The sequence below is a fragment of the Streptomyces apricus genome (genome assembly GCF_008369065.1).
Classification (GTDB): Bacteria; Actinomycetota; Actinomycetes; order Streptomycetales; family Streptomycetaceae; genus Streptomyces; species Streptomyces apricus.
Map to the genome: position 1 here is coordinate 153,697 of NZ_VDFC01000023.1, position 46,450 is coordinate 200,146.

General features: G+C 72.7%; 31 protein-coding genes and 1 pseudogene. 4 read left to right on the forward strand and 28 right to left on the reverse strand.

Going from position 1 to position 46,450, the window contains the following annotated elements:
• Positions 1 to 17 precede the first annotated feature (17 nt).
• From FGF04_RS08035 to FGF04_RS08060, 6 genes and pseudogenes are all read right to left on the reverse strand, one after another.
• A complete protein-coding gene (locus FGF04_RS08035; protein ID WP_149510542.1) occupies positions 18 to 809 on the reverse strand; it encodes a carbon-nitrogen hydrolase family protein in 792 nt (263 codons plus the stop codon).
• 167 nt (positions 810 to 976) lie between these two features.
• On the reverse strand, positions 977 to 2,194 hold the full coding sequence (locus FGF04_RS08040; RefSeq protein WP_149510543.1) for an MFS transporter: 1,218 nt from the start codon (positions 2,192 to 2,194) through the stop codon (positions 977 to 979).
• Between the two features lie 242 nt (positions 2,195 to 2,436).
• Positions 2,437 to 2,889: an Lrp/AsnC family transcriptional regulator gene (locus FGF04_RS08045; RefSeq protein WP_149510544.1), complete on the reverse strand. Its 453-nt coding sequence runs from the start codon at positions 2,887 to 2,889 to the stop codon at positions 2,437 to 2,439.
• 157 nt (positions 2,890 to 3,046) lie between these two features.
• Complete coding sequence (locus FGF04_RS08050; protein ID WP_188114000.1) at positions 3,047 to 4,489, reverse strand: GuaB1 family IMP dehydrogenase-related protein; 1,443 nt, start codon at positions 4,487 to 4,489, stop codon at positions 3,047 to 3,049.
• 128 nt (positions 4,490 to 4,617) lie between these two features.
• Complete coding sequence (locus FGF04_RS08055) at positions 4,618 to 4,950, reverse strand: barstar family protein (RefSeq protein ID WP_149510546.1); 333 nt, start codon at positions 4,948 to 4,950, stop codon at positions 4,618 to 4,620.
• Positions 4,947 to 5,042, reverse strand: a pseudogene (locus tag FGF04_RS08060) (ribonuclease domain-containing protein); the annotation flags it as partial. The gene FGF04_RS08055 and the pseudogene FGF04_RS08060, both read right to left, overlap by 4 nt.
• Before the next feature lie 131 nt (positions 5,043 to 5,173).
• Between FGF04_RS08060 and FGF04_RS08065 the strand changes: the two are divergent.
• On the forward strand, positions 5,174 to 8,953 hold the full coding sequence (locus tag FGF04_RS08065) for a CHAT domain-containing protein (protein WP_149510547.1): 3,780 nt from the start codon (positions 5,174 to 5,176) through the stop codon (positions 8,951 to 8,953).
• 10 nt (positions 8,954 to 8,963) lie between these two features.
• Positions 8,964 to 11,909 (forward strand): CHAT domain-containing protein, encoded by a 2,946-nt coding sequence (locus tag FGF04_RS08070; RefSeq protein WP_149510548.1) that lies wholly within the window; start codon positions 8,964 to 8,966, stop codon positions 11,907 to 11,909.
• A gap of 22 nt (positions 11,910 to 11,931) precedes the next feature.
• Here FGF04_RS08070 and FGF04_RS08075 read toward each other — a convergent pair whose 3' ends face one another.
• The 7 genes from FGF04_RS08075 to rpe all read right to left on the reverse strand — a co-directional run bounded on the left by FGF04_RS08075 (position 11,932) and on the right by rpe (position 24,559).
• Positions 11,932 to 13,632: a CATRA conflict system CASPASE/TPR repeat-associated protein gene (locus FGF04_RS08075; RefSeq protein ID WP_149510549.1), complete on the reverse strand. Its 1,701-nt coding sequence runs from the start codon at positions 13,630 to 13,632 to the stop codon at positions 11,932 to 11,934.
• Positions 13,633 to 13,642: 10 nt separating this feature from the next.
• Positions 13,643 to 14,026: a CATRA system-associated protein gene (locus FGF04_RS08080; protein WP_149510550.1), complete on the reverse strand. Its 384-nt coding sequence runs from the start codon at positions 14,024 to 14,026 to the stop codon at positions 13,643 to 13,645.
• Between the two features lie 50 nt (positions 14,027 to 14,076).
• Positions 14,077 to 17,190: a tetratricopeptide repeat protein gene (locus FGF04_RS08085; protein ID WP_149510551.1), complete on the reverse strand. Its 3,114-nt coding sequence runs from the start codon at positions 17,188 to 17,190 to the stop codon at positions 14,077 to 14,079.
• 57 nt (positions 17,191 to 17,247) lie between these two features.
• On the reverse strand, positions 17,248 to 21,528 hold the full coding sequence (locus tag FGF04_RS08090; protein ID WP_149510552.1) for a CHAT domain-containing tetratricopeptide repeat protein: 4,281 nt from the start codon (positions 21,526 to 21,528) through the stop codon (positions 17,248 to 17,250).
• Positions 21,529 to 21,677: 149 nt separating this feature from the next.
• Positions 21,678 to 22,241 carry a Pycsar system effector family protein gene (locus FGF04_RS08095; protein WP_149510553.1) on the reverse strand — a complete coding sequence of 188 codons (564 nt, stop codon included), beginning with the start codon at positions 22,239 to 22,241 and terminating at the stop codon, positions 21,678 to 21,680.
• Positions 22,242 to 22,750: 509 nt separating this feature from the next.
• The gene (locus tag FGF04_RS08100) at positions 22,751 to 23,794 is read right to left on the reverse strand and encodes a sugar-binding transcriptional regulator (protein ID WP_149510554.1); all 1,044 of its coding nucleotides are present in this window, start codon (positions 23,792 to 23,794) and stop codon (positions 22,751 to 22,753) included.
• Between the two features lie 78 nt (positions 23,795 to 23,872).
• Positions 23,873 to 24,559: a ribulose-phosphate 3-epimerase gene (gene rpe / locus FGF04_RS08105; RefSeq protein ID WP_149510555.1), complete on the reverse strand. Its 687-nt coding sequence runs from the start codon at positions 24,557 to 24,559 to the stop codon at positions 23,873 to 23,875.
• 154 nt (positions 24,560 to 24,713) lie between these two features.
• On the opposite strand from rpe, the gene FGF04_RS08110 reads away from it, so the two are divergent.
• Entirely contained in the window at positions 24,714 to 26,939 is a 2,226-nt protein-coding gene (locus tag FGF04_RS08110; RefSeq protein WP_149510556.1) for an MMPL family transporter, read from the forward strand.
• Between the two features lie 63 nt (positions 26,940 to 27,002).
• Here FGF04_RS08110 and FGF04_RS08115 read toward each other — a convergent pair whose 3' ends face one another.
• Entirely contained in the window at positions 27,003 to 28,427 is a 1,425-nt protein-coding gene (locus FGF04_RS08115) for an RsmB/NOP family class I SAM-dependent RNA methyltransferase (RefSeq protein WP_149510557.1), read from the reverse strand.
• A gap of 158 nt (positions 28,428 to 28,585) precedes the next feature.
• Complete coding sequence (fmt, locus tag FGF04_RS08120) at positions 28,586 to 29,518, reverse strand: methionyl-tRNA formyltransferase (protein WP_149510558.1); 933 nt, start codon at positions 29,516 to 29,518, stop codon at positions 28,586 to 28,588.
• Positions 29,519 to 29,774: 256 nt separating this feature from the next.
• On the opposite strand from fmt, the gene FGF04_RS08125 reads away from it, so the two are divergent.
• Entirely contained in the window at positions 29,775 to 30,317 is a 543-nt protein-coding gene (locus FGF04_RS08125) for a hypothetical protein (protein WP_149510559.1), read from the forward strand.
• 94 nt (positions 30,318 to 30,411) lie between these two features.
• On the opposite strand, the gene FGF04_RS08130 is transcribed toward FGF04_RS08125, so the two are convergent.
• From FGF04_RS08130 to FGF04_RS08190, 13 genes are all read right to left on the reverse strand, one after another.
• Complete coding sequence (locus FGF04_RS08130) at positions 30,412 to 32,571, reverse strand: primosomal protein N' (RefSeq protein WP_149510560.1); 2,160 nt, start codon at positions 32,569 to 32,571, stop codon at positions 30,412 to 30,414.
• Positions 32,572 to 32,685: 114 nt separating this feature from the next.
• Positions 32,686 to 33,909 (reverse strand): methionine adenosyltransferase, encoded by a 1,224-nt coding sequence (gene metK, locus FGF04_RS08135; protein WP_149510561.1) that lies wholly within the window; start codon positions 33,907 to 33,909, stop codon positions 32,686 to 32,688.
• A 237-nt stretch (positions 33,910 to 34,146) separates the two neighbouring features.
• The gene (coaBC, locus tag FGF04_RS08140) at positions 34,147 to 35,349 is read right to left on the reverse strand and encodes a bifunctional phosphopantothenoylcysteine decarboxylase/phosphopantothenate--cysteine ligase CoaBC (RefSeq protein ID WP_149510562.1); all 1,203 of its coding nucleotides are present in this window, start codon (positions 35,347 to 35,349) and stop codon (positions 34,147 to 34,149) included.
• Positions 35,350 to 35,472: 123 nt separating this feature from the next.
• Positions 35,473 to 35,745, reverse strand: a complete 273-nt coding sequence (gene rpoZ / locus FGF04_RS08145) for a DNA-directed RNA polymerase subunit omega (RefSeq protein WP_003970369.1) — start codon at positions 35,743 to 35,745, stop codon at positions 35,473 to 35,475.
• A gap of 49 nt (positions 35,746 to 35,794) precedes the next feature.
• Positions 35,795 to 36,388 (reverse strand): guanylate kinase, encoded by a 594-nt coding sequence (gmk, locus tag FGF04_RS08150; protein ID WP_149510563.1) that lies wholly within the window; start codon positions 36,386 to 36,388, stop codon positions 35,795 to 35,797.
• 38 nt (positions 36,389 to 36,426) lie between these two features.
• Positions 36,427 to 36,750, reverse strand: coding sequence for an integration host factor (locus tag FGF04_RS08155; protein ID WP_005319887.1), 324 nt, complete (start codon positions 36,748 to 36,750; stop codon positions 36,427 to 36,429).
• A gap of 267 nt (positions 36,751 to 37,017) precedes the next feature.
• Positions 37,018 to 37,869 carry an orotidine-5'-phosphate decarboxylase gene (pyrF, locus tag FGF04_RS08160; RefSeq protein WP_149510564.1) on the reverse strand — a complete coding sequence of 284 codons (852 nt, stop codon included), beginning with the start codon at positions 37,867 to 37,869 and terminating at the stop codon, positions 37,018 to 37,020.
• Complete coding sequence (locus FGF04_RS08165; RefSeq protein WP_149510565.1) at positions 37,866 to 38,975, reverse strand: quinone-dependent dihydroorotate dehydrogenase; 1,110 nt, start codon at positions 38,973 to 38,975, stop codon at positions 37,866 to 37,868. Before FGF04_RS08165 ends, pyrF begins: the two co-directional genes overlap by 4 nt.
• Before the next feature lie 67 nt (positions 38,976 to 39,042).
• Positions 39,043 to 42,351, reverse strand: coding sequence for a carbamoyl-phosphate synthase large subunit (gene carB / locus FGF04_RS08170; protein ID WP_149510566.1), 3,309 nt, complete (start codon positions 42,349 to 42,351; stop codon positions 39,043 to 39,045).
• Positions 42,344 to 43,516, reverse strand: a complete 1,173-nt coding sequence (gene carA, locus FGF04_RS08175; RefSeq protein WP_149510567.1) for a glutamine-hydrolyzing carbamoyl-phosphate synthase small subunit — start codon at positions 43,514 to 43,516, stop codon at positions 42,344 to 42,346. Before carA ends, carB begins: the two co-directional genes overlap by 8 nt.
• Positions 43,513 to 44,118: a PH-like domain-containing protein gene (locus tag FGF04_RS08180; protein WP_235882239.1), complete on the reverse strand. Its 606-nt coding sequence runs from the start codon at positions 44,116 to 44,118 to the stop codon at positions 43,513 to 43,515. The genes carA and FGF04_RS08180 overlap by 4 nt, the downstream gene beginning before the upstream one ends.
• Positions 44,115 to 45,401: a dihydroorotase gene (locus FGF04_RS08185; RefSeq protein ID WP_149510568.1), complete on the reverse strand. Its 1,287-nt coding sequence runs from the start codon at positions 45,399 to 45,401 to the stop codon at positions 44,115 to 44,117. The genes FGF04_RS08180 and FGF04_RS08185 overlap by 4 nt, the downstream gene beginning before the upstream one ends.
• A gap of 3 nt (positions 45,402 to 45,404) precedes the next feature.
• Positions 45,405 to 46,382 carry an aspartate carbamoyltransferase catalytic subunit gene (locus tag FGF04_RS08190; protein ID WP_149510569.1) on the reverse strand — a complete coding sequence of 326 codons (978 nt, stop codon included), beginning with the start codon at positions 46,380 to 46,382 and terminating at the stop codon, positions 45,405 to 45,407.
• Between the last annotated feature and the right edge of the window lie 68 nt (positions 46,383 to 46,450).

Sequence of the window (46,450 nt, forward strand, 5' to 3'; positions counted from 1 at the left end):
GGCCGGGGCCGGGGCTGTCAGACGAGGGAGCCGTAGAGACCGGGGCGGCGGTCCTTCAGGTACGGGTTGGCCGCGCGCGAGGCGGCGAGGAACGCCGGGTCCACGTCGCCCAGGACGAGTTCCTCCGTACGGCCCGCGCGGGCCCGGGCGCCGCCGTCGGGGCCGGCCAGGGCGGAGAGCCCGACGAACTCGAACTCCCCTTCCACACCGACCCGGTTGACGTACGCGACGTACATCTGGTTCTCGAAGGCCCGCACCGGGACGACCGACTCGGCGACGAAGTGGAACGGGTGCATCTGGGCGGTGGGCACCACGAGGAAGTCGGTGCCGGCGACGGCGTGCGCGCGGACGTTCTCCGGGAACTCGACGTCGTAGCAGATCATCAGGCCGATCCGGAGGCCGTCCAGCTCGGCCTGGACCACCGGCTCGTCGCCGGGGGTGAACCATTCCTGCTCGAAGCGGCCGAAGAGGTGGGTCTTGCGGTAGTTCGCGAGGCGCGTGCCGTCGGCGGAGATCAGCTGGGCCGCGTTGAAGACCGTGTCCGCCGCGGCACGCTCCGGGTAGCCGTAGACGACGGCCAGGCCGTGCCGCCCGGCGATCTCGGCGACCTCGTCCGCGGAGTCCCCGTCGGCGGGCTCGGCCAGCCGGTGCACGTCGGCGCCGATCGCGTAGCCGGTGAGGAACAGCTCGGGGGCGATCAGGAGTCCGGCACCCGCGGCGGCGGCGCGGCGCGCGGCCCCGTCGAGGACCTTGAGGTTCTCGACGACGGATCCGGGCAGGCCGGAGCTCTGGAGCAGGGCGGTGCGCATGGGTGTTCCTCACCGGGCGGAAGGGGTGTGGGAGGCCGTGAGGACGGCCAGGTAGACGGTACGGGCGGGCGGTTCGGGCGGACAAGGAGCAGCCGTTGCGCGCCGGTGGACGATTCGTTGCGTCCATCGGCGCGCGGACGGCGATTCGTTGCGCGGGGTGAGCGGCGTCACCTCCGTTTCGCGGTGACCGGGGCCTCGGCCGGTCTTTCGCCCCGCGCCGCGGCCACGGCGAGCGCCGTCACCAGGTAGGGCGCCGCGAACACCGCGAAGGCGGTGGCGTGGGTGGTCGCGGACCCGACCGTCGCGTAGAGGCCGAACACGGCGACCGTCGCGAGGTCGGTGCCCACCCCGGCCACCGAGGTCAGGGTGGCCCGCCCGGTGGTGCCGATACGGTCCTGGAGCCGGGCGTCGGCCAGCACGCTCGCCAGCTGGAACCCGCAGAAGGCGAGGGCCACCAGGACGATCCCGGCCGGGGTCCGCGCCCAGGCGCCCGCGGCGAGCGCCAGCGCCGAGCCGGCCAGGAGCAGGGCGAACCCGGTCCGGCCGAGCCGCTGTCCCGCACCGGCCAGCAACCCGCCGGCGGTCGCCCCGGCCCAGACCAGCAGCAGCCAGTGCGACACGGCGTCCTCGGCGACGCCCGTGTCCCGTACGAGCAGGGGGGTGTACTCGTCGAGCGCGCCCCAGACCGCGGTCACGGCGGGCACGAGGAGCAGGGCGGCGCGTACGGACCGGTCGGCGCGGGCCTCGGCGAGGCCGGCCCGCAGCGGCCGGGTCCACCCCTCGCCGGAGCCGCCCCGCGCATCCGCCGTGCGGTGCTCGGGGAACCGGGTCGCGGTGGCCGCGGTGAGCAGGCAGGCCAGCACACTGGCGAGCCCGACGGCCGGGTAGCCGCCGTATGCGAGGACCGGTCCGGCCAGCGCCATGGCCGCCATGACGGCGACGAGTCCCGCCGCGCGGGCCCGGCCGAGGACGCGCGCGTAGGCGTCGGCGGCGCCGAGCCGGTCGAGCTCCTCGTACACCAGGGCCTCCAGCGCGCCGGAACAGAGCGCGCCCTTGGCGCCCCAGAGCACGAAGCCGAGGGCGAAGGCCCCGTACGACGGGACGAGCACCCACAGGGCGAAGCCGGTGGCGGTGAGCAGCGGTCCGGTCCACAGGAGCAGCCGCCGCGAGACGGCGTCGGCCCAGACGCCGGACGGTATCTCCAGCACGACACCGGTGACGGACCAGAGGGCGAACAGCGAGGAGATCTGCCAGACGCTCAGCCCGGTGTCGGCGAAGAGCAGCGCGTACACCGGATAGAGCAGGACGAGGTCGTCGAGGAACGCGTAGGCGTGGAGCGTGCCTGTGAGCCGCCGCACGGAGGCGGCGGAGGAAGAGGGTGACATGGGGCCTTCCCGAGGGGACCACGAATTCGGACACCGCAGAAACGGCACCCGAGGCGGCCCTCGACAGGCACAAGCAAAAGATCAATGTCGCCAGGTCATACCGGAAGCCTAACCGCTCCTTCTGGTCGGTCCCAGTGGTTTACCGGCGCCCCTTTAGGGGCGCGGGGAACTGCGCGACAAGCCCCCACGCACCCGCAGCCGACACACGACCCGCACCCCACAACCCCGCTCCCCGCGGAGCGCTACGCCGGGGCCCCCGAGGAAAACCGCCGCAACAGAGGCGACAGCACCAGCACGGACTTCGTCCGCTCGACGAACGGCTCCCCGGCGATCCGCTCCAGCACCCGCTCGAAGTGCCGCATGTCGGAGGCGAAGACCTGGACGACCGCGTCCGCCTCCCCCGTGACGGTGGACGCGGCCACCACCTCCTGGTACCGCTCAAGCCCCCGCTGGATCGTCTCGGGCGAGGTCTTGCGGCGGCAGTAGATCTCGACGAACCCCTCGGTCTCCCAGCCGAGCGCTGCCGGGTCCACCCGCACCGTGAACCCGGTGATCGCCCCGCTGGCCCGCAGCCGGTCCMCCCGCCGCTTCACGGCGGGGGCGGACAGCCCGACCTCCTGCCCGATGTCGGCGTAGGAGCGCCGGGCGTCCTCGGCCAGGGCGTGGACGATACGTTCGTCGAGATCGTTCAGCACTGCGGGTGGGTCACTTCTCTTCGCTGGTCGCGCCGGTGGTGGTGGCTGAAGTAGAACACGGGCCCGGCGGGACCCGGCAGGACCCCGCCGAAGCTGCGGGGCCCTCCGGAGACGCGGGACCCCGCCGGCGTACGGCTCGGGTCCAGCCGGCTGCGGCTCAGGTCCAGCTGGCGTGCAGGGGCTTGCCCTCCGCGTACCCCGCGGCGCTCTGCACGCCGACGACGGCCCGCTCCGCGAACTCCGCGAGCGAGTTCGCCCCGGCGTACGTGCAGGAGGACCGCACGCCCGCGATGATCGAGTCGATCAGGTCCTCGACCCCCGGACGGGCCGGGTCGAGGAACATCCGGGAGGTCGAGATCCCCTCCTCGAACAGCGCCTTGCGGGCCCGGTCGTACGCCGACTCCTCCGACGTGCGGTTGCGCACCGCGCGCGCCGACGCCATGCCGAAGGACTCCTTGTAGAACCGGCCGCTCGCGTCCTGCTGGAGGTCGCCCGGCGACTCGTAGGTGCCGGCGAACCACGAGCCGACCATGACGTTCGACGCGCCCGCGGCGAGCGCCATGGCGACGTCGCGGGGGTGGCGCACCCCGCCGTCGGCCCACACGTGCTTGCCGAACTTCGCCGCCTCGGCCGCGCACTCCAGGACGGCCGAGAACTGGGGCCGGCCCACACCGGTCATCATGCGGGTGGTGCACATGGCGCCCGGTCCGACGCCGACCTTGACGATGTCCGCGCCGGCCTCGATCAGGTCGCGCACGCCCTCGGCGGCGACGATGTTGCCCGCGACGATCGGCACCTGCGGGTCGAGTCCGCGCACGGCGCGCACCGCGGAGATCATCGACTCCTGGTGGCCGTGGGCGGTGTCCACGACGAGCGTGTCGACGCCCGCGTCCAGCAGCTGCTTGGCCTTGCCCGCGACGTCGCCGTTGATGCCGACGGCCGCCGCGATGCGCAGCCTGCCCTGTGCGTCGGTGGCCGGCGTGTAGAGCGTGGCGCGCAGCGCTCCCTTGCGGGTGAGGATGCCGGCGAGCCTGCCGTCCCCGTCGACGGCCGGCGCGTACCGCCGGTTGGCCTGGTCGAGCCGGGTGAACGCCTCGCCGGGCTCGATGTCCGCGTCGAGCAGCAGCAGGTCGCGGGACATGACCTCGGAGAGCTGGGTGAAGCGGTCGACGCCGTTCAGGTCGGCGTCGGTGACGACGCCGACGGGGCGGCCCTCGCCGTCCACCACGACACCGGCGTCGTGCGCGCGCTTGGGCAGCAGGGACAGCGCGTCGGCGACGGTCTGGTGCGGGGCCAGGATGATGGGGGTGTCCAGCACGAGGTGCCGGCTCTTGACCCAGGAGACGACCTCGGTGACGACCTCGATCGGGATGTCCTGCGGGATGACGACGAGCCCTCCGCGCCGGGCCACGGTCTCGGCCATCCGGCGGCCCGCGATGGCCGTCATGTTGGCCACGACCAGCGGAATCGTGGTGCCGGTGCCGTCCGGGGAGGCCAGGTCGACGCCCTGCCGCGAGCCGACCGCGGAGCGGCTCGGCACCATGAAGACGTCGTCGTACGTCAGGTCGTACGGGGGCTGGATGTCGTTCAGGAAACGCACGTGCTGCACATCCCAGTCGATCAGAGGTGGCCCCCGGACAGGTCAGCCCGAGGGATGAGCACGTACTTCATTGTCCCACGGCAAGGGGTACGGGTGCCCCGGTCCGATCGTCCAGCCCGGTCGCGGGCCTACTGGTGGGATCCTCCAAGGGCCAGCGCCACGGTGAGCGCCGCGGTCCGGTCCGCCGCTTCGCCGAGGACCTCCTCGGCGGTCGCCCACTCGTCGGGGCGCGCGGTCGCGTACCCCCGCCAGCCGGTGACGACGACGAGCAGCCCGTCCTCGCCGGCCGCCGCGGGCCACACGGAGGGGTCGCCGAGGCTGTCGGCGAGCGCGTCCCAGTTGCGGCCGAACCAGTCGGGCAGCTCCAGGGCCCGTGCGCAGCGCTCCATGAGCCCTGCCTTGTCCACGACCCCTTCGAGATCCAGGGTGACCACGTGGCGGCCGAACACGCCGTGCGTCATCTCAGCACCGCCCTGAACGAGTCGTAGTGATCATCGGTGTAGTAGACCTCGCCACCACGCCCGCTGACAATGCGCCGGGCCCCGCGCCCTCGATTCGATCGGGACCGAACGGAGCCGGACAAAGACGGTCGCAGGCGACCGGGGGATCGTTTGACCGGGGCAATCTCTGTCGCATCCCGTCAACTGTGCTCCGCGGGTGGGCAGAACGAGCAGACTGGGGTGCGTGCCGGACATAGCTGTGGTCGTGGATCGGATGCTGGCCCGTTTCGATGTGTCTCGGTCGCCGGGGGTGGACCGGGCGCTGGCGTGCACGAACGGCGACCCGGGCAGCTGGCTGGTGCCGACCGCCGGTCTGCTGCGTGCTTCATGGAACGGGGAGGGCAAGGGCGCGGCAGCCGCTGCCGCGGCGCTGATGGGGCTGGCGCTGGACACTGCCGCCCATGACCATCCCGAGCGCGCCCGGTGGACACTGCACCTGTGGCTGGCCGAACACACCCTTTCGGCCCTGTACGGGGACTATCGGCTGTCCCAGGAAGTGCGTCACCGTCTGGCCGCACAGACCCAGCGCCGTGCGGCGGACGATCCGGTGGCGGTCGCGGCCACCTACCCAGATCTGCCGCCGCCCCGCCACTTCGAGGCGGTTCCCCCCATCGAACGCGAGGCCGAGCGACTCGTCGCCGGGTTGCCCCAGGACGACCTCAGCCGGGCCACGCTGCTGAACCGGCTGGCGCAGGCCGCCTACCAGCGCTACGAGTCCGGGAACACCGCGGCGCTGACGGACGCCTGGGCACGGGCGCGTGCCGCGCTCACCGCGGTCACGCCCGACCACATCGACGCGGCGGCGGTCGGGCGCACGGCCGCCTACGCCGGGGTCGCCTGGTTCCGTCTGCACCTCCAGGACCGCTCGGCCGTGGAGATCACGGTCCGCGCGGGCCGCCTCGCCGTGGACGCCGTCGAGCGAGCCCGGGGGCACGGCGCTCCCTACGACCGGTACGAAGCCGCCATCGGGCACTTCGTCCTGGCGACCGCCCTCATGTCGGCGTCGGCCGACCATCTGAACCTGGCGACCGTCGACGAGGCGATCGCACATCTTGAGGCGTTCCGGACCGAGGGGCCTCCGGACGACCGCGGCATGTACAACGTCAACATGGCGTCCATGCTGGGCGCCCGGGGCTTTCTGGCCTGGTCGCCGGAGGATGTGACGCGGTCGGACGAACTGTGGGCCGCGCTGGAGCGGGACTTGCCCGACGGTCATCCGATGCTGCCGCACATCGCGCACAAGCGGGAGGCCGCGACCAAGATGATCGGGCTGATGCGTACCGTCCCGTTCAACATGAGCAGGCTCGTCGGCGCCGTGAAGCCCCTGTTCGGCGACGTACTGACCGAACTGCCCCCGTTGCAGCTGGACGTCCCGCTGGCGCCGCCGGGCTACACGTCCCCCGGAACGGGGGCACAGCCGGGAACCGCGGGGTACGCCGGCGGCCGGGGCTTCCCCGACGCTGCCGCACAGCGATCGGCGTCGGCGGCACCGATGTCGGCCGCGGAGCCGGTATGGCCCCCGGGACCGGACGCCGTCCCCGACCCGGGCCCGCATCCGGGCCCCGGACCTGTCGACGAGCCGCACCGTCCCTCAGCACCGTCGCTCGTCGATCTGCCGCCGGACGCGGCGGCCGCGTGGCGCAGCATGGTGGCGTCCGACGGCACTCCCCTGGACCCGCGGCTCCTCGCACTCGCCGAGAAACAGTTGCGCGCCCGGCTCGCGCAACCGGGCCCGGACGACGGACGCGGCTGGACGGCTTCCGTACTGGTGCACATCCTGGTCGCCGGCTACACCCTCCGCAACGATCCGACGGATCTGGAGAGGGCCATCAGGAGCGGTGACGAGGTTCTGGCGGACCTGCCCCGGACCAGCGCCCACTACATCGACCTGTTGTCCACGGTGGAGGGCTACCGGCATTCGTACGGCGTCCTGCGTCAGCACAGCGAGACCGTCGAGCGGGCCGTCAGCGCCCTGCTCTGGGCCAGGGAGCACCTGCCCGAGGGCTCGCTTCCCTGGCTGGGTGTCTCGATTCCGTACGCACACGCGCTCTCCGACCTGTCAGGCCTGTTGCGCGACCCCGTCAGGTCGGCGGAGGCGGTCCGCATCATGCAGGACGTGTCCCGGTGGCTGGAGGGGCTGCCGGAGGAGGCGGCCGTCGTCGGCGCGGAGCCGGTCCGGGCGCGGCTGCGCTCGGCGTTCGACCAGGTCCACCGCGCCGTGCTCACCACCGATGCCTATGTGCGGGCCGACGACGACGCGTTCACCACGGCCGAGGATCAGTGGGACCCGGCGTCGGAGCAGTTGCTGCCGCCAACGGCGAGGTTCGAGAACGCACGGCTGGCACTCGGCCGCGCCATGGAAAGCCGCAGATGGGACCGGGCTGCCGATGCCGCCGCCGTCGCACTGGAAGTGCTGCCTCTGCTGACGTCACGGGCCCTGGACCGGGACGACCGCCAGGAGGCACTGCGCATCGCGATGCTGGGGCGTCGCTACATCATGGCCGCACCCCAGCAGGGCGCCGCGGGTCTGCCGGACCAGATCACGGGGACCAGCCTCGGCCGCACGGGGTGTGCCGTGGCCATCGCGGCGGGTCGGACCGAGCAGGCGATGACGCTGCTGGAACAGGGCCGGGCCGTACTGATGTCCCAGGACCTGGAGGCCCGCACCGACGTCTCGCACCTGGCCGAGGTCCTCCCCGAGGAGGCCACCCGATTCGCCGCCGTCAGCGAACGCATGCTGCGTGCGGAGAGCGGCAGCGCGGGTGAGGAGTCCGCGCGGGTGCGCGAACAGCACGCCGTGGCCAAGGAGTGGGAGCGGCTGCTGACGGACATCCGGGCACACCCCGCGTTCAAGCGGTTCCTGCTGCCGCCGACCGAGCAGCAGCTACTGGAGGAGGCCGCACAGGGCCCGATCGTCATGATCAACATCGACCCGCTGCGCTGTGACGCCCTCGTGGCCACACGACAGGGCGTCAGGCACGTACCGCTCGATGTGACGGAAGGGCGACTCGCGGACACTGCGCAGGAGTTCCTGGACGCGGTCGGCACGGACCGGGACTCGCCGCAGGAGCAGGAGCAGGCGCGCGAAGTCATCTTCGGCACGCTGGAATGGCTGTGGGACACCGTCGCCGAACCGGTCCTCGACGCCGCGGGTCTCACCGCGCCGCTCCCCCAGGACACGCCCCGGCAGGCCGTCCCACGGCTGTGGTGGTCGGCCTCCGGCCCTCTGGCCCATCTGCCGCTGCACGCCGCCGGGTACCAGCGCAAGAGCCAGCTCGCCGAGCGGCGATCGGTACTGGACCGGGTCGCCTCCTCCTACACCCCCAGCGTCAGGGCGCTGCGCCACGCCCGCCAGGCCGCGGCGCGCGGAAGGGCGGGAGGCTCGTACCTCGCTGTGGCACAGCCGACCGGAGGCGGCAAGGGTGCCGGGGCATCCGCCAGGGAAGTAGCTTCGGTCGCACAGGTGCTGACGGGGCTGCGCACCCTGGACGGCCCCGACGCGACCCCGGCTCGGGTGCTCGCCGAACTGCCCGCGGCCGCCCTGGTGCATTTCGCCTGCCACGGTGTGAGCGACGCGGAGAATCCGGCCGCGAGCCGTCTGTCGCTCACGGGCGGCCCGCTCAGCGTCGCCGAGATCTCCCGGCAGCGACTGCCGCACGCGCAGCTGGCCATGCTCCTCGCCTGCCACACCGCCCGCACCGACCGGCTGCCCGACGAAGCGATCCACTTGGCGTCGGCCTTCCAGGTGGCGGGCTATCCGCAGGTGATCGGCGCCCTGTGGGAAGCCGCCGACCCGGCATCGGCCCGTCTGACCGACCAGTTCTACTGCTCCGTCAGGGGCTACGGATCCGGCGTCGACGTACGCCACGCGAGCCGTGCCCTGCACGAGATCGTGCACGGCCTGCGGACCCGCTACGCCAAGTCCCCCGCCGTGTGGGCGCCGTACGTGCACACGGGCTGCTGAGGAGCGGCCGGTGGTCTCCCGGCCGGACGCCCACGCGCTGTACGAGGAAGGCGTCGCACTTCTGGAGGACGCCCGGAAGCGGCGTGACGAACGGCTGTTGTCGCGCGCCATCGGGCTGCTGGAGCGCTGCGCGGACGCCACGGTGGCCGCGCAGACGCGTGTCGCCGCGCTGTCGGCCCTGGACATGGCGTTGAAGACCCGTTACGCCTGGACCGGAGAGCTCGACCACCTGCGGGGCGCGACGGAGGCCGGCCGGGCGGCGCTCGACGTCCGTGGTGATGACCGTCCGGACCGGGCGGTGGCCATGGTGAACCTCGCCGACTCATTGCGCGTGCTGGCCGAACGAACCGGTGACGACGCCGCGTTGGACGAGGCCGTACGACTCGGTGAGGCCGTGGACGCCCAGGGCCACACCGATCCGGGGCTGCGCGTCGTGACGCTGAACAATCTCGGGCTGTGCCTGCGCGTGCGGTTCGAGGCCGGCGGCGACCTCGCGGACATCCGGCGCGCGGCCGTCGTCGGACAGCGGGCCGTGGACGCGATGCCGGACGGGTACGCCGATGCAGCGTCCGTGCTGTCGAACCTGGCGGGCGCCCACCAGACGTGGTTCGAGCGCACCCACGAACGCTCCGCCCTGGACCGGGCCGTGGACCTGGGCCGCCGAGCGGCGAAGGCCGCGCCCGACGGGCATCCGTCGCGGGCGAGCATCCTGTCGAACCTGGGGACCGCGTTGCAGATCCGCTGCGAGACCACCGGTGACAGCGCGGATCTGCAGGAGGCCATCGAGGTCGGCGGCGCCGCCGTGGAGACCACGGCGGCGCACGACCCCGCATTGCCGGTCCGGCTCACCAACCTCGGTACCGCCCACGTGACCCGCTTCGGCATCAGCGGCGATCCCAGGGACCTCGACGAGGCCGTCCGGGTACTGGAACGGGCGATCGCGGACACCGACGACGACGATCCCGCCCTGGCGGGCCGGCTCGCCAACCTGTGCGTGGCGGCCCGGCTGCGTTTCGAGGAGGGCGGGGCCGCGTCCGACCTCGACCTGTCCGTGACCGCCGGACGAAGGGCCGTTCGGGAGTGCCGGTCGGACCGTCAGCGTCTGGCCGGGCACCTGTCCAACCTCGGTGCGGCGCTGCGGGCACGGTTCCGGCTGCGCCAGGACCCCGCCGACGCGGAGGAGTCCGCAGCGGTCTTCGAACAGGCCCTGGACGGGAGCCCCACCGACCACCCGCAGCGTGCGGTCTTCCTGTCCAATCTCGGCGGAGTCCTGTACGAACACGCCGAGCTCGGCAGCCCAACGGCACCGGCGGACCACAGGGCTCGTGCGGTGAGCGCCTTCCGGGAGGCAGCCGAGATGCCCACCGCGCGGACCCGGGTGCGGGTGGCGACCGGCACGGCCTGGGGTCGGGTCGCGGCCGAGCTCGGCGACTGGAGGACCGCTGTCGAGGGCCTGGAACTGGCCGTCGGACAATTGGGCCTGCGCGCCCCCAGGGAACTGGGCAGGGAAGACCAGGAGCGGGAACTGGCCGAGCACGCCGCCCTCGCCTCCGACGCGGCCGCCTGCGCCGTCCGCCTCGGTGACCTCCCACGGGCGGTGACCCTGCTGGAACAGGGACGCGGCATCCTGCTCGGGCAGTCGCTGGACACCCGCGCCGACCTCACGGCCCTGCGCCGCCGCGACGCCGGCCTCGCCGACCGATTCGACGAGGTGTGCCGCGGCCTGGACAGCCCGGTGCCCGACCTGGGGCGTGCCGATGCCGGTCAGGAACGCAGGGAACTGGCCGACGCGTACGTCTCGGTCCTGCGGGCGATCCATGCGCTACCGGGCTTCGAGACCTTCCTCGCTCCGCCCGCCTTCGGCGAGTTGGTACCGCCGCCGGGCACCGGGCCCGCGATCCTGGTCAACGTGAGCGAACTGGGCTCGGACGCACTGATCGTTCACGGTGACGGCCCGTCCCTCGTCCCCTTGCCGCTCGCGACACCGGAAGCGGTGCGCACCCAGGTATCGGTACTCCTCACCGCCCTTGAGGCCATCGCGGACGAGGACACTCCCGACCGCGACGCACGGGAGAGGGAGGAGCGGCGCGTCCGGGGTGTGCTCGGCTGGTTGTGGGACGCGGTGACGGGGCCGGTACTGCGTCACCTCGATGTGGCGGCGACCGCTGATCCCGGCCGGCGGCCCCGTGTCTGGTGGATCCCCACCGGTCTGCTGTCCTTCCTGCCGTTGCACGCGGCGGAGCGGTTGCACACGGACGGGCACTCGTACGAGGGCGGAGCGCTCGACCGTGTGGTGTCCTCCTACAGCCCGACCTTGCGCAGCCTGTCGTTCGCCAGACGCCCGCAGCCGCCGGGGCGCGACCGTCTACTGGTCGTCTCCGCGGCGACCGTGCCGGGCCATGCGGTGCTGCCCGCCACCCGTCGGGAGGCCGCACGTCTGGACCGCCTGCCGGTGGCCAAGACGCTGCTGACCCTGGAGACGGCCACGCGGGACCGGGTTCTCGCCGCCCTGGCGGACCACAGCTGGGCGCATTTCGTGTGCCACGCCACCACCGACACCGCCTACCCGTCGCGCAGCGCCCTGGTCCTGCGTGACCACGGCGAGGCGCCGCTGCGGGTGTCGGACATCGCTGCGGCACGGCCGGCCGGTGCCAAGGTCGCCTATCTGTCGGCCTGTTCGACGGCGCAGGGTGCGGCGCTGCTCCCGGACGAGGGCATCCACATCACCTCGGCGTTCCACCTGGCGGGCTACCGGCAGGTGGTGGGCACACTGTGGCCGATCGACGACCATCCGGCCGGCCGGATCACCCGTGACTTCTACGAAGGGGTCGTCGTTGCCGAGGGGCTTTCGGCCGAGGCTGCCGCATCCGCACTGCACTCGGCGGTGCACCGTGCACGGAGGCGGACGCCCGGCCACCCGAGCGTATGGGCCGCGCACGTCCACGTCGGCGCCTGACGCCCGACAGCACCCCGGGGGGTCATTCCGGGACCCACAGCCAGGCGTGCTGTCGGAACTCCTTGACCTCGACCGCGCGCCGCTCGAACTGCCGCGCGTCCAGCCCCGGGTACCCCTCGCCTATGACGTACGCGTACAACTGCTCGGAGACCAGTACGGCGAGGTCGGTGTCGGGGTGATCGGCCAGGGCGCCACGCAGTACCGCGCTGTTCAGCAGTCGGCTGACCTCCACGATCGTGGACCCGGCGAAGCCGAGCGCGGCGAGCCCGACCGGCCCGAAGGCCGTGGCCATGCGCAGCCGCATCCGGTCGCGGAAGCGGGCGTTGTCCGCCACGAGGTGTGCTTGCCAGGAGAGGAGCAGTCTGGGAAGCGCCCGGTGCAGTTCCACCTCCACCGGAAGGAAGACGTTCATCCCGTCCCCGGTGTCCTGGTGGTCGGTCTCGTCCAGGCGATAGCCCATGTCATCGAGAACCTCCCGCACCAAGGCGGCGAGTCGCTCTTGCAAGCTCGCCTTCTCGGGGGAGGTACGACTGCTGTAGCGCTCGATGTCCACGGCGAAGCCCATACGCAGGCTGATGCGATCCGGTGCACCCCGGTGTGCGGTGGACGGGGACTCGGGTCGGCGGGTGCGGTCCGCATCGGGTGGGGCAGGAAGCTCCGGCTGTGCCCGCTCCGCATCGGTGGGACCTTGCTGGGCCAGTCGCCCGAACTCCCGGGCCACCTCTCGCGTTGCCTCCAAGTACTCGGCGTCGTCACTCAGTTGGCTGGCCAGCCACTCGGCGAGCCGCCGGTCGCTGCCGAACGGCTCGGCGAGCGCTGTGGTCATGTTGTCCACGGCGATCTCCACGGTTCGCCGCATGGTGCGCACGTCCCTGAGAGCGGACGCCAGGTCGGCTTCGTCCAGCCGCAGCCGGGCGAGGGCGGCGTAAGCGGTCGAGCCTCGCTCCAGCGCGGTCCGCACCTGCGCCACGTGGTCGTTCACCCTGTCGATGAGCCGCTTGAGCTGCTCGCCGTCTCCCCGTACCCGGGCCTGGTAGCGGAGTTTCGCCGCATGCATCAGATAGCGGGCCAGCGGCGGCATGGCCGGGTCGCCCTGGCTCCAGGTCCAAGCACTCAGTTCGGCGTCCTGGTCCCCAGGCGCGATCACTACGACGCGCCGCTCGGCCTGCCCGTCGTCGGGCGACACCTCCCACACGGCCAACCCGTCCCCGGTCGTCCAGCCCCGCTGCCACCAGTACGGAACGTGGTCGGCACCGGGCAGCACCGCGCGTACGTCGTGTGCGATCACATCGAGCGACGGGATCGACCGGTCGCCGAACTTCGCCTGGCAGACGCGTACGATGCCGAACAGCGCGTCCGTGCCGCCCGTTGCCAGCTCGTTCCACCACCGGTCGAACTCGACCCAGCCAGGCGGCGACGCGGAGCCGATGCGCAGGCGACGGGACCGGGTGTCCAACGGAGCGGCGAACACCATCGACAGGTTCACCACATCGTGCTCGCGGCGCACGACGGCCTGGTAGTCGGCCGCCCGGTCCTGGATCGCGGCCACGGGCCGTCCCGGTGTCAGCATGTTGGCGCCAGGCGGCAGGCCGGTCGGCAGGCCGGTGCTCGGGACCTCGTCGACCATGCCCAGTCCGTCCCGGCACCGGTTCCAGATGCCGTGGATCTGCCGGTAGGCGGCCTCCGCGTACGGGCCGTCTGTCGGTGCGAAGACGTGGACCACGACTTCCTGGTCAGTCAGTGGACGTACCGGCTCCGTCACCGTCGCCTCCCGGCCCGTCCGTGGAGGCGTCGGCCCGCTCCTCCTGCCGCTGCCGTTCCGGCTGCTGACCGAGTGTGTGTACCAGATGGTTGGCCCGGTCCCGGGTCCGCTCCGGTACCGGGATCAGCGATGTGCCGCCGATCCTGGTGACCCGCACCGGCCCGGTCAGTTCCAGCTCGGCGGTCGCCTCGCGCAGCGCGTCGCCGTCCCCCTGGGCGAGGGCGTCGGCGAGCGAGCCGACGATCGAGTCGACCCGCTCCCAGCGCTGCGGAGCGAGTTCCCACTCGATCAGATCTTTCAGGACATCGACGGCGTCGTCGCGCGCCTCGTCGTCGATCGGAACCTCACCGGGCATGTATGCCCCCCTTCCGCCGAACGCGTCGGCGTTCGCTCACTGTAGCTTCCTCATGACGCTGTGTCCGCTGCGTCGCGACTCTCCCCGCTCCGTGCGGTGATGGCATCTCCGGCGCCCACCACGACGAAGGCGGCCCAGGTCCAAGGGGAGCCGTACACCTGCGGGTGGCTGCGACGGACCTGGCGCTTGGCCGCGCCCAGCGCGACCGCGGGCGAGTCGCCGTGCCGCAGATGCCGGTGGAAGGCACGCATCAGACGGCGGGTGGGGGTGTCCGGTACGGGCCACAGGCTGACGACCAGACAGCGCGCACCGGCGTGGAAGAGCGCGCGGCTCATGCCGAGCAGCCCCTCCCCCGCGTGCATCCGACCGAGCGCGGTCTCGCACCCGGAACAGACCACCACCTCGGCGTCCAGGCCGAGTCCGAACATCTCGTACACCCTCATTACGTCGTCGTCGGCGACGTCCAGTACGCCGGCTGCGTCGGAATCGGCGCCGGTGGGCGGCTCGGCCGGGCCGCCGTCCGCATCAGGGGCTTTCCGCGCAGTGGGTCCGCCCAGGAGCAGGCCGGAGAACATCGGCTCGGTGTCGTCCAGCACCCCATGGGTGGCGAAGTGCACCACCGCGGCCCCGGCACTCCACCGGCGAACCGCCTCGCGATCCACCTCGGTGCCGGTCAGCGCCACCGCCCCGGGGCCGTGGTCCCCGGCGATCAACTCGACTTCGCGCGATCCCGGCAACGGGGAACCGGCGTCGGCCGGCCCGTCCGCGGCGCGCGAGCCGGTGACGCCGAACCCCGCGAAGGGCCGGGACCAGCCGCCGTCGGGCCGGGCGGGCGAAGAACGAAGTGCACCGAGCACAGTGGCGGAGGGAGCGTACGACACCACGTGCCCGTCGGCGAGCAGCCCGTCGCGCAGCGGAAGGATCTCCCACGGCAGGTGCAACAGCGGTCCTTCGGGGATCACGATGATGCGCTGCCCCGGCGGAATCCACCCCGCGACCGGGTCCAGCAGAGCACGTGCGAGGTCGGCAGCGGCGCGGTGGTCGTCGCCGCCGGGTGGCGTCCCGGCCCGGCAGCCCGCCAGCGCCCGGTCGACCAGTTCCCGCAGGCGCGCCTCGCCGAGCGGCACCCGTACCACGACATGGCCGTCGTGCCGGACCGCCCACAGCACGCTGCGCGCCACGCCCACGTGGTGGACCAGCAGGGTCGTCCCCGCGTCCACCGCCTGTCGTGTCTCGGCCAGCGTGCGGTGGTCCAGTCCGCTCAGCGCGGCGTACTGGGGGAATTCCTCACACATACGCAGCCGGAGCCTTTCCAGCCGCTCCTGCAAGGCGTGCCTGCGACCGAGCAACGTCTGCGGACCGGGGCGCGGGGCCGCGCCGCGCTCGTCCAGGACCGGCCGTCGCCGCCCCTCGTCCCGCGGGCCGACGTGCGAGCCGGTCTCCGCCTCGGCCTCGCGCAACCCGCGGTGCACCGCCAGGAGGGAGCGCTGGAGGTCCTCCTCCTCGGCGAGCAGGGCGCGCAGACCCTGCTCCGCGCCCCGGTCGGCCTCCGCACGCAGGACCGCCCCGCGGGCCACGAGGTCGGCCAGGCCGCGGACCCTGGTGCGTTCGGCGACGGAGAACGCCTGCACCACGTCCTCGGGGGAGCCGCGCTGCATGAGGGCGTGGACGAGATTGCGGAAGAGCTGGTGGTCCCGGGCGAAGCGGTCGTCCCGGGCCTGTGGCGGTCCGGCCCGCAGCCGCAGGCGTTCGGCGATGTCGACGGCCTCGGTGAAAAGCCGTACGGCGGTGTCCAGGTCGCCGTCCTCCTCGTGGAGCACGGCGAGGTTGACCAGGTCGACCACGGTCGGCTCGCCGTCGGGAAGGACACGGCGGTCCGTCTCCAGCGCGGTCCGGAAGTGAGCCGCGGCCTCCGCTCGCCGGTTGCGGCGGTGAGCGACCGTCCCGAGGTTGGTGTGTGTCACGGCGGTGTGCTGCGAGTCGGGCACCGTGGCCTGGAAAATGAGCAGCGCCTCGGTCCAGTGGCCCTCCGCCGTGGTGAGGTCGTCGTCGTGAGAGGCCAGGAATGCGAGGTTGTTGAGGTCCCGGGCGGTTTCCAGGGATCTCGGGGCGGCGGCGCGGTCGATGGCGAGGGCCCGCTCGAACGCGTGACGGGCCTGGTCGGCCTGCCCCAGGTCGACATGGACGGTGCCCAGATTGACCAGGTGGGTGGCTGTGCGTGGCGAGAGCGGCGCCCGGCGCAGGCTGACGGCGACGGCGGCCTCGGCGTACTCCAGAGCCGAGGCCGCATCGCCGCGCTCCTTGTGCACGAAGGAAATGTTGTTGAGGTCCGTGGCGGTCTCCATGGACTCCTCGCTCTGCGCCCGGTCGATGGTCAGGGCAGCGAGGTAGTGGCGCAACGCGCCTTCCAGGTCTCCGGACAGCCGTTGGACGTACCCGACGTTGAGGAGGTCGCGGGCGGTCTCCGGGGAGTCGGGGTCGGCGGCACGATGAATGGCGAGGGCGCGTTCGTAGTTCTCGCGCGCCCTGTCCAGGTCCCCGCGCTCCACCAGGACACCGGCGATCAGGCTGAGGTCGGTGGCGGCGGCGCCGGGGTCGGTTCGTTCGTCGATCTCCAGGGCCCGCCGGAAGAGGCGCAGTGCCTCGTCGTACTCCCCCGACGCGAACAGCACGGTGCCGATGTTGCTTGTGTAGGAGGCGACGGACTCGGAGGGCGCGTCGGAGACGGTCGCCTGTCCCAGGGCCTCGCGGTAGCGCCGTAACGCCTCGGTGAGGTCACCCTCGGCCTGGGCGACGGATCCCAGGTGGTTGAGGTGCCGTGCCACGCGCGGTCCCAAAGGAGTGACGGAGCACGTCAGGTCCAGGGCGCGGGTGAAATGCTCCTGGGCCTGCGGCAGTTCGGACTGACGCAGGTGCAACAGGCCGAGCATGTCGTGGACATAGGAATGAAACTCCACGAGGTCGGTGTGGGGTCCCAGGCCGTCGACGACGGCCCGTTCGGCGTACGGGAGCGCGCGTCGGTAGGCCTCGACGGCCTCGCGCTCCCGGTGGTCGGCCAGCAGATCCCGTCCTCGACGGGCGTGGTGAACAGCCGTCGACAGATGTACGCCTCCGTCCTCCGCCGCCTCGCCCGCGGGCTCGCCGACCGACTCCGTACGGTCCACCGCTCCCCCTCCTCCCGTCGCAACCCCTGCATCTGTCCCGCCCCTCGTCCCGTCCGGTCAGCCATCGCCCACGAGGACGAAGGGCGCCCAGTGGGACGGGCGTTCGGCGTAGCGGGCGTGGGTGCGGCGGCGCAGGCCAACCCGTGCGGCGAAGGCGTCGAGCTCCTGCGAGGTCGCGTCGCGCATCCAGGCCTGCGCCCGGGCCAGGGCGACCGAGGGCGGTGTCGGGGGTTCGCCCCGCTCGGGATCACCGTGCAGGTGGTAGTCGTAGATCCTGGCGACCAGCAGCGCGGTCGAACGGTCGTTGACCTCCCACAGGCTGCCGATGACGGCGGTGGCCCCGGCCTGCACCAGTCCCGCCGGCAGGCCCACCGACTCGTCCGGCAGGCGGGCCATGTCCGTCACCGCCGTCTGGCAGGCGGACGCGACGACCAGGCGCACTCCACGCAAGGCCTGTCCGTCGAGGAGGTCCCGCAGGGTGAGGTGTTCGCCGTCGGCCAGGGCCAGATGGGAGGCCAGCGGCTCCTCGGGGTCGTAGTAGCCGTGCCCGGCGAAGTGCAGGTGGGTGGCCGTCGACAGGGCCCGCAGCAATGCGTCCTTGGTGGCGGCCCGGCCGGTGAGGCAGTCGCCGGGAGTCGCGAACAGCTGGCGCACGGCGGCCAGTTCGGGTCCTGCCCAGGGCAGCGGCGGGTCGCAGGGGTGGGGTTCCGCGACGCCGAGCAGCCGCAGCGATTCTGTGGGGCCCGGTTCGGTGGTCCCGGCCCGGGCGGCGGCGAGCACCCTCGCGGACGGCACGTGGGAAACGGCGACGTCGTCGAACAGGTGTCGCGGCCGGCCGTCCACCAGGTAGCGGGAGGCATGGACGGGCAGGACACCGAGGATTCCCGTGGGCACCAGTACGGTCCGGGTGACGTCCAGCGCGCGCAGGCGTGCCGCCAGCGGTCCGACGAGCCGTGCTCCGAGCAGGTCGAGGAGCACCGTCAGGTCCTCGTCCTCCTCCAGGGACGGGTGCAGGGCCAGGCAGGTCAGGACTTCCGGCTCGCTCAGTGGGCACGGCACCGCTTCCACGACCGTCTCCGACCGCCCCGGCGGACGGCGGACGACCAGGCAGACACTGCCGTGCCGCGTGGTCGCGAGGTAGATCAACGGCAGTCCGGACGCCGTGGCCTCGTCCACTGCCGGTTCCGGAGTCGCCCGCATGAAGTCGCCGTAGGAAGGCAGCCCCCTGATCGCCTCAACTGCGGCGTTCAGTTGGGCCTGCGCGTCGGTCATCGCCGCGCGCAGCCGGCGCTGGTCCTCGGGCGACGCGGCCGTGGTACGTGGTTCCCGCTGCCGCGCCTCGACGGTACGGATGCGCCGGACGGCGTCCTGGTACGCGGTCACGGCGGCCTCGTGGTCGACGGACAGGGCGGCCAGCTCCGCACGGTCGCGCTGGAGCCGGTCGCCGAGTGCCCGAGCCCGGTGCTGCTCCAGAACGGCGGCTGCGCGCTCCGGGCGGCCGGCCCGGGCCAGGGCATGGGCGGCCTCCCGGGGCAGGTCGGCGGTCTCCGTGAGTTCGGCTTCCTTCCCGCCGGGCAGAATCGCCACCTGGTACAGCCGCTCGGCCGCGGCCAGGGCCTGTTCGTAGGCGTCGGCGGCGGAGACCCAGTTGCCGCGTTCCGCCTCCGCGTCGCCGAGGAGGCCCCAGGCGCGGCGGGCGTGACCGCTCGCGCCGGCCGCGGTGACGACCGGGACGACCTTTCGCAGGATGCCGGCCGCGTCACGGAAGCGTTCAGGGCCGCCCGGTGCGTCCTGCCATGTCATCCAGGCCCTGGCCAGTTCGGTGGCGGACTCGGCCCACTCCAGGGGAACGACGTCCGGGGTACGCACGTCGAGGCTGTGTTCCAGCAGGGCGATGGCCCGCCCCGGGTCGGGCCGGTCACCGCGGCGCAGGGTGGCGGCCAGGTTGTAACGGGCGCGCGCCGCCTCCAGCGGGTTCCCGTGCGTCTCGTACGCGCGCAGGGCCGACTCGTGGAGGGCGATGGCGGTACGGAAGTCCTCGGGGGACGGCTCGGCGCGCTGGACCAGGGTGCCGGCCAGGTTGTCGGCGATGGCGGCGTGCATCAGCGGGTCCTCGTCGGCGGGGGCCAGGTCGAGCGCCCGCCGGTACCACGTCACCGCCTCGTCCAGGGACGTCCTTCCCTCTTCGTCCCTCACGGCCGCGTTGGCCAGGGCGTCGGCGACGGCGGTGGCGGCGTTCGCCATGTCATGGCGCTGCCCGAGTTGCTCGGACAGGTCGAAGGCGGCCCGCGCGTGGCGCAACGCGGTGCTGTGGTTGCCGTCGTGATCCCCCCGCACCCGCATGCGGTAGCAGCGGCTGAGGTTGGTCAGGGCCGCGACCCGTTGGCGCGGGCCCAGTTCACGCATGTTCAGGGCCTGTTCCAGCTGGCGGCGCCCCAGTTCGAGGGAGTCGGGGTCGGCTGCCAGGGCCGGATCGGACAGGACGAGGCCCACGTTGTTCTGTACGGCGGCCCAGCGGTCCGGATGGTCGCTTCTGGTGAACACCGTCAGGGCGGCGGTGTGGCGGGCCAGCGCTCGGCGCAGGTTGCGTACCCGGTCGTGCGGGTATTCCCAGTAGGCGTTGGCCAGGTTGACCATGGTCGCCGCCCACTCCACAGGGGCTGTGCGGCGCCGGTAGTGGGTGAGAGCCGCGCGGAATGCACCCTGCGCACGGTCGATGTTGTCGCCCTTGTCGCCCAGGCGGCGGGCCCGCCAGACCGACCCCAGGAACGTCTGTGTCGCCGCCCATTTGTCGCGCGCCTCGGGCCGGTCGAGCAACCGCAGCGCGTCCTCGGCGAGCCGGATGGCCCGTTCGTGGTCGGGCTCGCCGGTGTCGGCCGCGTACAACCGGGCCAACTCGGCCAGGTGGAGTCCGTGTACGGCGGGGAAGCGATCGGCAGGCACCACATCGAGGAGCCGCTGCAGAAGGGGCTCGCGTCGCTCCGGCCGATCCGTTGTCAGCAGCCGCAGCAGCAGATCGGGAAGCTCGGCAGGCAGCCGGTCGGCGGTGTCCCCGGCGACCCGACTGGTCTCCGCCCAGTCGATACGGCGCCAGTCGGCAAGCGCTCCGTCCGGTCGGCGCGCGAGATGGTCCAGCGCGGCGTCCATCACCCCGGCCCTCTCGTCCGCCTTCGCCAGATGGTCCCGGACGGCATCCATGGCCTCAGAACTCCCAGTCCCCTCACTCTCGTTGACAAGGTCCCTCTCCTCGACCAGGTCACGCAGCGCGGACGCCATGGCCTGTACGTCTTCGGAACCACCTTCCGACAGCAGGCCGTGCCGCGCGGCTTCCGAGTTCTCCGCGTCCCCGGTGTCACCCGGTCCGACCTCGCTCTCGTGCCCGACCGTGTTCTCGTGTCCGACTGCGGCACGGTCGCCGATCAGTACGTCGACGGTGTCGCGTTGGCGGATCAGCATCTGGAGCGCGAGCCCTCCCAGCAGCGCGGGATACCGGGAGACCGCCGCTGTGCGATCTTCCTCTGTCCGTGCGGCCAGCAGCGCCGACAAGGCCTCCTCCGCCTCCACGACCGCGTGCAACTGCTCGATCTCCCGCACCGTCGCGTCGCCGGACGCCCGCGCCCTGTCCAGGGCCCGTTCGGCGGCAGCCCGCGCGCCCGACGTTTTCCCCTCACGCCGGTGGAGCAGGGCGGCGGTGTGCAGTGCTTCCACCGCCTCGTGCACGGCCCCCACCGCGTCGAAGAGCCGCACGGCGTCGTCGAGCGAGCGCAACGCGTCCTCGTTCGCATGGCGTTCGGCCTCGGCCGCCGCGATCAGCCGCAGCGCCCGGGCTTCCTGTACGTGGTCCCCGATGTCATGGAACAACGTCCGGGCCCGGCGAGCGTAGCTCTCGGCCTCGACGGGTGCCCCGAGTTGGTGCAACAGGGGCGCCAGATCCCCCAGTGTGCGAGCCTCCCCGGCGATGTGCCCCGCGCTCCGGTAGGCGAGCACGGCCTGTTGCAACAACTCGGTGGCCTCCGGCAGATCACCATGGTGATGGCGCAGCTGCCCCAGGTGGGCCAGCGCCGCCGCACGGGCTCGCCGGTCACCCGACTCGGTGGCCAGTTCCTCGGCTCGGCGGAACGCCTCCTTCGCCTCGGTATCACGTTCCATCCGCTGCAGCGCGGCGCCGAGGCTCTGCGACAGGTCCACCCGGTCTGCCATGGAATCCAGGCGGACGGCGGCATCGAGGCCCAGACGGCTCGTGTCGGCCGTGCCCTTCCAGTCGTGGACCGCCACCAGGAACGGGATCAACTGCCGGATGACGTCCAGGACGCCTTCATCGTTCCCGTCATCGGCCAACGCCGCGAGAACTGTGGACAGTTCAGGCCAAGCCGCGCGAAACCATGTCAGCGACTCCTGCCGCTCACCGTCGGGGCCGGCCGGTCGGGTCAGTGCGGCGAACATCCGCGGCAGCGTGTCCAATTCGGGAGATCGGCCCTTGCCCACCGCTACCCCAGCGTCTCGGCCGCGCTGAGAATCGCCGCCACCGCCACGGCCGTCAGGGCGAACAACAGCAACACGATGCTGCGGCCGACCCATCGGTACTTGCGTCGGGCCACGAGCGCGTTGGCCCAGACCTGGTCGGCGACAGCAGCGACCAACGCGTCCTCGTCCCGCAGCAATTCACTCAACCGGTCGCGGTAGTCGGCATGACTCGTGGGGTGCTCGCGGCCTATGTGGTCGTAGAACAACAGACTGGTGGGCTCGGTGCCGCCGGAGAGCCGTTGCCTGGGCCACAGCACCAGGCCGGCGGTGAGCCCGGCCGCCACCGTACAGACGGCGGACACCACAGCCGCAGCGGCGAACCAAGGCGAGTGGTCCCACCGGTCCCCGCCACCAGCGACCAGGCTGTACAGGACACCACCGACCACTCCGGCCGCCGCCATGATCGTGGCGGCCTTGGTCTCCGCGTGTTTGGTCCAGTCCCGGATGACCTCCAGGACCCGCCAAGCGTTCTCCGGCCCCGTCTGCTGCTGCCCAACGGCCATCGCCGTCATACATTCCCGTGCCATCGCTCGGCTCCCCTCCGCGGATCGGCTCCAGGCAGGCGGCTGGGAAGTCCGGCGCCACGCGTCGGCTGCCCGCTCCGCTCGGCAGCACCCTTCCCCTGGAGGCAGGTGTGCGCGCCCCACCTATCGTTTCCAGCAGATGACTGATTCATACCCTTGGGGCCATGTGGGGCTGTTGCGACAGGATGACCGGTTGTGCGCCGAGGTGTATCCGCAGGGTCGCGAGCTTCCGGAGCCTTGGCCCGGCAGCGGGTCCGACGACGTCGTGGTGATCCGCTGCCCGCCGGGCACAGGCGTCGCCCGGTGTCCGTCGACGACGAGCAGCCGGCCCGGCCAACAGGGCCACCAGACGGCCCTCAGCCCGGAAGACAGACAGGGAACGGACCGGAGCAGCATGTCGTCGATGCCGCCACGGCCGTCCCCTCACGGCGCGCCGTCGAACCACCCGTGGACACCGGGTGTCACGACAATCCGAGCCGGACCACGGTGTACCTCGATGTACCGCGACGGATTCAGAGCCCGTCCGGGTCCGCCCGGTCCAGGGCCGGGCGCGGGGCCGGGCCCGTCGTCATCAGGGCGTCCGCGGCCGCCGTGTCCGTCACCAGGCTGGTGACGAGGCCGGAGCGCAGCACGGCGTCGATGGCGCCCGACTTGCGCTGCCCGCCGGCGATCGCGACGACCTCGGGGATGCGCCGCAGCCGGTCGGCCTCGACGGTGATGCACCGCTCCCCCAGGTCGCGCCCGACGCGGCGGCCCTCGACGTCGAAGAGGTGCGCGGACATCTCGGCCTCGACCCCGAGGGAGGCGTAGTGGGCGCGCTCCTCCTCGGTGAGCATGTCGTGCACCGTCGAGATCCCGGCCTCCCAGGACCCGATGGACACGCAGGCCACGGTGACCTTGTCGAAGTACTCGAAGGCGCGGGCGATCCCCGTCTGGCTGCGCAGCGCGGCGGCCGTGGCCGCGTCGGGCAGCAGCATGGGCGCGTAGATGGGGTGGGCGTCGCCGCCGGAGACCTGGGCGGCCCGGCGGACGGCCTCGACCGAGCCGCGCTCGGCCGTCCCCGCGTCGTAGACACCCGTCAGCTGCACCACCGTGCACGGCGGCAGCCGGTCGAGCGCCGCGGCCATGTGGATCGTGGAGCGCCCCCAGGCGAGGCCGAGCACGTCGCCCTCGGCGACGAGCTCTCCGAGCAGATCGGCGGCCACCTCGCCGAGGTTCTCCGGGTCGGGCGACTCCTCGGCCTCGGCCGGGGACTCGACGACGACGGCGTGCCGCAGGCCGTAGCGGGCGCGCAGTGCGTCGGAGCGCTCCGCGTCCAGCTCTGCGGGGACGCGGATCTCGATCCTCACGAGATCCCGTTCGAGGGCCGTCTCCAGGACCCGGGCCACCTTGAAGCGGCTGACGCCGAACTCCTCGGCGATCTGGATCTTGGACTTGCCCTCCAGATAGAAGCGGCGGGCCATGGCCGCCGCCTGCACCAGCTCGGCGGGTCCCATCCGCATGGCTGAACGGCCCGCCGACATACCCGACACGGGGATCTCCTCACTGCTGTGCACACTCTGGTCTCGCCGTTCATCCTTGCAGATCCGGCGTACTTGATCAGCCCTGTGGGGCGGCGTTCACGTTCCCTTGGTTCAGTGGTCGCACGCCCATGCTGCCTGGGCCGTCGCCTCCTCGGCCTGCGTGCGCAATGCACGTACCGCCTGGGCGGGGTCGGCGGCCCCGTAGACGGCCGAGCCGGCGACGAAGACGTCGGCCCCCGCCTCGGCGCAGCGCTCGATGGTGGACGCGGAGACCCCGCCGTCGACCTGCAGCCACAGCTCCAGGCCGTGCTTGCCGATCAGCTCACGGGTGCGGCGGATCTTCGGCAGCATGATGTCGAGGAACGCCTGGCCGCCGAAGCCCGGCTCGACGGTCATGATCAGCAGCATGTCGAGCTCGGGGAGCAGGTCCTCGTACGGCTCGATCGGCGTCGCGGGCTTGAGCGCCATGGAGGCGCGGGCGCCCTTGGCGCGGATCTCGCGGGCGAGACGGACGGGCGCCGCCGCGGCCTCGGCGTGGAAGGTGACGGAACCGGCCCCCGCCTCCACGTACTGCGGTGCCCACCGATCGGCGTCCTCGATCATCAGATGGCAGTCCAGCGGGGTGTCCGTCGCCCGCGCGAGGGCCTCTACGACCGGCACGCCGAGCGTGAGGTTCGGGACGAAGTGGTTGTCCATCACGTCGACGTGCAGCCAGTCGGCGCCCTCCACCGCCCGTGCCTCCTCGGCAAGGCGGGCGAAGTCGGCGGACAGGATGCTGGGGTTGATCTGCGCGGCCATGCCCCAAGCCTGCCATGCCCGGCGCCGGTTGCCCTCCCCGGTCCCGCCGCGGGCCGTCCGGCGGGGACCGGACCGGTCCGGGGGCTGCGCCGGCCGGACGGGCCGTGCCATCCTTGTCGGCCCACCGGCTCCATGAGCGGCTACGGGGATGGCCATGACGGACACACAGGGAAAGCGACGGCGGGGTGTCGGCCGGCTGGTCTGCGGCCGCCGGTCCAAGTGGCTCGTGGTGGGGCTGTGGCTGGTGCTGCTCGTGGTGACGGCGCCCTTCGCCCAGAAGCTCGCCGACGCCCAGGACAACGACGCGGCCTCCTGGCTGCCGGGGTCGGCCGAGTCCACCCAGGTCCTGGAGGCCTCCGAGGGGTTCCGGCCGGAGCAGATCCCCGCGATCGTCGTCTACGCCCGCGCGGACGGCCTCACGGCACGGGACCGGGTGCGCATCGCCGAGGACGTACGGGAGCTGGCGGAGCTGCGCGAGCAGGGCATCCGCGGCGCGGAGACCCGGGGCCCCGTGTTCGACCGCAGGCCGGACCCGCGGGCGGCCCAGGTCCTCGTGCCGATCACCATGGACGAGAAGGGGTGGGAGCGCATCGCGCCGGCGGTCGACGCGATCCGCGAGGACGTCGGGAAGGGCGGCGACGGCCTCGCCGTGCACATCACCGGCCCGGGCGGCACGTCCGCCGACTTCTCCGAGGCCTTCGAGGGCATCGACTCCACCCTGCTGTTCTCGGCGATGGCCGTCGTGGTGGTGACGCTGCTGATCACCTACCGCAGCCCGACCCTGCTGGTGGTCCCGCTGCTCGGCGTGGTCGCCGCGCTGTTCACCGCGCAGGCGCTGATCTACCTGCTCGCGGAGCACGCGGGGCTGACCGTCAACGGCCAGAGCGCGGGCATCCTCACGGTGCTCGTCTTCGGCGCGGGGACGGACTACGCCCTGCTCCTGGTCGCCCGCTACCGGGAGGAGCTGCGCCGCCACGAGGACCGCCACGAGGCGATGGAGCTGGCCCTGCACCGGGCGGGCCCGGCCGTGATCGCGTCCGGCGCCACCGTCGTGCTGAGCATGCTGGTGCTGCTCGCCGCCGAGATGAACTCGACGCGGGGGCTCGGCCCGGTCGCCGCCATCGGCGTGGCCGTGGCGCTGGTCGCGATGCTGACGCTCTTCCCGGCCCTGCTGGTGATCTTCGGCCGCTGGATCTTCTGGCCGGTGACCCCCCGGTTCGGTTCCCAGGACCCGAGCGAGCTCGGGGTCTGGGCGCGGATGGGCAGCCGCTTCTCGCACCGTCCGCGGCTGGTGTGGGCGGTCACAGCGGCGACGCTCGCGTTCCTGTCCCTGGGTCTCCTGCAGCTGCGCGCGGAGGGGATCAGCAACGCCGACTCCTTCACCGACAAGCCCGACTCGATCGTCGGCCAGGAGGTGTCCGCGCGGTACTTCCCGGCGGGCAGCGGCGACCCGCTGGTCGTCATCGGCGACCGCGCGCAGGCCCTGGATGTGCGCCGGGCCGTCGCGGACACCCCCGGTGTCGTACCGCGCTCCCTCGGCCGGCCGCCCGGCACGAAGGCGCAGGACGACGGCAAGGTCCTCTTCGAGGCGACCATGACCGCGCCCGCGGACAGCGAGGCGGCGAAGCGGACCGTGGAGCGGGTGCGGGACGCCGTGCACGCGGTGCCGGACGCGGACGCGCAGGTGGGCGGCGGCACGGCCGCCCTGCTCGACATGGACCGGGCGACGACCCGCGACAACCTCGTGATCATCCCGCTGGTGCTGGTCGTGGTGCTGCTGATCCTGTGCGTCCTGCTGCGCGCGCTGGTCGCCCCGCTGCTGCTGATCGGCACGGTGGTGCTGTCCTTCGCCACCGCGCTGGGCATCAGCGCGCTCGCGTTCCGGCACGTCTTCGACTACGCGGGCGAGTCGACGGACTTCCCGCTCTTCGTCTTCGTCTTCCTGGTGGCCCTGGGCATCGACTACAACATCTTCCTCACCACCCGCATCCGCGAGGAGGCCGCCCGCCAGGGCACGCGCACGGGGGTGGTCACCGCGCTGGCCGCCACCGGCGCGGTCATCACGTCGGCGGGCCTGGTCCTCGCGGGCACCTTCGCCGCCCTCGGCACGCTCCCGATGGTGGCCTTCGCCGAGATCGGTTTCGCGGTGGCCCTGGGCGTCCTCCTCGACACGTTCGTCGTGCGCTCGGTCCTCGTGACGTCGTTGTTCCTGGACGTCGGCCCGAAGGTGTGGTGGCCGCACCGGCTGTCGCACACGGACGGCGCAACGGGCGGCGGGACGGACGGCGCCGGGGATCCGGGCCGCCCGCCGGACCCGGGCCCTGACCAGGCGACGGCCGCCGCGGAGTCACCGGCACGGCACGGCGGCCCGCCGGAGTAGCCGTTCCGCGGGCAGCCGGCCGGTCAGTCGGCCGGTCAGCCGGTCGATCGGTGAGCCCGTCGGTCAGCCGGTGCGGCGGATCAGGGCCAGGTACATCGCGTCCGTGCCGTGCAGGTGCGGCCAGAGCTGGATGTCCGGGCCGTCGCCGAGGGCCGGGACGTCCGGCAGGAGCGGGCGGGCGTCGAGGAGTTCGGCGGCCTGCTCCTTGAGCACGTCGTCGACCACGGCCCGGGTCTCGGCGAGGTGCGGCGAGCAGGTGGCGTACCCGACGACACCGCCGACCCGCACCGAGTCGAGCGCGGTGCGCAGCAGCCCGCGCTGCAGCGGCGCGAACCCGTCCAGGTCGGAAGGCCGCCGCCGCCAGCGGGCCTCGGGCCGCCGCCTCAGGGCACCGAGCCCCGTGCAGGGCACGTCCATCAGGACGCGGTCGAAGGTCCCCGGGCGCCACGGCGGCCGCGTCCCGTCGGCGGCGATCACCTGGTACGGCCCGGGGTTCCCGGCGAGCGCCTTCGCCACCAGCCCGGCCCGGTGCGGCTGCTTCTCGGAGGCGAGCAGCACGGCCCCGCGCTGCGCGGCGAGGCCGGCGAGCATCGCGGCCTTGCCGCCGGGCCCCGCGCACCCGTCGAGCCAGGCCCGGTCGGGCCCGTCCAGGGGCGCGTTGGCGAGCGCGAGCGCCACGAGCTGGCTGCCCTCGTCCTGGACGCCGGCGCGCCCTTCGCGCACGGCGTCGATCGCCCCCGGCTCACCGCCCTCGGAGAGCCGCACGGCGTACGGCGACCAGCGTCCCGGCAGCGCCGTCTCCTCGCCGAGCGCGCCGAGGAGCTCGTCGGCGGTGGAGCGGCCGGGGCGGGCGACCAGGGTCACCTCGGGCCGTTCGTTGTCGGCCTCCAGCAGGTCCTCGATGCCGGCGCGCCCGCCGCCCAGCGAGTCCCACAGCGCGGAGACGATCCACCGCGGATGCGAGTGGACGACGGCGAGGTGGTCCTCGGCGTCCTCCTCGTAGGGCGGGGCGACCTGCTCGATCCAGGCGTCCAGCTCCTGCCGCGAGATCTTGCGCAGGACGGCGTTGACGAACTTCGCCCGCCCGTCGCCGAGCACGATCCGCGCGAGGTCGACGGTCGCCGACACGGCGGCGTGGGTCGGGATGCGCGTGCCGAGCAACTGGTGGGCGCCCAGGCTCAGCACGTCAAGGACCGGCGGGTCGACCTCGCGCAGCGGCCGGTCCACGCAGGCCGCGATGATCGCGTCGTACGTGCCCTGCCGGCGCAGCGTCCCGTACACCAGCTCGGTGGCCAGGGCCGCGTCCCGCCCGTCGAAGTCGCCGTTCTCGCGCGCCTTGCGCAGCAGCGGCGGCAGGACGAGGTTCGCGTACGCGTCCCGCTCATCCACCGCCCGCAACGCATCGAAGGCGAGCATCCGCACGGGGTCCTTCTTCGGACGGCGGTACGGCTTGCTCTGCTGACGACCCCGACGAGGCTGCTCACTCACGAAAAAGGTGCTCCGGCTCAGTGGAAGAGATACCCCCCAAGGTTACGTCGCACGATGTCCGCCGCGCTCCCGCAGGGGGCGCCCCGATAGGGGCGCGGGGAACTGCGCGACCACACCGGCCGGACCCGAACCCCGCCCAGCCGCCCGCAGGGCACCCGTCAGGCCCCGACCACCTCGCCCGACCCGATCCGGACCCCCCGGGCCCAGTCCGCGGCCCGCATCGGCTTCTTCCCCTGCGCCTGCACCCACAGCAGCTCGATCGCGTACGACCCGGTCCCCACGTGCACGCTGTTCTTGCCGACCGCCAGCGCCCCCGGCGCCAGATCCGTCCGCTCGGGAACGGGCACGGCCTGGATCAGCTTCAGCCGCTCCCCGCGGAACACGGTCCACGCCCCGGGCGCGGGCGTGCAGCCCCGGACGACCCGGTCGACGCGCAGCGCCGGCGCGCTCCAGTCCACCCGCGCGTCCTCGACGGTGATCTTCGGCGCCAGGGTGACCCCGTCGGCCGGCTGCGGCACCGCCTTCAGCGTGCCGTCCTCGATGCCGTCCATGGTCGCGGCGAGCAGCCCGGACCCGGCGAAGGCGAGCCGCGTCAGCAGGTCCCCGCTGGTGTCGGTGGGCCGCACCTCCTCGGTGACGGTCCCGTACACGGGCCCGGAGTCGAGCCCCTCCTCGATGAGGAAGGTGGAGGCGCCGGTGATCTCGTCCCCGGCCATCACCGCGTGCTGCACGGGCGCCGCCCCGCGCCAGGCGGGCAGCAGCGAGAAGTGCAGGTTGACCCACCCGTGGGCGGGGACGTCGAGCGCGACCCGCGGCAGCAGCGCGCCGTACGCCACGACGGGGCAGCAGTCCGGGGCGATCTCCCGCAGCCGCGCGAGGAAGTCCTCGTCGCGCGGCTTCGCCGGCTTGAGCACCTCGATCCCGGCGTGCTCGGCACGCTGTGCAACGGGGCTCGCGACGAGCCTGCGCCCCCGTCCGGCCGGCGCGTCGGGCCGCGTGACGACGGCGGCCACCTCGTGGCGCCCGGAGGCGATCAGGGCGTCCAGAGCGGGAACGGCGACCTCGGGGGTGCCTGCGAAGACGAGCTTCATGGGTGGCAGTCGGCCTCTCGGGCGGTGGTACGGCGGGCAGCGCACCAGTCTATGGGCCGCACCCCGGGTCCGTACGGGGGCGAGGACCGCCCCGCGTCGCAACGGGCGCCGCCCGACCGCCGGGGGCGTACGCATATGCCCCCGCGCCCCTCGTGCGTGACCACTCAGGGTGAAGCGCGTTGTCAAGAAAGAGTTGACCAAAACGGGCCGCAATCGCGGCCCGGACCTTTTCAACGCCGGTTCGAGAGGCTTGTTCATGGCCGACCACGCAACCCACGACGCCCAGGCTCGGGCCAGCCTGCACCTGCTGGTGCGGGACATCGAGCGGGTCCGCCGGCAGGTGGACGCTCTGCGCACGCTGACAGCCCAGCTGGGGAACGTCTACCGACCGCGCCGCTCAGGCCCCTCCGCGGGCTTCGTCGTCTACGGGCGTGCCCCCGCTCCGACCGTCCGTCTCGCGCAGGAGCTGCGGGACAGCGTCGAGACGCTGGTCACGGCCGCCGTGGACTTCGACCGCTCACTGGGTTTCTCGTGGGACGCGGTGGGCTCGGCCCTCGGGGTCACGAAGCAGGCGGTGCACCGCCGTTACGGCGCCCGCCGGGCGACCGCGCAGGCCGCCGCCGAGGCCGAGCGCGCGACGGAGCCCTCAGGGGCCCGCATCGCCGTCAACACCGGGATGCCCACGGTCCCGGCCGCCCGCTCGATGCCGCTGCCCATGCCGACGCAGCCCACGGCGGGGAGCCCCACCCTGCGCGAGGAGGCCAGGCCCGGCGCCTTCCCCAGCCCGCGCAACGGCTGACGCGGGCGCCCGTCCACCCCGCTCGCCCCGCGCCGGGCGCGCGTGCGCCCCCGAGACCGGAACCCTCGGGGGCGCACGCGTGGGCGTCTCCCGGTCACCCGATGTCGGGCGGGTCGACGCGGATCCGTACCGCCTCGTTCCCCGCGCCGCCCCCGCTCCCGCCGCGCGCCGTCCGGGCGGCCTGGGCGCTCTTCAGGGCGGACGCCAGCGCGGCGCCCCTGCCGGGCGGCACCCGGATCAGCGCCCGCTCCCACGGCTCCCCCGCCGGCGGCGCACCCGGGCGCCGCGGCCGCCCCGGATCCGCCGGCGGCACCGGGACCGGGCCCAGCACCTCGGCCTCGCCGGGCAGTTCGACCGCGGCGAGGAATCCGGCGAGCGCCTCCGCGGTGCCGGACACGGCCGCCATCCGGGACACCGGCGGGAACCCCAGCTCGGCCCGCTCGGCCAGCTCGCGGACGGCGTGCCCGACCGGGTCCCACCGCACCAGCGCCTGCACGGGCCGCAGGGTCGGCTCGGCGACGACCACCACGGTCCCGCCGTCCCCCTGCCCCCGTACCAGCGCCGCCGCGTCGATCCAGCGCCGCAGCGCCTCCTCGCCGGCCCGCAGGTCGGGCCGCCCGAGCATCGCCCAGCCGTCGAGCAGCAGCGCCGCCGCGTAGCCGCCCTCGGCCACGGGCTCCGCACCCGGCGTGCTGACGACGAGGGCGGGCGACCCCGGCACCGTGTCCAGCACCTGCTCGCGCCCCGAGGTCCGCACGGGCACCGCGGGGAACGCGCGCCCCAGCTCCTCGGCGGTCCGCCGGGCGCCCACGACCTGCGCCCGCAGCCGGAAACCGCCGCACTCGGGGCAGTGCCAGGCGCCCTCCTCCCGCCCGCACCAGCCGCACCGCAGGCCCCCGGCGTCCTGTCCCTCCAGCGGCCCGGCGCAGTGCCGGCAGCGGGCGGGCGCCCGGCACTGCGCGCAGGCCATCCGCGGTACGTAGCCGCGCCGGGGCACCTGCACCAGTACGGGCCCCTGCTTGAGCCCTTCCCGTACCGCCTGCCAGGCGAGGGTGGGCAGGCGCGCGGCGCGGGCGGCCTCGTCGCGCGCGAGGTCCTGGTCCCCCACCGTCCGTACGAGCGGCGCCGCCGCCCGCACCTGCTCGCGTCCGGCGACGATCGGGCCCGCCCAGCCGCTCTCGACGAGCTGCGCCGCCTCGACGGTGCAGCTCCAGCTCCCGAGCAGGAAGGCGCACCGGTCGTGGGCGGCCCGCAGCAGCAGCACCTCCCTGGCGTGCGGCTGCGGTGCGTGCAGCTCGCTGTGGCTGCCGTCCCCGTCGTCCCAGAGGGCCACCAGGCCCAGGTCGCGGACCGGCGCGAACATGGCGGCCCTGGTGCCCACCACGGCCCGTACGGACCCGCGCCGCACGGCCAGCCACTGCCGGTAGCGCTTCTCGGGGCCCGCCTCCGCGGTGAGCACCGCATGGTGGCCCTCCCCGAGCACCGAGGTCAGCGCGGCGTCGACACGGGTGACGGCCCGCCCGTCCGGCACGACGACGAGCGCGCCGCGCCCCGAGGCGAGCGTCGCCGCCACGGCCCGGGCCAGCTCCTCGGCCCAGGCCGGACCCGGCAGCGCGTTCCACACGGCCCGGGGGGTGCCGCCGCCCGCGAGCGACTCGATGAAGGCGGCTCCCCGCGCGTACCTGGTCCAGGGCCCCGCGTCGGGCGCCGGCGGCACGGGCAGCGGCTCGGGCGACGGCTTCGCCTCGGCCCGGGCGTTGCGCGGCGGGACGGCCAGTTGCAGCACGTCGGCCAGGCTTCCCGCGTACCGGTCGGCGACGGCGCGCGCGAGGCCGAGCAGCTCCTCGCTCAGTACGGGTTCGGGCGACACGACCTGGGCGAGGGCCGCGAGGGGCCCGGAGTAGTCCGACTCGGCGAGGCGCTCGACGAGGTACCCGTCGATCAGTCCGCCGCCCTCGCGCCGTCCCTCCCGCACCCGGTGCCGCCCGGCTCCGAACCGCACGCGCACCCGCACCCCCGGCTGCGCGTCGGCGTCGAGCTCCTCGGGCACGGCGTAGTCGAAGTAGCGGTCCAGGTGCAGCACGCCCTTGTCGACGAGCACGCGCGCGACGGGCAGGTCCTTGGCGAGCGCGGCCCCGCGCCAGGTCCGCGGCTTGGCTCGCGGCGCCTTGCGCACGGCGTCCCGGATCAGCGCGAGCTGCTCGGGCGGCACCCCCTCGGCCCCGCCCCGCGCCTGCCCGTCCTCGCTGCTCACAGCAGCATTCCTACCAGACCGCACCGACACCGCCCCGCGGCCCGCACGGGAGGACGCCGGGGCCCGGCACCCCGAAGGATGCCGGGCCCCGGCGGACGAAGGGACGAGCGGCGGCTACAGGCCGGCCGCCTTGCGCAGGGCGTCCACCCGGTCCGTCCTCTCCCAGGTGAACTCGGGGAGCGCGCGGCCGAAGTGGCCGTACGCGGCGGTCCGGGCGTAGATCGGGCGCAGCAGGTCGAGGTCGCGGATGATCGCGGCCGGGCGCAGGTCGAAGACCTCGGTGATCGCGGTCTCGATCTTCTCCGCGTCGACCTTCGCGGTGCCGAAGGTCTCGACGAAGAGACCGACGGGCTCGGCCTTGCCGATCGCGTAGGCGACCTGGACCTCGCAGCGGGAGGCGAGGCCCGCCGCGACGACGTTCTTGGCGACCCAGCGCATGGCGTACGCGGCGGAGCGGTCGACCTTGGACGGGTCCTTGCCGGAGAACGCGCCGCCGCCGTGGCGGGCCATGCCGCCGTACGTGTCGATGATGATCTTTCGGCCGGTCAGGCCGGCGTCGCCCATCGGGCCGCCGATCTCGAAGCGGCCGGTCGGGTTGACCAGCAGCCGGTAGCCCTCGGTCTCCAGCTTGATGCCGTCGTCCAGGAGCGCCTTCAGCTCGGGCTCCACCACGAACTCGCGGATGTCGGGCGCCAGCAGCGAGTCCAGGTCGATGTCCGACGCGTGCTGCGAGGAGACGACGACCGTGTCCAGGCGGACCGCCTTGTCGCCGTCGTACTCGATGGTGACCTGGGTCTTGCCGTCGGGACGCAGGTAGGGGATCGTCCCGTTCTTGCGGACCTCGGACAGGCGGCGCGAGAGCCGGTGGGCGAGGTGGATCGGGAGCGGCATGAGCTCCGGGGTCTCGTCGGTCGCGTACCCGAACATCAGGCCCTGGTCGCCGGCGCCCTGCTTGTCGAGCTCGTCGCCCTCGTCACCCGCGGCGGCACCCTCGACCCTCTTCTCGTACGCGGTGTCGACGCCCTGCGCGATGTCGGGGGACTGCGAGCCGATCGACACGGACACGCCACAGGACGCGCCGTCGAAGCCCTTCTTCGACGAGTCGTAGCCGATCTCGAGGATCTTGTCGCGCACGAGCTGGGCGATGGGCGCGTAGGCCTTGGTCGTGACCTCGCCGGCCACGTGCACCAGGCCGGTCGTGATCAGGGTCTCGACGGCGACCCGGGACGTCGGGTCCTCACGCAGAAGAGCATCGAGGATGGTGTCGCTGATCTGGTCAGCGATCTTGTCGGGGTGGCCCTCGGTCACGGACTCCGAGGTGAACAGGCGACGGGACACAACGCTCCCTGTGGTTGCAGCGGCTGCTGTCTGATCATTGGCGGACGGCCGGGAGCTGCGCCCGGCGTCGTCCGAGAACAGCTTATCGGTCGCGCTTCGCCGCAGGGCCACCGTCTCGCCTCTCGGAAACGCTGTGACCTGCGGCACGGGCATTCTGCGACACGATGAACCCTCTGCGCCAGATTCCCACACCCCTGCGCGTGCGTTTCTACAGCGTGCCTCAAGCGAAGGACCAGCTCAGCTCAAGCGCTGCCCCACGAGGTCCCACACGATTTCGGCCAGCGCCTCCTTGGGACCGTGCGGCACCGGGGTCTCGCTGCCGTCGGCGCCCAGCACGACCGCCTCGTTCTCCTCGGAGCCGAAGGTCCGGCTCTCCCCGACCTCGTTGACGACGAGGAGGTCGCAGCCCTTGCGGCGGAGCTTGGTCCGGCCGTTGGCCAGCACGTCGTCCGTCTCGGCGGCGAAACCGACGACCACCTGTCCCTCGCGGGCGCGGTCCTTGGCGATCTCCGCGAGGATGTCGGGGTTGCGCACGAGAACGATCGGCTCCGGTTCCTCCCCGTCCTTCTTCTTGATCTTCCCCGTCGCGTACTGCGCGGGTCGGAAGTCGGCCACGGCCGCCGCCATCACCACGGCGTCGGCGTCGGGGGCCGCCTTGAGGACGGCCTCGCGCAGCTGGACCGCGGTGCCGACGCGGACGACGTCCACGCCCGCCGGGTCCGGCATGCCGGTGTTCGCGGCGATCAGCGTCACGCGGGCGCCCCGGGCGGCGGCGGTGCGCGCGAGGGCGTACCCCTGCTTCCCGGAGGAGCGGTTGCCGAGGAAGCGGACCGGGTCGAGCGGTTCGCGGGTGCCGCCCGCGCTGACCACGACGTGCCGGCCGGCGAGGTCGGGGCCCGCCGCGCCCCGGGCGAGCACCCGGCGGCAGACCTCGAAGATCTCGGCGGGGTCGGGCAGCCGCCCCTTGCCGGTGTCCACGCCGGTCAGCCGGCCCACGGCGGGCTCGATGACGACGGCGCCCCGGCGGCGCAGCGTCGCCACGTTCTCCTGGGTGGCCGGGTGCTCCCACATCTCGGTGTGCATGGCGGGCGCGAAGACGACCGGGCAGCGGGCGGTGAGCAAGGTGTTGGTGAGGAGGTCGTCGGCCAGGCCGTGGGCCGCCTTCGCCAGCATGTCCGTGGTGGCGGGGGCGACGACGACGAGGTCGGCCTCCTGGCCGATGCGTACGTGCGGCACCTCGTGGACGTCCGTCCAGACGTCGGTGGAGACGGGGTGCCCGGAGAGCGCGGACCAGGTGGCGGCGCCGACGAAGTGCAGCGCGGAGCGGGTGGGCACGACGCGGACGTCGTGTCCGGACTCGGTCAGGCGGCGCAGCAGCTCGCACGCCTTGTAGGCGGCGATGCCGCCGCTGACTCCCAGCACGACCTTCGGCTTGTCCACGTCTCTCCCCGGCCTCGGAACGGGTGTGTCCCGTCATCGGGACAGGTACGCCCCCATCACACACCACAGGCCCGGCAGCTGTACTGCCGGGCCTGTGGAGAAGCGAACTGCGAACTGAAAATGCTACTGAGCCGGGCCCTCGATGGCCTCCGACGTCAGCAGGCCCGCGTTGATCTCCCGAAGGGCGATCGACAGCGGCTTCTCGTGGACGTGCGTGTCGACGAGGGGACCGACGTACTCCAGGAGGCCCTCACCGAGCTGCGAGTAGTACGCGTTGATCTGGCGGGCACGCTTGGCCGCGTAGATCACCAGGCTGTACTTCGAGTCGGTCGCTTCGAGGAGCTCGTCGATCGGAGGGTTGATGATGCCCTCGGGCGTGGTGATGGAAGAGGACACGCTCTGCCTTCCGAAAGGTGGACTTTGACCTTGAAGATGACCTAGAAGATCAGACGACTTCCATCAAGGCTAGCAGCTCGCGAGCCACGTCCTCGACGGAGGTGTTGACCAGGGTCGTGTCGAACTCCGGCTCGGCCGCCAGTTCGATCTTGGCGGCCTGCAGCCGGCGCTCGATGACCTCGGGCGGTTCGGTGCCCCGCCCGGTGAGTCTGCGCACCAGCTCCTCCCAGGACGGCGGAGCCAGGAACACCAGCAGGGCGTCGGACATGGAGGCGCGGACCTGCCGGGCCCCCTGGAGATCGATCTCCAGGAGGACCGGCTCGCCCGACTCCAGCCGCTCGATCACGGCGTCGCGGGGCGTGCCGTAGCGGTTGCCCGCGAACTCGGCCCACTCCAGCAGCTCGCCGTTGGCGATCAGCTTGTCCATCTCCTCGTCGCTGACGAAGAAGTAGTGGACGCCGTGCTTCTCCCCCGGGCGCGGTCTGCGGGTCGTCGCCGACACCGAGAGCCACACGTCGGGGTGTTCCTTGCGCATATGGGCGACGACCGTGCTCTTGCCGACCCCGGAGGGGCCGGAGAGCACGGTCAGCCGCGGACGTACGTCCGGGGGTACGGGGGACGTCCCCCGGGGTGTTGCAGCCATGCAGCGATTATCCAGGTTCTCGGGGGTGCCCGAGAACGTCAGGCCGCGCCGCCGCCGAACTCGCGTTCCAGGGAGGCGATCTGGTTGGAGCCGAGACCCCGCACACGCCGGCTCTCGGAGATCCCGAGCCGTTCCATGATCTGCTTGGCGCGGACCTTGCCCACGCCCGGCAGGGACTCCAGGAGAGCGGAGACCTTCATCTTGCCGATGACGTCGTTCTCCTGACCCTGCTTGATGACCTCGTGGAGGGAGGCGCCGGAGTGCTTGAGTCGATTCTTGACCTCGGCCCGCTCCCGGCGAGCCGCGGCGGCCTTTTCGAGCGCGGCTGCGCGCTGTTCAGGGGTAAGGGGCGGAAGAGCCACGCCTACGTCACCTCGGATGTCGAACTGTCGGATACGGACCGGTACGGAGCCTGATCGCTCCACACCTGGTGAGCGACGACCAACGGTGTTGCCCGTCGACTCTCGTCGGAGACTAGCGGGCAAGTCCGCCGGAGTCAGCGAGAACAGCGGAAAAGTCCTGGTCAGCCTCTATCGAGTCCGACATTTACGACAAAACTCCCCGGATTTGAGCATGTATTCAGACGCGCGGCACCTGCGGGACACGCGCCGGGGACGCGCCCCGGCGCGTCACGCCTGCTCCACCGCGGCCCGGATCTGCTCCGCGAAGAGGTCCGAGGACGCGCGCAGCGCGCCGATGTCGGGGCCGTGCCGCAGGACGCCCCGGCTGACGTTCGGCACGACCTGGCGCACCGCCTTCCCGAAGACCCGGGGAAGATCGGCCGGGGTCGCGCCCTGGGCGCCGATCCCCGGGGCGAGGAGCGGGCCGTTGATGTCGAGGTCGTAGGACGAGAGGTCGCCGAGCGTGGCGCCGACGACCGCGCCGAAGGAGCCCATCGGGCCCTGGCCCGCGTTCTCCTCGGCGAGGTGCGCCAGCACGGTCGCACCCACGGTGCGTGACGCGCCGTCCCCGGGGTTCACCGCGTGCTGCACCTCGGCGCCCTCCGGGTTGGAGGTCAGCGCGAGCACGAACAGTCCGGCGCCGCTCTCCCGGGCCAGCGCGACCGCGGGCGCCAGCGACCCGTAGCCGAGGTACGGCGAGACGGTGAGCGCGTCGGAGAACAGCGGCGCGCCCTCTTCCAGGAAGGCCGAGGCGTACGCCGCCATGGTCGAGCCGATGTCACCGCGCTTGGCGTCCATGACGACCAGCGCCCCGGCCGCCCGCGCCTCCTGCACCGACTTCTCCAGCACGGCCACGCCGCGCGACCCGAAGCGCTCGAAGAACGCGCTCTGCGGCTTCAGCACGGCGACCCGGTCGGCCAGCGCCTCCACGACCGTACGGCTGAAGCGCTCCAGGCCCGCCACGTCGTCGTCCAGACCCCAGTCGGCCAGCAGGGAGGCGTGCGGGTCGATGCCGACGCACAGGGGGCCCCGCTCGTCCATGGCGCGGCGCAGGCGGGCGCCGAAGGGTTCCGGGCTCATACGGTCGTCTTCCTCACGTCGGCGCCGACCGCGTCGGCGAGGGTGGCGTACGGGCTCGTGCGCAGGCGGGCGGCGAGGCCCTTGTGGATGCCGCGCGCCCAGAAGGGGCCTTCGTAGACGAAGGCGCTGTAGCCCTGGACCAGCGTGGCGCCGGCCAGGATGCGCTGCCAGGCGTCCTCGGCGTTCTCCACGCCGCCGACGCCCACGAGGGTGATCCTGTCCCCCACGCGCGCGTAGAGGCGCCGCAGCACCTCCAGGGAGCGCGCCTTGAGCGGTGCGCCGGAGAGCCCGCCGGTCTCCGCGACGAGGGAGGCGTCGGAGCGCAGGCCCAGCTCCTCGCGCGCGATCGTGGTGTTCGTGGCGATGATGCCGTCCAGGCCGAGCTCGACGGCGAGGTCGGCCACGGCGTCGACGTCCTCGTCCGCGAGGTCCGGCGCGATCTTCACGAGCAGCGGGACGCGGCGCGCGGTGACGGTGCGGTCGGCGGCCTCGCGCACGGCGGTGAGCAGGGGCCGCAGCGACTCGGTGGCCTGGAGGTTGCGCAGTCCGGGCGTGTTGGGCGAGCTGACGTTGACCACGAGGTAGTCGGCGTGCGGGGCCAGCCGCTCGGCGGACTTCACGTAGTCGGCGGCGGCCTCCTCCTCCGGGACGACCTTGGTCTTGCCGATGTTGACGCCGAGGACGGTGCGGAAGACGGGCGTACGGGTCCGCAGGCGCTCCGCCACGGCCGCGGAGCCCTCGTTGTTGAACCCCATGCGGTTGATCAGCGCGCGGTCCGGCACGAGGCGGAACAGCCGCTTCGCGGGGTTGCCCGGCTGCGGCTCGCCGGTGACCGTGCCGATCTCGACGTGGTCGAAGCCGAGCATCGACAGGCCGTCTACCGCGACCGCGTTCTTGTCGAAGCCGGCCGCGAGCCCGAACGGCCCGTGCATCCGCAGCCCGAAGGCCTCGGTCCGCAGCTCCTCGTACCGGGGCGCGAGGACGGCGGCGGCGTAGGTCCGCAGGACGGGGACGCGGGCGGCCAGCCGGATCCACCGGAAGGCGAGGTGGTGGGCCTGCTCGGGGTCCATGCGCCGGAACACGAGCCGGAAGAAGAACTTGTACATCGTCGGTTTCCTCACGGGGAAGCTCATGAAGAGGGGGACACCGTTTCCGGTGTCCCCCTCGGGGCTGCTAGCCGCGGGACGCGGTCAGGTGCTCGGCGTGTTCCTGCAGGGAGCGCACGCCCACGTCGCCGCCGTTGAGCGCGTCGATGCCCTGGACCGCCGCGGCGAGCGCCTGGACGGTGGTCAGGCAGGGCACGGAGCGGGCCACGGCAGCCGTGCGGATGTCGTAGCCGTCGAGGCGGCCGCTGGTGCCGTACGGCGTGTTGACGATGAGGTCGACGCCGCCCTCGTGGATGAGCTGGACGATCGTCTTCTCGCCGTCGGGGCCCTCGCCCTCGGACTGCTTGCGCACGACGGTGGCGTTGATGCCGTTGCGCCGCAGGACCTCGGCCGTGCCCGAGGTGGCGAGCAGCTCGAAGCCGTGGGCGACGAGCTCGCGCGCCGGGAAGATCATCGAGCGCTTGTCGCGGTTGGCGACCGAGATGAAGGCGCGGCCCTTGGTGGGCAGCGGCCCGTACGCGCCGGCCTGGGACTTGGCGTACGCCGTGCCGAAGACCGAGTCGATGCCCATGACCTCGCCGGTGGAGCGCATCTCCGGGCCGAGGATGGTGTCGACGCCGCGGCCGTGGACGTCGCGGAAGCGCGACCACGGCATGACGGCCTCCTTGACGGAGATCGGCGCGTCCAGCGGCAGCTCCCCGCCGTCGCCGGTGGCCGGCAGCAGCCCCTCGGCGCGCAGCTCGGCGACGGTCGCGCCCAGCGAGATCCGGGCGGCGGCCTTGGCGAGCGGCACCGCGGTCGCCTTCGAGGTGAAGGGGACCGTGCGCGACGCGCGCGGGTTGGCCTCCAGGACGTACAGGATGTCCCCGGCCATCGCGAACTGGATGTTGATCAGCCCGCGCACGCCGACGCCCTTGGCGATGGCCTCGGTGGAGGTCCGCAGGCGCTTGATGTCGAAGCCGCCGAGCGTGATCGGGGGCAGCGCGCACGCCGAGTCGCCGGAGTGGATGCCGGCCTCCTCGATGTGCTCCATGACGCCGCCGAGGTACAGCTCGTGGCCGTCGTACAGGGCGTCCACGTCGATCTCGATCGCGTCGTCCAGGAAGCGGTCGACCAGGACCGGCCGGGACGGGCTGATCTCGGTCGACTCCGCGATGTAGGAGGACAGCCGCGCCTCGTCGTACACGATCTCCATGCCGCGTCCGCCCAGGACGTACGACGGCCGGACGAGGACGGGGTAGCCGATCTCGTCCGCGATGGCCTTGGCGCCGGCGAAGGTGGTGGCGGTGCCGTGCTTGGGCGCGGGCAGTCCGGCCTCGGCGAGCACCTGGCCGAAGGCGCCGCGGTCCTCGGCGGCGTGGATGGCCTCGGGCGGGGTGCCCACGACCGGGACGCCGTTGTCCTTGAGGGCCTGGGAGAGGCCGAGCGGGGTCTGGCCGCCGAGCTGGACGATCACGCCCGCGATCGGCCCGGCCAGCGTCTCGGCGTGGACGATCTCCAGCACGTCTTCGAGGGTGAGCGGCTCGAAGTACAGGCGGTCGGAGGTGTCGTAGTCCGTGGAGACGGTCTCGGGGTTGCAGTTGACCATCACGGTCTCGTAGCCCGCGTCGCTCAGCGCGAAGGAGGCGTGGACGCAGGAGTAGTCGAACTCGATGCCCTGGCCGATGCGGTTCGGGCCGGAGCCGAGGATGATCACCGCGGGCTTCTCGCGCGGGGCGACCTCGCTCTCCTCGTCGTAGGAGGAGTAGAAGTACGGCGTCTTCGCGGCGAACTCGGCGGCGCAGGTGTCGACCGTCTTGTAGACCGGCCGCACGCCCAGCGCGTGGCGCACCTCGCGCACCACGTCCTCGCGCAGGCCGCGGATCTCGCCGATCTGGGTGTCGGAGAAGCCGTGGCGCTTGGCCTCGGCGAGCAGCTCCGGCTCCAGCTTGTCGGCGGCGGCCAGCTCGTCCGCGATCTCCTTGAGCAGGAAGAGCTGGTCGACGAACCAGGGGTCGATCCGGGTGGCGTCGAAGACCTCCTCGGGCGTGGCGCCCGCGCGGATGGCCTGCATGACGGAGTTGATGCGCCCGTCGGTGGGCCGTACGGCCTCCGCCAGCAGCTCGGCCTTGTCGCCGGGCTCGCCGACGAAGGTGAACTGGCTGCCCTTCTTCTCCAGCGACCGCAGGGCCTTCTGGAGCGCCTCGGTGAAGTTGCGGCCGATCGCCATGGCCTCGCCGACCGACTTCATGGTCGTGGTCAGCGTGGAGTCGGCGGACGGGAACTTCTCGAAGGCGAACCGGGGCGCCTTGACGACCACGTAGTCGAGGGTCGGCTCGAAGGAGGCCGGCGTCTTCTCGGTGATGTCGTTGGGGATCTCGTCGAGCGTGTAGCCGACGGCCAGCTTGGCGGCGATCTTGGCGATCGGGAAGCCGGTGGCCTTCGAGGCGAGCGCCGAGGAGCGCGAGACGCGCGGGTTCATCTCGATGACGATGATGCGGCCGTCGGCCGGGTCGACCGCGAACTGGATGTTGCAGCCGCCGGTGTCGACGCCGACCTCGCGGATGATCGCGATGCCGATGTCGCGCAGCCGCTGGTACTCGCGGTCGGTCAGCGTCATGGCGGGCGCGACGGTGATGGAGTCGCCGGTGTGGACGCCCATCGGGTCGAAGTTCTCGATGGAGCAGACGACCACGACGTTGTCGTTCTTGTCGCGCATCAGCTCCAGCTCGTACTCCTTCCAGCCGAGGATGGACTCCTCCAGGAGCACCTCGGTGGTCGGGGAGAGCGTGAGGCCCTGGCCTGCGATGCGGCGCAGCTCCTCCTCGTCGTGGGCGAAGCCGGAGCCGGCGCCGCCCATGGTGAAGGAGGGGCGCACGACGACGGGGTAGCCGCCGAGGGTGTCGACGCCCTTGAGCACGTCGTCCATGGAGTGGCAGATGACCGAGCGGGCGGACTCGCCGTGCCCGATCTTCTTGCGGACCTCCTCGACGACGCCCTTGAAGAGGTCGCGGTCCTCGCCCTTGTTGATGGCCTCGACGTTGGCGCCGATCAGTTCGACGCCGTACTTCTCCAGCACCCCCTGCTCGTGCATGGAGATCGCGGTGTTGAGCGCGGTCTGGCCGCCGAGGGTCGGCAGCAGGGCGTCGGGCCGCTCCTTGGCGATGATCTTCTCGACGAACTCGGGGGTGATCGGCTCGACGTACGTGGCGTCGGCGATCTCCGGGTCGGTCATGATCGTCGCCGGGTTGGAGTTGACCAGGATCACCCGCAGGCCCTCGGCCTTGAGGACGCGGCAGGCCTGGGTGCCGGAGTAGTCGAACTCGGCGGCCTGTCCGATGACGATCGGGCCGGAGCCGATGACCAGGACGGACCGGATGTCTGAGCGCTTAGGCACGCTGGCCCTCCCTCTGGGCGGTGTTCATCATCGTCGTGAAGCGGTCGAACAGGTAGGCGGCGTCGTGCGGGCCCGCCGCAGCCTCGGGGTGGTACTGGACGCTGAAGGCGGGCCGGTCGAGCAGTTGAAGCCCCTCGACGACCTGGTCGTTCAGGCAGACGTGGCTGACCTCGGCGCGCCCGTAGGGGGTCTCGGAGACCTGGTCGAGCGGGGCGTCGACGGCGAAGCCGTGGTTGTGCGCGGTGACCTCGACCTTGCCGGTCGTGCGGTCCTGCACGGGCTGGTTGATGCCCCGGTGGCCGTACTTCAGCTTGTACGTGCCGAAGCCGAGGGCGCGGCCGAGGATCTGGTTGCCGAAGCAGATGCCGAACAGGGGCGTCCCGCGCTCCAGGACGGCGCGCATCAGGGCGACCGGGTGGTCGGCCTGCTCCGGGTCGCCGGGGCCGTTGGAGAAGAACACGCCGTCCGGGGCGACCGCGTAGATCTCCTCGACGGTCGCGGTGGCGGGCAGGACGTGCACCTCGATGCCGCGCTCGGCCATCCGGTGCGGGGTCATGCCCTTGATGCCGAGGTCCACGGCGGCGACGGTGAACTTCTTCTCACCGACGGCCGGGACGACGTACGTCTCCTCGGTGGCGACCTCCTCGTAGAGGCTGGCGCCCTTCATCTGCGGGGCCTCGCGCACCTGGTCCAGCAGGGTGGCCTCGTCGGCCAGCGCGTCGCCGGAGAAGATGCCGACGCGCATGGCGCCGCGCTCGCGCAGGTGGCGGGTGAGCGCCCGGGTGTCGACGCCGCTGATGCCGACGACGCCCTGTGCGGCGAGCTCGTCGTCCAGCGTGCGCCGGGAGCGCCAGCTGGAGGGCACGCGCGCGGGGTCGCGCACGACGTAGCCGGAGACCCAGATCTTCCGGGACTCCATGTCCTCGTCGTTGATGCCGGTGTTGCCCACGTGCGGGGCGGTCATCACGACGACCTGGCGGTGGTAGGACGGGTCGGTGAGGGTCTCCTGGTAGCCGGTCATGCCGGTGGAGAACACCGCCTCGCCGAAGGTCACCCCCACGGCCCCGTAGGCACGGCCGCGGAAGGTCCGGCCGTCCTCCAGGACGAGTACGGCGGGCGCCGCCTTCTGCCTCTGCGAGGCGGTCCCCTGGTCGGAGGTGGTCATCGTGCGCCTTCCGTGTCGTTGCTCTTGTCGATCATGCGGTTCAGGGTGGCGACCCACTCGGTGTGCTCCGCCGCGCGGTCCGAGCGGAACCCGGAGTCGATCAGCCGGTCGCCGTGCTCCCAGGTGACGACGAGCAGTCCGCCCTCGGAGAGGACCTTGCCGGCGATGCCCTTGTCGAGCCGGGCCTCGCGCAGCCGCGCGCGGGGGACGAAGAAGTCGGCCGCGCCGGGCCGTACGACGTCGAGGCCCGTGTCCGTCAGGGTCAGCTCGGCCTTGCTGCGAGTGCCCAGGCCGTGCGCCACGATGCGGTCCAGCCACTGGCCGGCCGTGGTGGAGCCGTGGTAACGGCCGGTCATCGTCAGTCTCGCCTCGCCCGGCTCGTCCGGCGCGGCGGGCAGCGCGGGCAGGTCGCCCTGGAGGGTGCCGCGCCACTTCCAGCCCTCGCGCATCAGCCAGTAGACGAGCGCGACGAACAGGACCAGGCCGACGAGCCAGCCGATGCGGGCGGCCCAGTCGGTCACCTCGGCGGACTTCTGTTCCGCCGCGAGGTGCGTCACGAGGTCCGTTGCGGTCTGCGCTGCAGTGGGGGTGAGTGATGTCACGCGAGCTTCCCGTCGACGAGCGTGGCCCTGCCCCGCAGCCACGTGTGGGTGACACGGCCCGGCAGCTCACGACCCTCGTACGGAGTGTTGCGGCTGCGCGAGGCGAAGCCGGCGGGGTCCACCTCTCCACGGTATGCCGTGTCCACCAGCGTGAGGTTGGCGGGCTCACCTGCCGAGACGGGACGTCCGTGGCCCAGGGCCCGGCCGATCTCGGCGGGCTTGCGCGACATGCGGTCCGCGACGCCCGCCCAGTCCAGCAGCCCGGTCTCCACCATCGTCTGCTGGACCACCGACAGGGCGGTCTCCAGGCCCACCATGCCCATGGCGGCGGCGGCCCACTCGCAGTCCTTGTCCTCGTGCGGGTGCGGGGCGTGGTCGGTGGCGACGATGTCGATGGTGCCGTCGGCGAGCGCCTCGCGCAGGGCCCGCACGTCGCGCTCGGTGCGCAGCGGCGGGTTGACCTTGTAGACGGGGTTGTACGAGCGCACCAGCTCGTCGGTGAGGAGCAGGTGGTGCGGGGTGACCTCGGCGGTGACGTCGATGCCGCGGGACTTGGCCCAGCGGACGATCTCGACGGAGCCGGCGGTCGAGAGGTGGCAGATGTGGACGCGGGAGCCGACGTGCTCGGCGAGCAGGACGTCCCGGGCGATGATCGACTCCTCGGCCACCGCGGGCCAGCCGCCCAGGCCCAGCTCCGCGGAGACGACGCCCTCGTTCATCTGGGCGCCCTCGGTGAGGCGGGGCTCCTGCGCGTGCTGGGCGACGACGCCGCCGAAGGCCTTCACGTACTCCAGCGCCCGGCGCATGATCACGGCGTCGTCGACGCACTTGCCGTCGTCGGAGAAGACGGTGACGCCGGCGGCGGACTCGTGCATGGCGCCCAGCTCGGCGAGCTTCCTGCCCTCCAGGCCGACGGTGACGGCGCCGATGGGCTGCACGTCGCAGTAGCCGTGCTCCCGGCCGAGCCGGTAGACCTGCTCGACGACGCCGGCGGTGTCGGCGACGGGGAAGGTGTTGGCCATGGCGAACACGGCGGTGTAGCCGCCGCTCGCGGCGGCGCGCGTACCGGTCAGGACCGTCTCGGAGTCCTCGCGGCCGGGCTCGCGCAGATGGGTGTGCAGGTCGACCAGGCCCGGCAGGAGGACGCGGCCGTCCGCCTCGACGACCTCGGCGCCTTCCGCGGAGAGGCCCGTACCGACCTCGGCGATCGTCTCGCCGTCGATCAGGACGTCCTGCGGCTCGCCGCCGAGCACCTTCGCACCACGGATCAGGATCTTGCTCATGTGTTACTTCTCCTCGGTGCGGGTGTGGGTGACGGCGGGCTCGTTGCCGCCCAGCAGCAGGTACAGGACGGCCATCCGGATGGAGACGCCGTTGGTGACCTGCTCCAGGACGGTGCAGCGGTCGGAGTCGGCGACCTCGGCGGTGATCTCCATGCCGCGGACCATCGGGCCGGGGTGCATCACGATGGCGTGCCCGGGCATCTTCGCCATGCGGTCGCCGTCGAGCCCGTAGCGCCGCGAGTACTCGCGCTCGGTGGGGAAGAACGCCGCGTTCATCCGCTCGCGCTGCACGCGCAGCAGCATCACCGCGTCGGTCTTGGCGAGCGTGCTGTCCAGGTCGTACGAGACCTCGCAGGGCCAGGTCTCGACGCCGACCGGCACCAGGGTGGGCGGGGCGACGAGGGTGACCTCGGCGCCGAGGGTGTGCAGCAGGTCGACGTTCGAGCGGGCCACCCGGCTGTGCAGGATGTCGCCGACCAGCGTGATCCGCTTGCCGGACAGGTCCCGGCCGAGCCCGGCGTCGCGGCCGACGAGCCGGCGCCGCATGGTGAAGGCGTCGAGCAGGGCCTGCGTGGGGTGCTGGTGGGTGCCGTCCCCGGCGTTGATGACGGCGGCGTCGATCCAGCCGGAGGTCGCCAGCCGGTAGGGAGCCCCGGAGGCGCCGTGCCGGATGACGACGGCGTCGACGCCCATCGCCTCCAGGGTCTGGGCGGTGTCCTTGAGGGACTCGCCCTTGGAGACGCTGGAGCCCTTGGCGGTGAAGTTGATGACGTCCGCGGACAGGCGCTTCTCGGCGGCCTCGAAGGAGATCCGGGTGCGCGTGGAGTCCTCGAAGAAGAGGTTGACGACGGTACGGCCGCGCAGGGTCGGCAGTTTCTTGATCGGCCGGTCGGCGACCCGGGCCATCTCCTCGGCGGTGTCGAGGATCAGGACGGCGTCGTCGCGGGTGAGGTCGGCGGCCGAGATGAGATGACGCTGCATCTTTCAGGCTCCGTAAGGCAGTTCAGGCGGTTCGGGTCGGGAAGCGGGCACCGGGCACGGCCTTGCGG

What these genes read in the sequence shown, in the direction of transcription:
- FGF04_RS08035 (WP_149510542.1), bottom strand. Translation starts at nt 809, where the DNA reads ATGCGCACCGCCCTGCTCCAGAGCTCCGGCCTGCCCGGATCCGTCGTC.
- FGF04_RS08040 (WP_149510543.1), bottom strand. Translation starts at nt 2,194, where the DNA reads ATGTCACCCTCTTCCTCCGCCGCCTCCGTGCGGCGGCTCACAGGCACG.
- FGF04_RS08055 (WP_149510546.1), bottom strand. Translation starts at nt 4,950, where the DNA reads ATGACGCACGGCGTGTTCGGCCGCCACGTGGTCACCCTGGATCTCGAA.
- FGF04_RS08080 (WP_149510550.1), bottom strand. Translation starts at nt 14,026, where the DNA reads ATGCCCGGTGAGGTTCCGATCGACGACGAGGCGCGCGACGACGCCGTC.
- FGF04_RS08095 (WP_149510553.1), bottom strand. Translation starts at nt 22,241, where the DNA reads ATGGCACGGGAATGTATGACGGCGATGGCCGTTGGGCAGCAGCAGACG.
- rpe (WP_149510555.1), bottom strand. Translation starts at nt 24,559, where the DNA reads ATGGCCGCGCAGATCAACCCCAGCATCCTGTCCGCCGACTTCGCCCGC.
- FGF04_RS08110 (WP_149510556.1), top strand. Translation starts at nt 24,714, where the DNA reads ATGACGGACACACAGGGAAAGCGACGGCGGGGTGTCGGCCGGCTGGTC.
- fmt (WP_149510558.1), bottom strand. Translation starts at nt 29,518, where the DNA reads ATGAAGCTCGTCTTCGCAGGCACCCCCGAGGTCGCCGTTCCCGCTCTG.
- FGF04_RS08125 (WP_149510559.1), top strand. Translation starts at nt 29,775, where the DNA reads ATGGCCGACCACGCAACCCACGACGCCCAGGCTCGGGCCAGCCTGCAC.
- gmk (WP_149510563.1), bottom strand. Translation starts at nt 36,388, where the DNA reads ATGGCTGCAACACCCCGGGGGACGTCCCCCGTACCCCCGGACGTACGT.
- pyrF (WP_149510564.1), bottom strand. Translation starts at nt 37,869, where the DNA reads ATGAGCCCGGAACCCTTCGGCGCCCGCCTGCGCCGCGCCATGGACGAG.
- FGF04_RS08165 (WP_149510565.1), bottom strand. Translation starts at nt 38,975, where the DNA reads ATGTACAAGTTCTTCTTCCGGCTCGTGTTCCGGCGCATGGACCCCGAG.
- carA (WP_149510567.1), bottom strand. Translation starts at nt 43,516, where the DNA reads ATGACCACCTCCGACCAGGGGACCGCCTCGCAGAGGCAGAAGGCGGCG.
- FGF04_RS08185 (WP_149510568.1), bottom strand. Translation starts at nt 45,401, where the DNA reads ATGAGCAAGATCCTGATCCGTGGTGCGAAGGTGCTCGGCGGCGAGCCG.
- FGF04_RS08190 (WP_149510569.1), bottom strand. Translation starts at nt 46,382, where the DNA reads ATGCAGCGTCATCTCATCTCGGCCGCCGACCTCACCCGCGACGACGCC.